Below are 56,145 nucleotides of genomic sequence, written 5' to 3' on the forward strand. Positions count from 1 at the left end.
GCCGCGCCGCGCGCCTGGCCCTGGCCACGGCCGCCGCCTGGACGGCCGCCGCGGTTCGCATGACCCGGCGCGCCGCTGCGCAGCTGGATCGGCTGGGCCTTGGCGGTCGGGTCCGGCTCGAAGCCCGGGATCACGTGACGCGGCAGCGTCTGCTTGATCAGCTTCTCGATGTCTTTCAGCATCTGGTGCTCGTCGACGCAGACCAGCGAGACGGCTTCGCCCGTCGCGCCGGCGCGGCCGGTACGGCCGATGCGGTGCACGTAGTCTTCCGGCACGTTGGGCAGGTCGTAGTTGACCACGTGCGGCAGCTGGTCGATGTCGATCCCGCGCGCGGCGATGTCGGTCGCCACCAGCACCTGCAGGCTGCCGTCCTTGAATTCGGCCAGCGCCTTGGTGCGCGCGCTCTGGCTCTTGTTGCCGTGGATCGCCATGGCGCCGATGCCATCCTTGCCCAGCTGTTCGACGAGTTTATTCGCGCCGTGCTTGGTGCGGGTGAACACCAGCACTTGGCTCCAGTCGTTTTCCTTGATCAGGTGCGACAGCATCGGATGCTTCTTGTCGCGGTCGACCGGGTGGATCTTTTGGGCGATCACTTCCACGGTCGAGTTGCGGCGCGCCACTTCGATCGAAGCCGGGTTGTTCAGCAGCTTGTCGGCCAGGGCCTTGATGTCGTCCGAGAAGGTCGCCGAGAACAGCAGGTTCTGACGCTTCGGCGGCAGCAGGGCGAGCACTTTCTTGATGTCGTGGATGAAGCCCATGTCCAGCATGCGGTCGGCTTCGTCCAGCACCAGGATCTCGATCTTCGACAGGTCGACCGTGCCCTGGCCGGCGTGGTCGAGCAGGCGGCCCGGGGTGGCGACCAGGATGTCGACACCGTGTTTCAGCAGCTTGATCTGCGGGTTGATGCCGACGCCGCCGAAGATCACCGCCGAATTCAGGTTGGTGTTCTTGCCGTACAGGCGCACGCTTTCCTCGACCTGGGCCGCCAGTTCGCGGGTCGGGGTCAGGACCAGGGCGCGCACGGCGCGTGGCGAAGTCTTGCTTTTCAGGGCCGCGCCAATGGCGTCGGTCGACAGGCGCTGCAGCAGGGGCAACGTGAAACCGGCGGTCTTGCCGGTGCCGGTCTGGGCGCCGGCCAGCAGGTCGCCGCCGCCGAGCACGGCGGGAATCGCCTGGGCCTGGATCGGCGTCGGCGCGGTGTAGCCTTGTTCGGTCACGGCACGAACGATGGCATCGGACAAGCCGAGGGTAGCAAATGACATTAGTAAATTCTTCTGGTGAGGTTGATTCCGCCGCCAGCGCAAGTGGCGCCAGGATCGGAAAGAATGCGCGGCCAGCGATGCGATGCCGGGCCGGAAGCGATTATAGAGATTTTGTTGCGCAGTGGAAATACTGGTGCGAGGGGGCCGCCGTGTGCACTGCGTCACGGCGGCAAGCAAGTCCGCTATTTTACGCTAGTTACGCGAACGGGACCATCAGCGGGATCATCTGTGCGAAGACCTTCGGGCCGGCGGCGATGATGTCGCCCTTGTTCAGGTAGCTCGATTCGCCATTGAACTCGCCGACGATGCCGCCCGCTTCGGTTACCAGCAGGGAACCCGCGGCGATATCCCAGATCTTGAGGCCCTTTTCGAAGTAGGCGTCGACGCGGCCGGCGGCCACGTTGGCCAGTTCCAGCGCGGCCGAGCCGCTGCTGCGCACGCCGTGGCAGCGCGAGGCAACGACTTCGTACATGCGCAGGTATTCGGCCAGCGCGCGTGGATCCGGACCGTGGCCGGCGGCGATCAGGGCCTTGCCGATGCGGTCATGGTTGCGCACGCGAATACGCTTGTCGTTCAGGTAGGCGCCGGCGCCCTTGGTGGCGGTGAACAGGTCGTTGCGGACCGGGTCATAGATGACGGCCTGGGTGATCACGCCCTTGTGCTGCAGCGCGATCGAGATGCAGTAGTTGGGGTAGCCGTGCAGGAAGTTGGTGGTGCCGTCGATCGGGTCGATAATCCAGACATACTCGCTGTCGTCGTTCAGGTTGCGCGACGGGCCCGATTCTTCGCCCAGGATGGCGTGGTCGGGATAGGCTTTCAGCAGCGTTTCGACGATGGCCTGTTCCGATGCCTGGTCGACGTCGGTGACGAAATCGTTGTGTTGTTTTTCAGAGACCACGATGCGGTCGAGGTCAAACGAGGCGCGGTTGATGACGGTGGCGGCGCGGCGAGCGGCCTTGATCGCCGTGTTGAGCATTGGATGCATTGTGCTTTTTCCCTGAAAAAAACGCTGACGCCCACGGGGCACGTAGCGCCATGGACGGTCGAGTATGAGTTGAATTAAAGAGCAAAGCGGCGAAGAACCCGTTAAAATTCCGGCCCTTGATGCCAGAACTTCAATTGCTCGTCGCCGCGCGATAGCGCTATTTTAAATGAACCTGCCAGAATCCGACACGTCTCTTTTCACCCGTCTTCGTTTCGTGCTCGTCGAAACCAGCCGCGCCGGCAATGTCGGCTCGGTTGCGCGCGCCATGAAGACCATGGGTTTCACGGAACTCGTGCTCGTTTCGCCACGCTGCGCCGACCCCCTGAACGACCCGGAAGCGGTCGCCTTCGCCAGCGGCGCGCTCGATGTCCTGCAGAACGCGCGCATCGTCGGCAGCATGGCCGAAGCTTTAGAGGGCTGCAATTTCGCCGCCGCCGTCTCGGCGCGCCTGCGCGAATTCTCGCCGCCGGTCTGGACGCCACGCGCCTTTGCCGGTCACGCAGCAAGCCAGGGCGAGGTCAAGGCCGCGCTCATCCTCGGCAACGAGCGGGTCGGGCTGCCGAACGAGATCGTCGAGAAGTGCAATGTGCTGATCAACATCCCCGCCAATCCCTCGTATTCGTCGCTCAACTTGTCGCAGGCGGCGCAGGTGCTGGCTTACGAGTGCCGGATGGCCGCGATCGGCGACGAATTGCCTGCCACTCCGGTCGGCTTCCAGGGCGACGCCGCCAGCGTGACCCAGATCGAAGGGATGTATGCGCACCTGGAAGAGGCGCTTGTTTCCATTGGCTTCCTCAATGCGGATAATCCGAAGAAGCTGATGCCGCGATTGAAGCGGCTGTTTTCAAGGACGCAGCTGGAGACGGAAGAGGTGAATATTCTGCGCGGAATTGCAAGGCAGATCCTGAAGCGCTGAAGATCAGGTCCCCAGCGCAATCACTTCATCGCCCGCCATCGCCCGGCACTCCGCCCCCAGCGGTTCCCACCCGCGCCGCACGACGATCCGCTCGCTGTCGTGGCACACCTGCACCCGCTGCGCTCCCGGCGAGCGCCGCTGGATAAAGGCCTCGAGCGAGGCCGGCACGCTGACCTGCAGCGCCAGCGCATAGACATCGTCGATCGGATGGTCGTCCACGTGCACCAGCGGCACGAACTGGCCGGCGAACATCATCGCGTGCGAGGGCACTTTCACCGGGCCGGCGGCATAGCCCTGGTCACGCAGCCAGGCCTGGGCCTGCTCGCGTGGCGCACCCGTCGTGTCGAGATGGCCCCAGGCGCCGGCCAGCAGTTCGGCGATCCACTGGTTGCAGTTCTGGTAGCGCGTGCCGAAGGCGTAGGCATTCGCGCTGTACTGGCCGGCCAGCAGGGACAGGGCGAGAGGCTTGTCGAGCGCCGCGCGTTCCAGCGGCGCCGCGTCCTCGACGGGCAGGAAGACCAGCGACATGTGGCCGTTGGTGGGTGCCTCGGCGCCGAGCGCGAAGCCGGCGATGCCCTGGTCGAACAGGCGCGGGCGCGATTCGTCGCAGGCGTAGTACAGCTGGCGCACGGCCCAGGGACCGGCGGGATTGTCCTTCAGGGCGATGGCGGCGTGCGAGTACAAGAGACCGAAGCGGCTCAGATCCAGTCCGGCGCGCGAGACCAGGGCGACCTTGCCGCCGGAGCGCTCGAGTTCACGCTTGACCACACCGGCGAAGCGCAGCACGCGGTCCTGGTCGGCGGCGCTGATTTCCTTCGTGCGCTCGCAGAACGTGGGGATGCCGGCCCAGGCGCTGCCCCCTAGACAGAAGGCCAGCGCGGCCAGCAGGGGCCGCAGTGGCAAACGACCCATCAGATCGCGACTTTGTGCGAGCCGAGCTCGCGGTACCAGTTGTCTTCGAGCGCCAGGAAGAAGGCACGCTTGTCGTCCGCGTGGGCGAACTCGTAGCCGTATTCGCGTGCGTTCACCTGCACCAGTTCGCCCTTGGCGACGGCGCGCTGCGCCAGGGCGCGGTTCGGCACGTCGAGGGTGAATTCACGCGTTGCGCCGGGCGCTGCCGCGTGCAGGGTCATGCGCGTCGTGTTCGGCTTGCCGGGAGCGGCGGCGACGTCGATCACGCGGTATTCGCCCGCGGCCACGCGGCGGTCGTCGCCCGAGCTGTTACTGGACGAGCCGATCGAATCGGAGACGCTGCCCGAGGAGGCCGAACCCGCGCTGGACGCGGAGGAAGCGGCGGTGCTGGCGGCGTGGACGGGCAGGGCGCAGGCGGTGGCGAACAGGGCCAGGGTCGCGGCGCGAGAGAGGGTGCTGAATTTCATGAAACGCTTTCGTAGTCGAGCTGAATGGCGCTATGGTACAAGGCGAGGAGAGTGCTGAGAAGGCTCGTTACAAGCTGTATCCAGTGTCCGTAGCAGTATGCAAACAAAATTTGCATGGGGAGCCCTGGGTGCAAAGCATATTTGCATACACGCCCGCTGTGCCATATCTCGACGATTCCCTCTAATTCCCAGTGCAGCGCCTGGCGTACACTACGAAAAAAACAACAGGGATGTCAGATGGAGACCAAGCGCAGATCCTTTTTGAAGGCCGGTGCCCTCGGGGCGCTGGTGCTGGCCGCGGGCGGCGGCATCTACCGTGCCGTGCACACGCCGCGTCCCCAGCGCTTCGTGCTCGACGGCGAAGCGCGCGCGGCGCTCGGGGCCATCGTCCCGGCGATGCTGGCTGGCGCCCTGCCCACCGAGGCGGCCGAGCGCAAGGCGGCCATCGACAACACCATCGCCGGCGTGCACACCGCGATTTCGAACCTGCCGCTGCCCGTGCAGAAGGAAGTGCAGGACCTGTTCGGCCTGCTGGCCCTGGCGCCGGCGCGGCGCCTGCTGACAGGCGTCTCTAACGGCTGGGAGCAGGCCGACCCGCGGGAAGTGAGCGCCTTCCTGCAGGACTGGCGCCTGCACCGCTTCTCCCTGCTGCGCACGGCCTACGGCGCGCTGCACGACCTGTCGCTCGGCGCCTGGTATGCGCAACCGGCCAGCTGGGCCGCGATCGGCTATCCCGGCCCGATGAAGGAGCTGTCCTGACATGAGCGAACCAATCATTCCTGATCCGATCCGCGCCGGCCAGGCGCGCGGCTGGAAGATCTTCGATGCGGCTCGCCTCGACTCCGACCGTACGATGAGCGCAGACGTCGTCATCGTCGGCAGCGGCGCCGGCGGTGGCGTGACGGCCGAGATCCTGGCGCTGGCCGGCCTCTCGGTCCTGATCGTGGAAGAGGGCGCGCTGCGCTCTTCCTCCGACTTCAAGATGCGCGAGGCCGACGCCTATCCGGCGCTGTACCAGGAGTCGGCCGCGCGCCAGACCCTCGACAAGGGCATCAAGATCCTGCAGGGCCGCACCGTCGGCGGCTCGACCACCGTGAACTGGACTTCGAGTTTCCGCACGCCGGCGCCCACGCTCGACTACTGGCGCGGCGAATTCGGCCTCATGGACTACGACAGCGAGACGCTGGCGCCCTGGTTCGCGATGATGGAAGCGCGCCTGAACGTGAGCGACTGGCATGCGCCGCCCAACGAGAACAACGACCTGCTGCGGCGCGGCCTGGACAAGCTCGGCATCAAGGCCGGCACCATCCGCCGCAACGTCAACGGCTGCTGGAACCTCGGCTACTGCGGCATGGGCTGCCCGACCAATGCCAAACAGTCGATGCTGGTGACGACGATTCCGTCGGCCCTCGAGCATGGCGCGACCCTGGTCACGCGTGCCCGTGCCGAACGCTTCGTGCTGCGCGGCGAGCAGGTGGACGAGCTGCTGTGCAGCGCACTGGGCGAGGATGGCGTGGCGCCGACCGGGCGCCTGCTGCGCTTGCGCGCGAAGCACTTCGTCGTCGCCGGCGGCGCGATCAATTCGCCGGCGCTGCTGCTGCGCTCGGGCGCGCCCGATCCCGACAAGCTGCTGGGCAAGCGCACCTTCCTGCATCCGACCCTGATCTCGGCCGGCATCTTCCCGCAGCGCGTCGACGCCTGGGCGGGCGCGCCGCAGACCATCTACTCCGACCACTTCCTGCACACGGGCGCGATCGACGGTCCGATCGGCTACAAGCTGGAAGCGCCGCCGCTGCATCCGGTGCTGCTGTCGACGACCCTGAACGGTTTCGGCGCCGGCCATGCCGCCCTGATGCGGCAGTTCCCGCACATGCAGGGCATGCTGGCCCTGCTGCGCGACGGCTTTCATCCCGCCTCGAGCGGCGGCGCCGTGCAGCTGAGGGATGGCGCCGGGGTACTCGACTATCCACTGAACGACTTCCTGTGGGACGGCGCCCGACGTGCCCTCCTGAGCATGGCCGAGATCCAGTTCGCGGCCGGCGCGCGCTCCGTGCAGCCGGCGCACGAGACGGCACGTTCCTACACCAGCTGGGACGAAGCGAAGCGCGAGATCGCGGCCCTGCCGCAGCAGCTGCACATGACCCGCGTCGCCTCGGCGCACGTGATGGGAGGCTGCACCATGGCGGGCGACGCGCGGCGCGGCGTGACGACACCGAGCGGGCGCTATCGGGGCTTGAACAACCTGTCGGTGCACGACGGCTCGCTGTTCCCGACCTCGATCGGGGCCAATCCGCAGCTGTCGATTTACGGCATCACGGCGCGCCTGGCGAGCGGCCTGGCGCAAGACCTGACCGGCAAGCCGGCGCCGCGGGTTTCCGCTCCAGCTACAACTGCGGCCGCGGCATGAGTGCGCGCCGCATGCTGCGCTGGCTGCTGGTGGTGCAGGCCTGCGCCGCCGTCGCCATCGCGCTCGCATGCCGCTACTGGCTCGGGTTTGCTCCCTGGGCGGCGCTCGCTTGCGGCCTGGGCGCCGTGCTGCTGGTGCGCCTGGTAATCAATATGAACAATTTTGTTCTCAGCGCCTGCTATGCCAGCCCGACGCCGCGCGAATACCGCCTCGGCGCGGGCGCGCGCCTGCGCCTGCTGGGCGAGGAATTCGTCTCCAGCATGCTGCACAGCTCCTGGCACATGCCGCGGGCAAGCGGCTGCCGCCGCATCCATCCGGGATCGCGCGCCGTGCCCGTGCTGCTGGTGCACGGCTACGGCTGCAACAGCGGCTACTGGCGTTACCTGATGCCGCGCCTGGACGCGCGGCGCATCAGCCATGCCGGCATCGACCTGGAACCGATGGGCGGCGCGATCGACGACTACGTGCCGCTGCTCGAGCGCGCGGTGAACGAGCTGTGCGCGGCGACGGGCGCGCCGCGCGTCGCGATCGTCGCCCACAGCATGGGCGGCCTGGTGGCGCGCGCCTGGATGCGCGTCCACGGCAGCGCGCGCGTCGCACGCGTCATCACGCTCGGCACGCCGCACCACGGCACCGCGCTTGCCAACTTCGGGCCAGGGGCCAATGCGGCCCAGATGCGGCGTTCGCGCGGAGAGGCCAGCGACTGGCTGCGCGCGCTGGCCGCCAGCGAAGACGCGGCCCGGCGCGCCCTGGTTACCTCGATCTTCAGCCACCACGACAACATCGTCGCGCCGCAGACCTCGAGCGTCCTGGCCGGCGCGCGCAATATCGCGCTGGGCGGCATCGGCCACGTGGCACTGGGCTGCAACGGGCGCGTGCTGGACACCGTGATGGCGGAGCTGGAAGCACTGCCGGCGGCAGAGCCTGCGCTGCTGCTGGTCGACGACGACGCCTTCATGCTGGAGCTGCTGCGCGACAGCGTCGAAGGGCAGGGCTGGCGCGTGCTGACGGCCGCATCGGGCGAAGAAGCGCTCGCGCTACTGGCAAATGAGCCGGTCGCGGCGATCGTCAGCGACCACCTGATGCCCGGCATGAGCGGCGCGCAGCTGCTGGCCGAGGCGCGGCGCCTGGCGCCCGCGAGCTTCCGGATACTGCTGTCCGGTTCGCCGGACGAGGCGGCGATTACGGCGGCGCTGGCCTGCGGCGACGCGGACCGCTTCCTGACCAAGCCCTGGCGCGCCGAAGCCTTGCTGGCGCTGCTGCGGGAAGGATTTGCCACACAGGATGGGCGCGGCGTTTAGAATGCGGTTTCTAGCGTGCGGGCCTGGAACGGCTGCGAGACGAGAGGCAAGCGGAACGAGGAAGCGATGACAAAAAATATCAAGGAACTCGAGCAGGAAGAGGAAGAGCTGTCGCAAGCCGTGCGCAGCTCGGCCCAGCAGATCTGGCAGGCGGGCCTGGGCGCCTTTGCGAAAGCCCAGCAGGAAGGCGGCCGTGAATTCACGCGCCTGGTGCGCGACGGCAGCGAGCTGCAAAAGCGCGCGCGCCAGGTCGAGGACGCGACCGACACCGTGGCGCGCAAGGCCGAGCGTTCCAGCCGCCGCGCATCGGGCACCTGGGGCAAGCTGGAGCAGGTGTTCGAGGAGCGCGTCGCGCGCGCCCTGGCCACCATCGGCGTGCCGGCGCGCAGCGAGATGGAGGCGCTGAACCACCGCATCGACGAACTCGAACGCATGCTGGCCGAACTGGCGGGCGAGCACCGGCGCCAAGCGGCGCAGAAGAAGCCTGCCGCCAAGGCCGCCACGAAGAAGCCCGCCGCGAAGCGAACGGCCGCCAAACGCGGCGCCGCCGAATAAGCGGCCAGTCCGCACTGCCGCCCGCAAGCGGTTCAATGATATGCTTGCGCGTGACACCAAACAGACAAGCACCCATGCTACAGAAAGCTCCACGCCGCACCCGTGAACGCATCCTCGAGCTCTCGCTCAGGCTGTTCAACGAGTTCGGCGAGCCGAACATCACGACGACGGTCATCGCCGAGGAGATGAATATCTCGCCCGGCAACCTGTACTACCACTTCCGCAACAAGGACGACATCGTCAATTCGATCTTCGTGCAGTTCGAGGCCGAGATCGAGCGCATCCTGACGGTGCCGGCCGGCCGCCGTTCGAACATGGAAGACGTCTGGCTCTACCTGCACCTGATGTTCGAACTGATCTGGCGCTACCGCTTCTTCTACCGCGACCTGAACGACCTGCTGTCGCGCAACCGCAAGCTGGAACTGCACTTCAAGGCCATCCTCGCCCACAAGATCAAGGTCGCGCGCCAGCTGTGCGAAGACCTGCGCAGCGAGCAGTCGCTGGAAGCCACCGACCAGCAGATCGGCGCGATGGCGACCAACATGGTGGTCGTGGCGACGTACTGGCTGTCGTACGAGTACGTGCGCAATCCACGCAAGTACAGCGAGCAGCAGGCGATTGCCGACGCCCTCGCGCGCGGCTGCTACCAGGTGCTGTCGATGCTCGGTCCCTACCTGCGCGGCGATACCAGCCTGCTGTTCGAAAAGCTGTCCGAGGAATACCTCAAGAAGCTGCCGGACGAAGGCCGCGATCCAACCTGAGATCCCTATGAAATCCATCGCTGTCTACTGCGGCGCCTCGAATGGCGCCAAGTCCCTGTATGCCGATGCCGCCCGCGACCTGGCGCGCGTGCTGGTCGAACACAACATCTCGCTCGTCTACGGCGGCGGCAAGGTCGGCCTGATGGGCGTGATCGCGGACGAGGTCCTGCGCCTGGGCGGCGAAGCCACCGGCGTCATCCCGCGCGCGCTGGTCGAACGCGAAGTCGGGCACGCCGGCCTCACGCGCCTGTTCGTCGTGAAGGACATGCACGAGCGCAAAGCGATGATGGCCGAGCTGTCGGAAGGTTTCATCGCCATGCCGGGCGGCTTCGGCACGCTGGAAGAACTGTTCGAGATGGTGACCTGGTCGCAGCTGGGCATCCACGCGAAGCCGATCGGTCTCCTGAATGTGGACGGGTTCTACGACGGGCTGGTGAACTTCGCTCGGCACCAGGTGCAGGAGGGGTTCGTGCGCGAAGGGCACGCGGGCTTGATGCGGGTGGATGCGGATCCGGAGGCGCTGGTGCGCCGCCTGCGCGAGGCGGCCGGCGTCCTGTAAGGTGGGCACAGGGCGCCCACCCTACGTTAATACGTGCCGTTGCGTAGGGTGGGCGCCCCGTGCCCACCTTACGCCAAGAGCAAGCGTTTCGGCTGATCGAGCTCCAGCGCATACGCCTCCAGCATATCCACGATCGCATCGGCCGCCACCGGCTTGCTGAACAAATAGCCCTGCATCTCGTCGCACTCGTTCTCGCGCAGGAAAGCGCGCTGCTGCTCGGTCTCGACGCCTTCTGCGATCACGCGCAGGTTCAGCTTGTGGCCGAGCGAGATCACGGCCATCGCGATCGCCTGGTCGTCCGGATTGTCGGCCAGTTCGCTGACGAATGACTTGTCGATTTTCAGGCGGCTGATCGGGAAGGTCTTCAGCGAGGACAGGCTCGAATAACCGGTGCCGAAGTCGTCGATCGACAGCGAGACGCCCATCGCTTCCAGCTCGCGCATCTTGGCGACCGACTTCGACAAGTCGCGCATGATCAGGCTTTCCGTCACTTCCAGTTCCAGCAGCTCCGGCGCCAGGCGGCTGTCGCGCAGGGCGCACGCCACGCGTTCGACCAGGCGCGCTTCCTCGAACTGGCGCGCCGAGACGTTCACCGACATCGTCACCGGCGGCAAGCCGGCATCGACCCAGGCGCGCGCCTGGCGGCAGGCTTCGCGGATCACCCAGTCGCCGATCTCGACGATCAGGCCGCTCTCTTCGGCCAGGCCAATGAAGCGCTGCGGCGGCACCATGCCGTGTTCCGGATGCTGCCAGCGGATCAGCGCCTCCACGCCGAACAGGCGGCCGGTGCGCAGGTCGAGCTTCGGCTGGTACAGCAGGCGAAAGCCATTGTCCGCGGCGCCTTCGAAGGTCGCCTGCACGGCATTGCGCAGGCCGTCCAGCAGCACCAGCTTTTCCTCGACGCTGGCATTCATCTCGCGCGCGTAGAACTGGAAGTTGTTGCTGCCCAGGTCCTTGGCGCGGTACATCGCGGCGTCGGCGTTCATCAGGAGGGCGCTGGCGTCCATGCCGTCGCGCGGGTACATCACCACGCCCATGCTGCAGCTGACCTGCACGGTCTGGCCCGCGACTTCGACCTCCTCGGTGACGGCCAGGCGGATCTTTTCCAGCAGCGGCGCCAGCGCCTGCGGGTCGTGGCCCTGGTCGGGCAGCAGGATCACGAATTCGTCGCCGCCGAATCGGGCCAGCGTGTCGTTGCGGCGCAGGCAGGCGCCCATGCGTTTGCTGACCACGCGCAGCAGCTCGTCGCCGGCCTTGTGGCCCAGGCCGTCGTTGACCAGCTTGAAGCCGTCCAGGTCGACGAAAGCCAGCGCTACCGCGCTGCCCTGGCGCGCGGCGCTATGAATCGCCGCTTCGATCCGGTTGTGCATCAGGTTCCGGTTCGGCAGGCCGGTCAGCTCGTCGTGGTGTGCCATGTGGAAGATGCGTTCCTCGACCTGCTTGCGCTCGGTGATGTCGCGCACGATGACGACCACGCCGTCCTCGACCGCCACCACCTGGCGGTGCAGCCAGCGGCCTTTCGCTTCGCGCGAGGAAGCCTGCCATTCGCCTTCGCGCGGCTGGCCGTCCAGCACCACGCGCGCCAGGTCGTCGAAGATGCCGTTGGCGCGGTAGTGCGGCAGCATGTCGCACAGGAGCATGCCCTGCATCTCGGCGCGCGGCAGGCCGATGATGCCTTCGGCGCGCGAGTTGGTCGCCTCGACCACGAAGTCGGCGACCGTTCCGCCCTGGCCGCGCACGGCGCGCAGCACGAAGAAGGCGTCCAGGCTGCCTTCGGAGGCGGCCGCATAGGTTTCCTGGGCGCGGCGCGCGCGCTGGCGCACGCGCGCCAGCTGCCAGGCCCAGCCCGAGATCACGGCCACCACCAGCAGCAGCAGGGCGGTGGCGCCGCTGGCGGCCGCGAGATAGGTGTGGCGCTTCTCGTTGAAGGGCGCGAACTGCTCTTCTTTCGACAGGCCGACCACGATCGCCAGCGGAAAGCCGTGCAGGCGCTGCACGCTGGTGTAGCGCAGCACGCCGTCCGGGCCCTTGTGCAGGGCGACGGCGCCGCCGGCGGCCGTGCCCAGTTCGATGCGCTGGCCCCAGCTGACGCTGTCGCCGACGCGCAGCGCGCGCATCAGGCCGTCGACGCCGGCCAGTCCCAGCATGCCTTGCTCGCCATCGCGCGAGCGCTCGTAGGCGCTGGTGAAGTAGGAGGGATCGGCTTCGACGATCGCCACGCCCGCGAAGTTACCGGCGCGGTCGTTGATGCGGCGCGTGAAGTGCAGGTGCGGTTCGGCCTTGGCGCTGTCGCTCATGGTCGCGCTGACGAAGGGCAGGCCGAGGTCGTTGTTGCGGTGGTAGAGGTAGAAGGCGGTGCCGGAGACGTCGTGCGTGCCTTCGTCCGGATTGCTGTCGACGATGCGGCCGTCGCGGTCGGCGATCGCCACCACGAACACCAGGCCGGGCGGCAGCAGGCCCTGTTCGCGCAGGGCGGGCAGGGCGCCGTTTGCGCCGTTCAGTTCGACCGCATACTTGAGCACCTTCAGCGTCTGGTCGATGCCGTTCAGGCTGCGCGCCATCTGCGCTTCATAGGTTTCGATGCGCTCGAGCGTGGCCGCCTCGACCGCCGCGGTGGCGGCGGCGCGGTCGGTGTCGATCACGCGCAGGGTCAGGATCCACAGGCCGATGACGAGCAGGCCGGCGAACAGGGGCAAGGAGATGTGGGTGTCGAGGCCGCGTCCGAGCCAGCGCGCCAGGCGCGAGCCGCGCGAGCGCCGCTCGAGGGGAGGAGGGAGGAATTGCATGGCCAGCTCCTCAACGCACCAGCAGCACCGGCCGCACCGTCGGATCGAGCGCCTCGCGCTCGATGTAGCCGATCAGGTTCGGGTCGTCCGCGACCGCCTTGCGCACGGCGGCGCTGCCGGCCAGCTCGCGCGGCGGCTGGCCGCGTCCGGTGAACACCATTTTCGACCAGTGGGCCTTCAGCAGGGCCGGGGTCTTGCCGGCAACGCGCAGGTAGAACTGGTTGCGTTCATCCGATCCGATCGGCTGGTCGAGCGCGGTCGCCACCGCGCCGTTCGGAAAGCGCGGGGCCTGGCCAAGGAAGATGGCCGCCACCTGCTCGGGCCGCAGGGACTCGATCGGGCTGCGCGCCGAGACCACGACCACCAGGTCGTCGGCCTGGGCCAGCCCGGCGGCGCAAGTCATCAATAGGGCTGCCAGCAGCCGTGTGCTTCGAAGTCGCATGCCGTCCTCTCAGAAAACGAAGTCGAGGGCGGCGCTGGTCACGTGCGCCGTGTGCCCCGACTGGTAGTCGGGCACCGAATTGATGAACATGCCGCGCGAGCTGCTGCGCGTGGTGACGCGTTCATGCTGCAGCTTGAGCGCGAGGTTCGACGCGACATCCCAGCGCAGGCCGGCGCTGAGCGTGGACTGCGAAGGCACGGCGCGCATCATGGCCGCCAGGTTGGCGTTCAGCACGCTGCCCGCGGCCGCATACGGCAAGGGCAGGCCGGCCAGCGTGAGCGAGGTCGGACCCGCCGGCAGCCGGCCCCACACCCGCGCGTAGCCGGCATAGGGCGTCAGGTTGGTATGGCGCCAGCCGCTGCTCAGGTAGGCCGAGCGCGTGCTGCCGAGGTAGCCGTCGACCTTGCTGCGTCCCGCTTCGCCCATCACGAACCACTGGCCCGGATCGTAGTTCAGTCCGATGCTCATGGCCGAGGCGCGCTTGTCTCCGACCCGCAGGCGGCGCGCGATGTCGCGGCCCTGGGCGCCGAAGCCGTCGAGCGCCGCGAACAGCTCGGGGAACAGGCTGACCGACAGTCGGGCCGTGATCACCGACGCGCGGATGCTGAAGTCGCCTTGCTCGACCGTCTGCGACAGGCCGGCGATGCCGTGCCCGCGCAGGCGCGCGCAATCGTAGAGCGGCGTGTCGGTGCGGCCGTACAGGACCTGGGTCGTGCTGCGCATCGATTCGCCGTTCCAGCGCCAGCTGATGTCGGCGCCGTCGCTGCTGCCGAGCGGGAGGACGCCGTAGACTTCCATCGGCGTGCGCACCCAGGGGTAGGCATAGCCGACCTTGCGGTAGTCGGCGGCGATGAACATCGGCAGGGCGATGCGGCCGACGCGCAGCGCCAGCTCCGGCGTCACCTGGTATTTGACGTTGGCCCATTCCACGCGCGGCTCGTAGCTGTAGTCGAGGCGCTGTTCGGTCACCACCTGCAGCACCGCCGACCATTTCGCATCGAAGGTGTAGTCGAGCTGGCCGCCCAGCCGGGTGTCGACGTGGCGGCTCCAGTTGTCGGTACGTCCGGCGCCGCCGCCCTTCATGATCGAGGCGACGAAGTCGGCCTGGCGCTCGTCGGAATGGACGGCGCCGACGGTGCCGAAGCCGGAGAATTTCCAGGTCGGGTTGCTCGTGTCGGCGTGGGCAGGTGCGCCGAGCGCGAACAGGACTGCACAGGCGGCAGGCAGGGTTTTGGCAGCAGTGGATGGGGAAAACATGACTCGCTCTCAATCGGGGCTGGCATGCCGGGCGCCGGCAGCGGCGCGCAACAGCCTGGTGCGCCGGTGCGGAAACTGGCTGCGTGCATCGCGCACGCCACGACTGGACTGTAAGCGAGCGGCCTCTTGAAAGTCGATATATTTACGATTGGAAACGAGTTTAAACGGGATGGGCGTTGTGACAGGGCAACGAAAATTGCATTGAAATCAATGCCTCAGATTTTCTGTAACTGCCGGTCGATTGCCTTGCGCGCCCTTTCGTTGCGCTCGCTGTAGCGGTCGGTGAGATAGTCCGTCCGGCCACGGGTGAGCAGGGTGAACTTTACCAATTCCTCCATCACGTCGACCACACGGTCATAATAGGCCGATGGGCGCATGCGTCCGTCCTCGTCGAACTCCTTGTACGCCATCGGCACCGAGGACTGGTTCGGGATCGTGAACATGCGCATCCAGCGCCCGAGCAGGCGCAGGGTGTTGACGACATTGAAGGATTGCGAGCCGCCGCACACCTGCATCACGGCGAGGGTGCGGCCCTGGCTCGGGCGGATCGCGCCCATCTCCAGCGGAATCCAGTCGATCTGGTTCTTCATCACCGCCGTCACCGCGCCATGGCGTTCGGGGCTGCACCAGACCTGGCCCTCGGACCACAGGCACAGTTCGCGCAGCTCGACCACTTTCGGATGCGTTTCCGGGGCGCTGCCGACCATCGGCAATTCCAGCGGATCGAAAATCTTCACCTCGGCGCCGAAGTGCTCGAGGATGCGCGCGGCCTCGTACGTGAGGAAGCGGCTGAAGGAGCGCTCGCGCAGGGAGCCGTAAAGCAGCAGGATGCGCGGCGGGTGATTCATCTCGCCCACGGGTTCGAGCCTGGCGGCGCTCGGAATGTCGACCAGTTCGGGCTGGAGGTTGGGCAGGTCGGGGAGAGTGCTCATGGTGTCGCTTTCAGCTCAGGCGCAGGGCGAGTGCACACAGGGTAAAGAAGAGGATCGGCAGCGTCAGCACGATACCGACGCGGAAATAATAAGCCCACGCGATATGGATATTCTTCGCGTCCAGCACGTGCAGCCACAGCAGGGTTGCCAGGCTGCCGATCGGCGTGATTTTCGGGCCGAGGTCCGCGCCGATGACGTTCGCGTAGACCATCGCCTCGCGCACCACACCCGTCGCGGTCGTGGCGTCGATCGCCAGGGCACCCACCAGCACGGTCGGCATGTTGTTCATGATGGACGAGAGAATCGCCGTGATGAAGCCAGTGCCGAGCGCCGCGCCCCACACACCATGCTGCGCGCACTGATCCAGCAGGGCGGTCAGGTAGTTGGTCAGGCCCGCATTGCGAAGTCCATAGACGACCAGGTACATCCCGAGGGAGAAGACGACAACCTGCCACGGCGCGCCGCGCAGCACCTCGCGCGTCGGGATACGGTGTCCGCGTGCCGCCACCGCCAACAGCAGCGCCGCGCCCACTGCCGCCACGGCGCTGATCGGCACGCCGATGTCGTCGAGCCAGAAGAAGCCGGCCAGCAGCATCGCCAGCACCCACCAGCCGGTGACAAATGTTGCGCGGTCGTGGATGGCCTCTTCCGGACGCTTCAATTGCGCCAGGTCGTAGTTCGCCGGGATGTCCTTGCGGAAGAACCAGGTCAGCGCCGCCAGGGTGGCCGCCACCGAGACCAGGTTGACCGGCACCATCACGGCGGCGTAGCGCGCGAAGCCGATGCCGAAGTAGTCGCTTGATACGATGTTCACCAGGTTCGACACCACCAGCGGCAGGCTGGCCGTGTCGGCGATGAAGCCGGCCGCCATCACGAAGGCGAGGGTGGCCTGCGGCGAAAAACGCAGCGCGGCCAGCATGGCGATCACGATCGGCGTCAGGATCAGCGCCGCGCCGTCGTTGGCGAACAGCGCGGCCACGCTCGCGCCGAGCAGCACCAGCAGCACGAACAGGCGCCGCCCGTTTCCTTTGCCCCAGCGCGCCACGTGCAGTGCCGCCCATTCGAAGAAGCCGGCCTTGTCGAGCAACAGGCTGATGATGATCACGGCGACGAAGGCGCCCGTCGCATTCCAGACGATGTTCCACACGACGGGAATGTCGGCGATGTGGATGACGCCGGCGAGCAGCGCGACGACCGCGCCTGCCGAGGCGCTCCAGCCGATGCCGAGCCCGCGCGGCTGCCAGATGACAAGGACGAGGGTGGCAAGGAAGATCACGGAGGCGCTCAGCACAGGACTGTCACTCCTGGGCGGGCAGCAGCGTGCCGATGCGGTCCAGCTCGGCCTTGAAGCGGGCGCGGTCCTTCTTCAACTCGTCCAGCGGCAGGGCCAGGAAAGCCTGGATGCGCGCCACGATGATGGCGTAGGTGCGCTCGAACGCGGCCTCGATCTCTTCCTCGCTGCCGGCGACATGGCTCGGGTCTTCCAGGCCCCAGTGGGTGCGCAGCACCGGGCCCAGATAGGCCGGGCAGGTTTCGCCGGCGGCGCTGCCGCAGACGGTGACGACGATGTCCGGCGTCACCGGCAGCGCGTCCCAGGACTTGCTGTAATAGCCTTCGGTCGAGATGCCCCTGCGCTGCAGGAGCGCGACGGCGCGTGGGTGCAGCCAGCCGGTCGGCTGGCTGCCGGCGCTGATGGCATGCAGGCCTTGCGGCGCCAGGTGGTTGAAACTGCCCTCGCTGAGGACGGAGCGGCAGGAATTGCCGGTGCAGAGAAACAGGATGTGCATGGGACTGCCGTTCAGTTCGATTGCTTGGCGGGGGTGCAGGCGGCCGGCGCGGCGGCTTCGCAGGGCACGCCGCCGCAGCAGTTTTCGGTAAGGAAGCCGACCAGGCCGTTCATTGCCTCGACATTGGCCGCATAAATGACAAAACGGCCGTCCTGCTTCGAGCTCAGCAGTGACGCGTGCGACAGTTCCTTCAGGTGGAACGAGAGCGAGGAGGGCGCGATGTCGAGGTGCTCGGCGATCCTGCTGGCCGCCATCCCGGCCGGGCCGGCCTGGACCAGCAGGCGAAAGACCGCGAGCCGGCTTTCCTGCGCCAGCGCGGCAAGTGCCGCCAGTGCTGCTTTGGTATCCATCGCGTACTCCATCGGACGATTCGAAAAGGTGGAAGAATTATACGGGTCAAGTTCGACATTTCAAAGGTTATCGAATTATCTTGACAGGCTCGTGACATGCGTTTTATTCTCCGTTCGTAAATTGACGAATGACGAATGCGATCATGAACACCTGCTGTGAACCGAAGCCGGGCGTCGCCGCCCCCGAAATCGATGCCGAGCAATTCGCGCTGATGTGCAAGGCGCTCGGCCACCCGGCGCGCGTCCAGCTGCTGAACTACCTGTCGGCCTACGGCGCCTGCTATTTCGGCAGCCTGGCCGACGTCCTGCCGCTGGCTGCCTCGACGATCTCGCAGCATGTCAGCGTACTGAAGCAGGCGGGCCTGATCATCGGCTCCTCCGACGAGCAGCGCGTCTGCTACTGCGTGAACCCGGAACGCCTGGCCCTGTTCAAGCGGATGGTCGCGAGTCTGTAAAAATTTTTTGCCCTTTTGTTCGTAATTCGACGAATGACTAATTCGAATCCAACCTGACCTGGGAGACACCATGAACGACCGCCTCGCCACCACGCTTCCCGTCGCCGTCCTCGGCGCCGGCCCTGTCGGCCTCGCCGCCGCCGCCCACCTCGCCGCACGCGGCCTGACGCCGCTGATCCTGGAAGCGGGTGCCGACGTCGGCGCCAACCTGGAGACTTACCGCCACGTGCGCCTGTTCTCGCCCTGGCAGTACAACGTCGACCGCGCGGCGCGCGTCCTACTGGAGGAGGCGGGCTGGCGCATGCCGGCGCCCGAGGGTCTGCCGACCGCCGGCGAACTGGTCGACGGCTACCTGCGGCCATTGGCCGCCTTGCCCGCGCTCGCGGCGCACCTGAAGCTGGGCCGGCGCGTGCTCGCCATCACGCGCGCCGGCTTCGACAAGGTCAAGACCCGCGGCCGCGAAGCTGCGCCCTTCGTGATCCGGGTGGCGAGCGCGGAGGGCGAACGCGACTACCTGGCCGGCGCCGTGATCGACGCCACCGGCACCTGGTCGCACCCGAATCCGCTGGGCGCGAACGGCTTGCCGGCACAGGGCGAGAAGTTCCTGGGCGCGCGCATCGCCTACGGCATGCCGGACGTGCTCGGAAAGGACCGGGCGCGCTATGCCGGCAAGCGGGTGCTGGTCGCCGGCGCCGGGCACTCGGCGGCGGGTTCCTTGCTGGCGCTGGCGCAGCTGGCCGAGGAAGCGCCGGGCACCCAGCTGGTCTGGGCCATCCGCGGGCTGCCGGGCGCGAAGCTGTTCGGCGGCGGCGAGGCCGACGGCCTGCCCGCGCGCGGCCTGCTCGGCATGCGCCTGCGCGCGCTGCAGCAGTCCGGGCGGCTGGAACTGCGCTCCTCCTTCCGCATCCGCGCGCTGGCCGCATGCGGCGCTACGCTGACCGTGCACGGCGACGCGGGCGTGGCGCCGATCGAGGGCATCGACGCGGTCATTGCCGCCACCGGCGCACGCCCCGACCTGGCGCTGACGCGCGAACTGCGGGTGCGCCATGATCCCTGGCTCGAGAGCACCGATTTGCTGGCGCCACTCATCGATCCGAACGAACACAGCTGCGGCACGGTGCGCCCGCACGGCCACCGCGAGCTGGCCCATCCGGAGCCCGGCTATTATGCGGTGGGCGCCAAGAGCTACGGCCGCGCGCCGAACTTCCTGATGGCGACCGGCTACGAGCAGGTGCGCTCGGTGGTGGCGGCGCTGGCCGGCGACCTGGCGGCCGCCGACGACGTCCAGCTGGAATTGCCGGAGACGGGCGTCTGCAGCACGCGCCAGGCCTACGACGAGGTGCCGGCGGCGGGCTGCTGCGGCGGACCCGCGCCGCTTGCGGCGGCAGGCTGCTGCGCGGCGGATGCCGAGGCCAAGGCCGAAGGGAAGGGCGGTTGCGGCTGCCCGCCGGCGGCGGCACCAGCGGCAAGCTGCTGCGCATGAAGCGGACGAGGACCGCATGACAGCACAGTGGCGCACCATCGGCATCCTGGCCCCCACCCAGATCATCTCCTGGGGTTCGCTCTACTACGCCTTCAGCATCCTGGGGCCGGGCATCCGCGCGGAGCTGGGCTGGAGCACGGGCCTGGTGTTCGGAGCCTATTCGTGGAGCCTGCTGGTGGCGGGCCTGGTGGCGACCCCGGTCGGCATCCTGCTCGACCGCCACGGCGGCCGGCGCATCATGGGCGCGGGTTCCATCCTGTGCGGCATCGGCCTGGCTGCGCTGGGAGCGAGCCGCTCGCCGCTGGCCTACCTGGGCGCCTGGACCGTGCTCGGCCTGGCCATGGGCATGACGCTGTATGAAGCGGCCTTCGCCACCATCAACCGCCGTTACGGGGGCGAAGGGCGCCACGTGATCTCGACCCTGACGCTGTTCGCCGGCTTTGCCAGCACGATCTTCTGGCCGCTGACCCAGGCGCTCGATGCCGTATGGGGCTGGCGCGCGACCTACTTCTGGTACGCGGCGCTGCAGTTCCTGGTATGCCTGCCGCTGCACCTGCTGCTCGGCGGCGACGCTGTCCGGCCCGCAGCCGTAGCGCGAATGGAGCGTCGCAGCCATACCCTGGCGGAAGCGCTGCGGCACCCGGCGTTCTGGAAACTGACGGCGGCCTTCGCGGCCCACACCCTGGTCTTTTCGGTCCTCTCGGTGCACCTGATTCCGCTATTGCGGGACCTCGGGCACAGCGCCCGGCTTGCCGTGCTGATGGCGATGCTGATCGGTCCGATGCAGGTGGCGGGACGGGTGCTGGAACGCACGGTGGCGCGCGCCGCGGCGCCCGAGCTGGTGGGCAAATACTGTTTTGCCGCGCTGCCGGCGGCGCTGGCGAGCGTGCTCCTGTTCGGGAGCCAGGCCTGGGCGATCGCCTGCTTCTGCATCCTCTACGGCTTGAGCAACGGCGTCCTGACCATCGTGCGCGGGACCCTGCCGCAAGCGCTGTTCGGCAGCGCCAACTACGGCGCCATATCCGGCGCCATGGCCGGTCCCGCGCTGGTCGCCAAGGCCGCCGGCCCTGTCGTCGGCGCCGTGCTGCTGGCCCGGCATGGCGCGCCGGAGCTGGTACTGGGATTGCTGTTCGCGGTGGCGGCGGCTTCGGTCTGCTGTTATTTCGCCGCGGTCCGCGCGCAGCCGGCTAGCGCCGGGCAGTGCACCGCTTCAGGCGCCCTCGACCCATAAGCGCTCGCCCGTCTGCTCCATGTGGGTGAGATAAAGGCGCAGATCCAGCTCGAACTGGTGGTACTGCGGCTCCATCCAGCAGCACAGTTTATAAAAGGCCTTGTCGTGCTGCTTTTCCTTCAGGTGCGCCAGTTCGTGGACGGCGATCATGCGCAGGAATTCAAGCGGGGCGTCGCGGAACACGCTGGCGATGCGGATCTCGTGCTTGGCCTTCAATTTGCCGCCCTGCACGCGCGAGATCGCGGTGTGCAGGCCGAGGGCATGCTGCACGACGTGGATCTTGCTGTCGTAGGCGACCTTCGCCACCGGTTCGGCGTTGCGCAGGTAGTCTCCCTTGAGGTCTTGCACGTAGTTGTACAGGGCGCGGTCGGTGCGCAGGCCGTGCGCGGTCGGGTAGCGCGAGCGCAGCAGGGCGCCCAGGCGTCCCTGTTCGAGCAGGGTGGCGGCCTGCTGGCGCAGCGGCTCGGGATAGGCGGTGAGGTAGCGAAGTGCGGACATGGGGCGCGAATGTACCACAGCGGCGTCGCGGGCGCAGGCGGCAGGCTATCGATAAAAAAACGGGGCGGAAGGTCCGCCCCGTTGGGTATTGCCGGCGTTCGGCCAGGATCTAGCAGGCGTTCGGCGGGCATTTAGCCCGCCTCACTCCTCCTTCCCGCCCTGCCGGTTGCCGCCGCTCTTGGCTGCCGCGGCGCGGCTGGCCGACTGCCGGCTCTCTCCCCCCTTGCGGCCGATATCGGCCATGTGTGCACGGTTGCGGCTTACCGCCTCCCCGCCTTTCTGCCCCGCGCGGCGCGCTTCCTCGGAATCGAATTCGTGCGCCGTGCCTTTCTGGTGGGCCGCCTGGCCGCCCTTGCTGGCGATCTCGCGTTGCTGGTTCTGGTCCATCGCCGCGAAACCGCGCTTGGCCGGACCGCTGCCGCTGCCGCTCCCACTCTTTTGCGCGCTGCCGCCGGAGCTGCTCGCGCTCTTGCCGCTCTCCTTGCTTGTCGCCATGTCGTTCTCCTGGTTGCCCTGCAGTGAAAGGGAAGTGATCGCAGCATTGCCGCGCTCGTGCGGTTAGAGACACCGCTCTTGCGATAGTTCCCCTCGCTTTGGGCTCCGGACTGCTGTGCCGCTCAGTCCGGCGCCCGCGGCGGCGTGCGCCGCCCCTCGTGCGGTTCGACGCCGTCGATGCCGATCGGTGGCGCGGCCAGGTCGTCGTCGAGCTGGGCGCGGCGCAGCGCCAGCCGGTGCCCGAGTTCGACCAGGTCGACGCCGGCGGCGCGCGCCAGCTCGAAGATCTCGGTTTCTTCCAGTGCGATGTGATGCGCGATTTCCTCGGCCAGCACGGCCAGCGTGGCATCGAAGTGCTCGTCGCCCGGATACATGACTTCGAGCTGGCTGATCAGCTCGCGCGCCCCCGCATGCTCGAGCTCGGCGTCGTCGAACAGCTCCTCGTCGCCGCTGGCGGCGCGCAGCGCCGGATAGAACAGCTCTTCCTCGAGCATGGTGTGGGTCACGAGCGCGTCGCACAGTTCGTCGACCAGCTCGGCCATCGTTTCTTCCGCGTCTTCCAGGCCGCGCAGGCCGGCGCAGCGCGCGAACAGCTGCCGCACCTGATCGTGTTCGGCGCGCAGTAGGGCGAGCGCGTCCGTGATCCCTTCCCGGTGATTGCCAGTGGATGCCATGTCTCCTCCTCGGTGTGATTGGATCAGGTGGGGTTGTGCGCGGCGCCGACGTCTTCGCCGGACGTGGCGCCCGTCGTGCGGCGGGCCGCTTGCCAGCCGCCGTCGTTGGCCTCGTGGGCAAGGGTGGCGCCGCTGGAGGCGAGCACGCTCATCAGCGACGATTGCCAGCCGCGCAGATGCTCGGCCGTGGGCTGGGTTTCGCGCAGGGCGACCGAACTCAGTTGCAGCGGATCGTTGCAGGCCAGCAGTGCGCGGCCGAGACGGATGCCGTCGTCGACCATCTGGCGCGTCATTCGGACGTTCAATTCGCTGAGCTGGCGGGCCGTGTCGAACGCATGGTGCGACACCTGGTCCAGGAAATCGACCTGGGCGCCGAACTGGGCGCGCAGAAGGTCGGAACGAAAGTCTGGCAGGGAAGGCGTGAAGGCAGGCATGGGATCCTCGACGAAAGATAAAGTGTCAGTAGACGCCGCAGGACCGCAGGAGTTCAGCCAAGGTGCTTGCGCCACCGATTGGCGCAAGCGGACCAGGCATTTTCAGGCGTCGGCCACCTTCAGCACCAGCTTGCCGAGGTTCTCGCCCTTGAACAACATGTTCAGCGTGGACGGGAAAGTATCGAAGCCCTCGACGATGTGTTCGCGGTTCTTGAAGCTGCCTTCCTTCATCCAGCGCGCCAGCGTCGCCACGCCTTCAGGATAGCGGGCCGCATAGTCCGTTACAAGCATGCCTTCCATGCGCGCGCGGTTCACCAGCAGGGCCAGGTAGTTGGCCGGGCCCTTCACGGCCTCGGTCGCGTTGTACTGCGAGATCGCGCCGCAGATGACGATGCGCGCCTTCATGTTGATGCGGGTGAGCACGGCATCGAGGATGTCCCCGCCGACATTGTCGAAATACACGTCCACGCCTTGCGGGCAGTGTTGTTTCAGGCCCGCATGCACGGATCCTGCCTTGTAGTCGATGCAGGCGTCGAAGCCGAGTTCCTCGACCACGAAGCGGCACTTGTCTTCGCCGCCGGCAATGCCGACCACGCGGCAACCGAGGTGCTTGGCGACCTGGCCCACCGTCATTCCGACTGCGCCGGCCGCGCCCGACACCACGACCGTCTCGCCGGCCTTGGGCTGACCGACTTCCAGCAGGCCGAAATAGGCCGTCATGCCCGGCATGCCGAGGGCGTTCAGCCAGGCCGGCAGCGGGGCGATGCCCGGGTCGACCTGGGCCAGCATGGCGCCTTTGTCGTCAGCCTGGCCTTGCCAGTAGCGCTGCACGCCCATCACGCCCATCACGTGGGCGCCGACGGCGAACTTGGACGATTTCGATTCGACCACCACGCCGACGCCGCCCGCGCGCATGACTTCACCGATCGCCACCGGGCGCACATAGGAGCGGGCATCGTTCATCCAGCCGCGCATGGCCGGGTCGAGCGAGATGTAGAGGATCTTGACGCGCACCTCGCCCTCGGCGAGTCCGGCCAGGGCAGGCGTGGCGCGCTGCCAGTCGCTGTCCTTGGGCATGCCGACCGGACGGGCGGCGAGCAGGAATTGGTCGTTGGTGGCTTGCGTCATGGGTGTCTCCTCATATGATTTGGAGCCGCTTACTCTACCCGAAAAAGGACGGTCGTGCGCTTTTTCTGTGGCGATTTCTGCATGGCTGTTTTGCAACGGAATTCTCAATGCATGCGACAATGCCCCGGACCCCATCACTCATCCCGCCATCACCATGACGCACCCGGAATACATCCTGACCCTGTCCTGCCATGACCAGCGCGGTATCGTGCTGCGCGTGGCCGGGTTCCTGGCCGAGCACGGCTGTAACATCATCGATTCGGCCCAGTTCGGCGATCCGGAATCGCAGCTGTTCTTCATGCGCGTGCACTTCGCGCTGGAAGACGCAGGCGTAGCGGACGCCGACCTGCGCGGGGCCTTCGCCGCCCTGTGCGAGGCGAACGGCATGCGCGGCCAGCTGCACGACGCCCACGCCAAGCCGCGCGTGCTGATCATGGTCTCGAAGATCGGCCATTGCCTGAACGATCTGCTGTTCCGCTACAAGAGCGGCCTGCTGCCGGTCGAGATTCCGGCGATCGTCTCCAACCACATGGACTTCTACCAGCTCGCGGCAAGTTACAATATCCCGTTTCACCACCTGCCGCTGGCAACCGGCGCACCGGAAGAAGCGAAGCTGGCGCAGGAAGCGCGCATCATCGAGCTGCTCGACATGCACAAGATCGACCTGGTGGTGCTGGCGCGCTACATGCAGATCCTGTCGCCAGGTTTGTGTAACGCATTGCAGGGAAGGGCGATCAACATCCACCATTCCTTCCTGCCCAGCTTCAAGGGCGCGCGGCCGTATGCGCAGGCCCACACGCGCGGCGTCAAGCTGATCGGCGCCACGGCGCACTTCGTCACGGGCGAGCTCGACGAAGGTCCGATCATCGAGCAGGACGTCGAGCGGGTCGACCACGCGATGACGATCGAGGAGCTCACCGCGATCGGGCGCGACGTCGAGTGCGTGGTGCTGGCGCGCGCCGTGAAATGGTTCGTGGAACACCGCATTTTGCAAAACGGCCATCGCACGGTGGTCTTTAAATAAAGGTTTAAGAAGTACTCATGGCACTCAAAGCGACCATCTACAAGGCCGACCTCCAGATTGCGGACATGGACCGCAACTATTACGCGGAACACGGGCTGACCATTGCCCGCCATCCCTCCGAAACCGACGAGCGCGTGATGATCCGCGTGCTCGCCTTTGCCCTGCACGCGAACGAGGCGCTGGCCTTCACCAAGGGCCTGTTCGACACCGACGAGCCCGACCTGTGGCAAAAGGACCTGACCGGCGCCATCGACACCTGGATCGAAGTCGGCCAGCCGGACGAGAAGCGTTTATTGAAAGCCTGCGGACGCGCCGAGCACGTCTATGTGTATGCGTACAGCGCGACCAGCCATATCTGGTGGAAGGGCATCGCCAACAAGCTCGAGCGTGCGCGCAACCTCACCGTCATCAACATCCCCGCCGAGACCAGCGCCGCGCTGGAAAAGCTGGTCAAGCGTTCGATGCAGCTGCAGTGCACGATCCAGGACGGCCAGTTGTGGCTGACCGACAGCGTCGACACGGTGCTGGTCGAACGCGAGACCCTCAAGGCAGCGGCCTGAAGTATTATTTATTTTTTTCTGCGAATCCGCCATGAACCGACTTCTTTCCCTGCTGGCCACGGCCCTGTTCTCGACGAGCGCGCTGGCCCAAGTGACCGTCCTCGAACCCTGGGTGCGCGCCACCGTGCCCCAGCAGAAAGCGGCGGGCGCCTTCATGCGCGTGCAGTCAGCTAACGCCGCACGCCTGGTCGGCGTCAGCACCCCGGTGGCCGGCCGCGCCGAGCTGCACGAAATGGCAATGGAAAACAACACGATGCGCATGCGCCAGGTCGACGCCGTCGAGCTGCCGGCCGGCAAGCCGGTGGACCTGGCCTCGGGTGGCTACCACGTGATGTTCTTCGACCTGAAGCGCCAGCTGAAGGAAGGGGAGAGCGTGCCGGTGACCCTGGTGGTGGAAGACGCGGCGAAGAAGAAGAGCAGCGTCACGGTCGAGGCCAAGGTGCAGCCGATGAGCTATGTGGCGCCGAAGGCGGCGGGGCATCACCATTAAGCGCGCCCCGCGCCCCATTCCTTAATTCGGCGACGCACCCACGCGGCGCACGCCGCCCGAGCCGACGGTCGACTTGCTGATCTGCGGGTCGCCGTAATAATTCACGTCGCCCGAGCCGGCGATCGTCGCGCTCAATTCGTTGCGCGGCCAGACTGTCGCTTCGCCCGAGCCGGCAATCGTCACGCTGGCGCTTTTCGCCTGCACCCGTCCCAGGTTGACGTCGCCCGAGCCGCCGATCGAGACCGTCAGCCTGCCGATATTGCCGCCGGCCGCTTCCAGGTCGCCGCTGCCGCCCAGCGACACCGCCAGCGTATCGCTTTCGACGCCTTTCAGCTTGATCGAGCCGGAGCCGCCCAGGTCGACGTCGAGCTTGCGCGCGCGCAGCGCGTCGGCGTCGATGCTGCCCGAGCCGCCCAGGGACAGGCGCTCGATCGAACGGGCCTGGACCACGATGCGGATCGATTTCGACTGCATGTTCAGGTTGCGTTTGGTCGGACGGATCTTGAGGGAGCCGTTCTCGACCACGGTCTCGATCAGCGGCAGCAGATTGTCGTCGGCCTCGATCGTCACGCCCTCGCTGCTGCCGATGCGCAGTTCGAGATGGCCCGGCAGGCCGAGCGACAGGCCATTGAAATTGCCGACCTGGCGCGCCTGCTTGACGATGTGCCCGCTGCCTTGCACCTGCTCGCCGCCCCAGTTCCAGGGCGCGGCGGCCACATGGGCTGTGCCGGCCAGGCTGGCGGCGACGCAGGCGGCGAGGAAGCTGCGGCGGGCGAAGGTGGAGAAGGTCTTGTTCATGGTCTTGTCCTCACGGTTATCGATGATGAGACTGTAGGGCTGTACCGGGCACCGTGCATCGGGAATGCGACAGACTGCGCAGGAACGGGACCAGAATGCACGTAGTAGGGTGAATCCAGGGTGCGCGGCGCGGCCACTTCCACTACAATCTTGCCCTTTTTGATTCCGGCATCACCGGTAGGAAGTCATCATGAATGCGGTCCTGTTTGCCCTGGCCTTTTGCGTCGGCATCTTCATTTCGGTCCAGGCGGCCGTCAACAGCCAGCTGGCGCACGCGCTGCACGCCAACTCGGTGGTGGCAGCCCTGATCTCGTTCAGCGTCGGCACCGTCGTGCTGGGCATCGCCGCCTTCGCCCGTGGCGGGGTGGGCGAGGCGCTCGGCCTGCTGAGCCAGCAGCCGCTGTGGAAGCTCACCGGCGGCATGCTGGGCGCCGCCTTCGTTTTCGGCACCGTCTTCCTGGCGCCGCGCATCGGCCTCCTGAACCTGGTGGTGCTGGTGATCGCCGGCCAGTTGCTGATGTCGATGGCGATCGACAATTTCGGTCTGGTGCAGATGGCGGTGCGCAAAGTCTCGGCGATCCGCATGGCGGGCGCCCTGGTCGTGGTTGCCGGTGTGGCGCTGACCCTGTTCGGCGACCGCATTGTTGCGGCATTGGGACGGTGAAGAATTTCTCGTTAGCAGCTGCAATTTCTGGCTGGCATGGTTTTATAATGATAGACATTGTCTGAACGACACTTCGATTATTAGAAAACCACGCAGATGGAATTCCACCAGTCCTCGCAAATCCCCACGCTGTCGTATGTCGAAAACGAAGACCACCCGGTCTTCGGCACCCTGGTCGAGCAGATCCTGCATCTGCTGAACTCGCGCCTGGTGTTCTCCGACATCATCATCCACCAGAACAGCCCGCTGATGCTGCGCCAGCCGAAAGGCCTGGTGGCGGTCACGGATTCGCCGATCACGCGCGAGGAGCTGGAAGAATTCTTCGAAGTCATCGAGCCGAACTGGGCCGAGCGCATCGCCGACCGCGCTTTTGATCGCTCGATCGACCTGCATACGGCGCGCATCCGCGCCAACTGCTTCACCTTCCAGGGCAAGAAGCGCCTCGGTTGCGTGATCCGCCGCTTCCCGAAGGAGCCGATGCCGCTGTCCGAGCTGGGGCTGGACGCCGACGGCCAGGAATTCGCGCGCCTCACCAGCGGCCTGGTGCTGATCATCGGCGACACCTGCCAGGGCAAGTCGACCACCATCGCATCGATGCTGGACGAGATCAACAAGCGCCGCTCGGGCCACATCATCACCATCGAGGACCCGGTCGAAACCCTGATCCCGCAACGTAAATCGATCATCACCCAGCGCGAGGTCGGCATCGACGGCGACGTCGAGAGCTATTACCTCGGCGCCCTCGACGCCCTGCGCGAGCGTCCGGACGTGATCATGATCGGCGAGATCCGCGACGCCCAGACCGCCCAGGAAGCCCTGGCCCTGGCCGAATCCGGCCCGCTGGTGCTGGCCACCCTGCATGCGCGCTCGACCGAAATGGGCCTGCAGAAGATGCTGCGCCTGCTCGGCAACCTTGATGCGCAAGCCCAGGCCCTGGCCCACGCGCTGCGCGGCGTCCTGTGCCAGGCGCTGCTGCCGTCGAGCGAAGGCAACCGCTACCACCTGGCCACCGAATGCCTGACCCCGAGCCCGACGGTCGCGCGCCTGATCGAGGAGGGCGACCTCGGCGCCCTGCGCGAGCATATGAACGGCGGACGCGATCCCGGCTGCCACACGATGAACGCCTCGCTCGAGAAGCTGCTGGCCGGGCACAAGATCAGCGTCGAGGATGCGCGCGCGGCGACGACGGATCGGGTAGGGTTCGCGGACCTGGTATGACGAAGGCGGAGGCATGCGCCTGATCGCATGCCTTCGCTGTCCGAATTGCGGCAGGACGGGGAAGCCCGCTTCTTGTCGTACGCGCTCCGACATGGTTGTCGATTTCTTTGTGACCACGGCCCCTTTCCTGGCACGATAGAATCGGTGATGCTTCGCTTCTCCAGGCAGCCTCACCCCAACCATTTGTCGGCTGCTGCAATGACCGAACTCACCCTACAGCAACCCTCCATTCTCCTCATCGACGACGAGTCGTTCGCGGAGGACATCATTAACCATAGCCTGCGGTCGTGTGGGCCACACCGGTTTCATTTCACGACCGAGCCGGCGATGGCGGTTCAGCTGGCGAAGGAAGTTGCGGCCACCGTGGTGCTGGTCGATATGCGCATGCCGGGTCCCAATGGCTTCGAGGTCACGCACCGGCTACGCGCGGACAAGTACACCGAACACGTCGCCGTGATCATCCTGTCGGCGGAAGACGATCCCGACATGAAGGCCGCAGCGTTCGACGCCGGCGCCAGCGACTACCTCGTCAAGTGGCCGGCCCCGCGCGAGCTGGTTGCACGGGTACGCTACCACAGCAACTCGTGCCTTGCCCGACGCCAGCTCGATGCTGCGTTTGTGTCGCTCTGCCAAAGTCAGGAGGAGTTGGCGGCAAGCCAATCGGCTTTGTTGCAGTCACAAAAAATGGAAGCCATCGGCCAACTGACAGGCGGCGTGGCGCATGATTTCAACAACGTGCTGCAAATCATCGGCGGCAACCTGCAGTTGCTAAAGCTGAGCGACGGCGTCAAGGAAGCGGGAAAGGCGCGCGTCGATACCGCGTTGACCGGTGTGCGGCGCGGCGCCGAACTGGCGTCGCACTTGCTGGCCTTCGCGCGCCGGCAGCCGCTGCAGGCAAGCGTCATCAATCCCCGGCATCTGCTCCGTGAGATGGACGACATGACGCGCCGGATGTTCGGACCCCATCCCACCGTCGTTACCGACATCGCCCCTGACTTGGGCAACATCCTCGTCGATCCGAACCAGCTCCACAATGTCCTGCTGAATCTGGCCATCAATGCGCGCGATGCGATGGACGGCAGCGGCACATTGCGCATCCGGGCCGCCAACCTGGAGCAGGATCACGCAAGCTTGTCGAGCCTGCCGGCCGGACGCTGGGTGATGATCGAGGTGGCCGACGACGGCAGAGGCATGACGCCGGAGGTCATGGCGCGTGCGTTCGAGCCGTTCTTCACGACCAAGCCGATCGGGCGGGGAACCGGTTTGGGCCTGTCGATGGTGTATGGCTTCGTCAAGCAGTCGGACGGAGAAATTGTCTTGTCCAGCACGCCAGGGGCGGGCACCAGCGTCAAACTCTACCTGCCGCGTAGCGATGCCGAGCCGGTACTGCCGGAAATGCCGCAGGCAACGCGATTCGAGGGCGGCCCCGAAACCATACTGGTGGTCGAAGACGAGGACAACGTACGTCACACCACCTGCGCAAGCCTGTCCGCGCTCGGCTACCGGGTGCACGAGGCGTCCAGCGCCTCGGTCGCCGCCGATATGATCAGGAGCGGCCTGGACGTCGACCTGGTGTTCACCGACGTGGTCATGCCGGGGCCGGTGACGAGCTTGCAGCTGGGCGAGCTGGTGCATGCCAGCCTGCCGCAGGCACAAATCTTGTACACGTCAGGATACGCCGAAGGCGTGCTGACCCATGAGGGCAGGCTGCCGGCGGGCGTCAACCTGCTGCCGAAACCCTATGATTTCGGTACGCTCAGCACGCGCATCCGCCACCTGCTGAAGCGGCGCAAGAACGAAGCGGCGACGGCGTGAGAGTCGGGCGCATGCGCCGTCAGCTCACGAGGCCGTGATGGATGGCGTAGCGTATCAGCTCGGCATTGCTCCTGAGCTGCAGTTTCGTGAAGATCCGGCCGCGGTAGGTATTGACCGAGCTGATGCTGATATCGAGCCTGGCCGCCACCTGCTTGACGGGGTGGCCCAGCGCCAGCAGGCGCATCACCTGCTGTTCGCGGTCGGTCAGTCGCTCGTGGGCGTGACGGGGGTTGGGCGAGGTCACTTCGTCGGCAAGCATCTCCGCCAGGCTGTCGCTCAGGTAGCGGCCGCCCGCATGCACCCTGTGAATCGCTTTCAACACCACATCGACGGTCAGCGACTTGGGGATATAGCCCGCGGCGCCAAGTTTCAGAACGTTTATTCCGAAGCGCTCTTCGCTATGCGAACTCAGCACCAGGACGCGGATGCCGGGGAAGCGGGCAATGACCGTCCGCAGCGCATCCAGTTCGTGGATGGGGCTGAGGGTAAGGTCGAGCAGCAGCAGGTCCGCTTCCACCTTCTCGAGCACGGCAAGCGTCGATCCCAGGTCCGCAGCCTCTCCCACCAGGACGATATCGGGGTCCACGGACAAGACCTTCTTGACGCCTTCACGCACCAACTGGTGGTCGTCGGCGATGACAACGCGGATCATTGAATGGAAACGCCTGTGAAAAGTGCCATGTCGGACAATGTTAGCAAGAATGGGATCGTCATGATGTAAAGCGGAGGTGGATGGCGCGAACGTGCGCGATGATATTGGCTTCCCATTCCCTGTGCGATGGGTAAAGTTGCGACAGCGTGACGCAATCCGTACGACGCCATGTAGGACTTCGCCTCATTCGCGGCCTTGCGCCCGGCGCTGGCGGCGCACGCATTCGGGCGCGCAGGCGACGCCATGTCGCAATCTGTCCGACTTCGCCCGCAGACGCAATCCGGGTAAGCTGCGCGGTCCTGTTTCCCCCAGGCTGCGTTCGAGCGGCACACAACCAAGGATTATATGACCCCGCCTGAGCCGAAGCCGCGTGTACTGGTCGTCGACGACAACGCCGACGCTGCCGATACCCTCGGATCCCTGCTGACGCTCTTCGATTACGAGGTTGCCGTTGCTTACTCGGGCGCGGACGCACTCGCCCTCGGGGACGCGTTCCGTCCGCAGTGCGTGATCCTGGACGTCGCCATGCCGCAGATGGACGGCTGCGCAACGGCGCGGTATATGCGCCAGCGGACATGGGGACGGCAAGCCTGCATTATCGCGCTGACGGCCTGGGGCGACGACGATACCCACGTCTGCACTGTGCAGGCAGGCATGGATGTTCACTTCACGAAACCGGTCAAGGCCGACGCACTGCTTGCCGTCCTGGCGCGCGTGAGCGCGTAAGTGCAGGCAAAACGGCAAGGCGCGTGCTATCTTGGCATTATTGGTTAGCAATTGTGCAAAGCGTCTAGGGAAGACTGGCAAGCATGGCAAATGACGCAGCCGGCTTGGAGAAGGCCGCTCGACTGGCGTTGATGGCGTCCGGGGACGACTGGGCGATGGTCAGCCTTTACCTGCCCGGCACGGCGCCGCAACACGTTTGCACGGCGGCGTCTCCTGCCGTTCGCGCGGCGCTCGAAGGGCTCGAAGCCCAGATGCACAGTGACGAGTACACCATGCCGCAGCCGGACTCCGGCACCTTGCCCGACGCCTGCCGCGACCTGGTGCGGCGCGCCGGGCTGCGCAGCTATCGGGCACTTCGGCGCCGCTTTTCTGACGGCGCCGAACAGGGGCATTGCGTGCTGGCCACTGCCAGCGCCGCGGATCGGCCGGCCGGCCGTGGTCTGGAGCTGCTCGCCGATTTGTTCCTGGCCAGCGCGTCGGAGCGCGTGGCGGGGACGGCCGGCGCCAGGCAGGCGCAGGAACATTTTCGCCTGCTGTTCGAGTCCGCCCCGGGACTCTACCTGGTGCTGGAGCCCGATACCTTCCGGATTGTAGCGGCGAGCAATGCCTATCTCCATGCAACCATGGTCACGCGCGAACAGGTCGTCGGGCGCCCCTTGTTCGAGGTATTCCCCGATGATCCCGCGGAGAGCGGCGGCAGTAGCGTCGCGCCCTTGAGGGCGTCGCTGCAGCGCGTCAGGCAGACCCGGGTCCAGGACGTGATGGCGGTGCAGCGCTATCCGATCCGGCGTCCGGAGGCAGCGGGCGGAGGCTTCGAGGTCCGCTACTGGAGCCCGATCAACTCGCCCGTTCTCGATCCGGATGGACGCGTCATGTTCATCATCCATCGCGTGGAGGACGTGACCGACTACGTGCTGGCGCACAGGCCATCCGACACCGATGCATCCGAGCGCAAGGCATCCAGGTTGGAAGCGGAAATCGTGGTGCGCTCGTACGAGCTCAAGCGAATGGCCGATTCGCTGGCGCAGAGTGAGCAGCGACTGCGTTATGTCACGCGCGCAACCAACGACGTCGTCTGGGACTGGAGCATGGCGGACGACAGCCTGTGGTGCAGCCGCAGCGCGTTCGAGCCGCTCGGCAGTGTGCTTGCGCGCTGGACCCACCTCGCGGACTGGGAAGCCTGTATCCATCCCGACGATCGCGAGCGGGTTGGCGCAAGCCTGCGTATGGGTGTCGCGGCGGGACGCGAAAACTGGGCCGCCGAATACCGGCTGCGCCTGCCCGGGGGCGTGGAGCGTTCCGTGCTGCATCGCTGTTTCATGGTCATCGACGAGCAGGGCGGGCCGCAGCGCATGGTCGGCAGTATCGCCGACCTGACCGAGCAGAAACAGCAGGAAGCACGCCTGCGCATGCAAGCCGAAATGCTCGACTACGCGACCGATGCCATCATCGTACGCGACCTCGACAACCGGGTGCTGTACTGGAACCAGGCGGCCGCCGCGCGCTACGGCTGGAGCAGCGACGAGGTCATCGGCCGTCCGGTCGGCGAGACCCTGTATGCGCAATGCGCTCCCTCCGACTTCCAGCATGCGATGCAGGTGCTGATGCGGCACGGCGACTATTCGGGACGGATGGTGCACTCCGCGGCGGACGGCCGCAAGTTCATCGTCCATGTGCACTGGATCCTGGTACGGCGCGAGGACGGAACGCCGCGCGCCATCCTGTCCGTGGTGACCGACCTGAGCGAGCAGATCGCGCTGGAACAGCGCCTGCTGCAGATCCAGAAGCTCGAATCGCTGGGCCGGCTGACCGGCGGCCTGGCGCACGATTTCAACAACTGGCTGACCGTCATTCTCGGCAATGCCGAAGAGCTGGTCGATGCGCTCGCGGCACAGCCGCAGCTGCGCGACATCGCCCGCCTGATCCAGATGGCCGGCGAGCGTGGGGCGGACCTGACGCGCCGCCTGCTGGCGTTCGGGCGCAGGCAGGCGCTGAAGCCGCAGATACTGGCGGTTGGGGAGGCGATCGAATCGATCCGCCCCCTGATCGCGCGCAGCTTGCCCGAGAATATCGATCTCCAGCTGCTCGAAATGAATCATCGATGGTGCGTCTACGCCGACCGCGCCCAGCTCGAGGCGGCCATCCTGAATCTGTGCCTGAATGCGCGCGATGCCATGCCCAACGGCGGCAAATTGGCCATCGAGCTCTTGCTGGTCGAAATGGAAAGCCCGGCTGCCGAACGCAGCAAGTCATTGCCGCCCGGGGAGTATGTCGTGATCGCGGTCGCGGACAATGGCTCAGGCATTCCACAGGATGTCATGGACCATGTCTTCGAGCCTTTTTTTACGACCAAGGACGAAGCCTCCGGCAGCGGGCTTGGCTTGAGCATGGTGTATGGATTCGTCAAGCAGTCGAGCGGCGACGTGACCATTTATTCGGAGCCGGGCCGGGGTACCCAGGTGAAACTGTACCTGCCGCGTGCGCATACCGAACCGGAACCGCGCCCCGGCCCGGCGGCCAGCAGCGGCGTCCGGTTGCGGGCCGGATGCGCGATCCTGCTGGTCGAGGACGACCCGATCGTCCGCGCGCATCTCTCGACCCAGTTGCGCGAGCTGGGATGCGCCGTCGTCGAAGCGTCCAGGGCCGAGGAAGCGCTTGCGCGGCTGGCCGCTGGCGAATCCTTCGACCTGCTGTTCACCGATGTCGTCATGCCCGGCCTTTCCGGCATCGAGCTGTCGAAGCGCGCACGCGCGCTGCGGCCGGGCATGCGTATCTTGCTGAGCTCCGGCTATACCTTCGAAGCCATGCGGCACCAGGACGACCTGGGGCCGGACGTCCGCTTCCTGAACAAACCGTATGGCAAGAGCGTCCTCGCTCAAGCACTGTCGGATGCGCTCGGTGAGCCCTGGGAGGCGCGATGAATGAGCAGGTGCACGGCCGGAACGATCGTGCTGCCATCTGCCGCAGGATGCTGGCCTATGCCGGCATGGTCGAGCACCTCGCGCTCCCCACCGATTTACCCACGCTGGGAACCCAGATGCTCGCGTCGCTGCGCGACGATGTCGATGCCCTGGCCGTCTATCTGCTCATGGACGACGAAACGCTGGGCCTGTTGCTGCACGCCGGATGCCCGCAGGCGCCGCCCGGGCACGCGCGCGATGCGAAGCAGCTCTGCGGAGAACAAGCCTGCGAGCCTGGGTCCGCCGGCGATGGAAAGGAAAGCTGCATCGTCCCGCTCGGAGCGGCGCGCCCGGCGTGGATCGGCGAGCGAACGGCCGCGCTGGCCCTGATTCCGTTCGGCGGCCGCGGTCCGCAGGAACGACGCGGCCTTGCACTGTTCATGCTGCGCCATGCCGACCATGCCCCGTCGCTGGCAGCGCTCCTCGAACTGTCCGTGCACAAGCTTTCCCAGGCACTGACGCGGGACATGGCGCCGGCTGGGGGCCAGTCCGGCGCAGATGCCGGCAGAACACGGGTCCTGCTCATCGATGACGAGCCGCTGCTGGTCGCCCACGTCGGACGTATCCTGGAACGGGCCGGCTTTGCGTTCAATGCGGCGCAGAGCGCGCGCAGCGGCTTTGATCTGGCCACATCGATCCAGCCCGACGTGATCCTGGTCGACATGGTCATGCCCGACCTGGACGGCATCAAACTGCTGCGCATGATGCGCCGGAACGAGTTGCTCAGTACCGTTCCGGTCATCATGCTGTCTGGCCAGGCCGACGAGACGGCGCAAGTTGCCGCGCTCGAGGAGGGCGCCGACGATTTCGTGATCAAGCCGTTCAGCGCGAAAGACCTGGTGGCGCGAATCGAGGCCAATGTACGCCTGGTCCGGCTGCGTCGCGACGCGGTGTGGCGCCAGGGCGAGTTGCTGCGCCTGCAGCAGTCGCAACAGGAACTACGCAATTTGCTCGACACCGTGCAGCGGGTACGCGACGACGAGCGGCGCATGTTGGCGCGCGAGGTGCACGACCAGCTCGGCCAGATACTGACGGCGGCCAAGATCGACATCCGCTTGCTGCAGGATCGTGTCGCGCAAGCGGACAGGCCGCCTCCTGCGCGCGACATCCTGGCGGAGCTGAGCGCGGCATTGTCGAACATCGACCTGGCGATCGCCGCGGTGCAGGACATCGCCGCGCTGCTGCGGCCGCCGGCACTCGAGGAAGGACTGGTGGCGGCGCTGCGCTGGCAGGCGGCGGATGTGCAGCGCCGCACCGGCATCGTCTGCATCGTACTGCATGACCCGACGGATTATGTCGAGCAACCTCCATTCGTGGCGGGGGAACTGTTGCGCATGTGTCAGGAAGCCCTGACCAACGTGTTGCGCCACGCCGGGGCGACGCAGGTCGTCATCCAGGTGGCGATGCGTCGCGCCTCGCTGCTGGTCAGGGTATGCGATAACGGCGGCGGCATTCCGCGAGGGCGTCTGCACGCAGCGGCGTCCCTGGGCCTGAAGGGCATGCGCGAGCGGGCCGCCAGCATCCGTGCGAACATCCATGTCTATGGGCGGCCTGGCCGGGGAACGATGGTTGCCATTCGACGCAGGCTGGCTTACCGCTGAACGATCGACGGCGGTCAGGCGCGCGCAGCGTCCCTTTCCCTGACGATCCCGCGGTACACGAGGAAGGTCGCGGCCAGGCTGATCGCACCGGCGCCCGCCATCCAGTAGCCGGGCGCCGCCTTGTCGCCGGTGAACTCGATCAGCCAGGTGGACAGCAGCGGCGTGAGGCCGCCGAACAGCGCCGTCGCCAGGCTGTAGGCCAGCGAGAAACCGGTCGTGCGCACCTGGGCCGGGATGATCTCCGTCAGCGCGACGATGGTCGCGCCGTTATAGCTGCCGTACAGGAAGGAGAGCCAGAGCTCGATCATGACCATGTGGCCGAAGCTCGGGTTCGCGATCAGCCAGGACAGCGCCGGATAGGCGGTCACGGCCGTCAGCGCGGCGCATACCGCCATCACGGGCCAGCGGCCGATGCGGTCCGAGAGCGCGCCCATGACCGGCAGCCAGATGAAATTCGACAGCCCGACGCACATCGTCACCAGCAGGCTTTCCTCGGTGGAAAGCTTGAGTACGCTCTTGCCGAAGGTGGGCGTATAAACGGTGATCAGGTAAAACGCGACTGTCGTCAGCACCACCAGCATGGCGCCGGCCGTCACCAGTGGCCAGTTGAGGGCGATCGTGCCCATCATCTGGCGGAAACTCGGGTGGCTCTTGCGCTTCAGGTATTCTTCCGTCTCCTGCAGCGAGCGGCGGATGTAGAACACCACGGGGATGATCGAGCAACCGATGAAGAAGGGAATGCGCCAGCCCCAATCGGCCAGCACGTCCTTCGGGATCGCCTGGTTCAGGCCATAGCCGAGCGCGGCGGAAAAGATCACGGCGAGCTGCTGGCTGGCCGATTGCCAGCTGACGTAGAAGCCCTTGTTGCCGGGCGTTGCCATCTCGGACAGATAGACCGACACGCCGCCCAGTTCCACGCCGGCCGAGAAGCCCTGCAACAGGCGGCCGATCAGCACCAGCAGCGGCGCCAGCAAGCCGATGCTGGCATAGCCCGGGACGAAGGCGATCAGCGCCGTGCCCGAAGCCATGATCCCGAGCGTCAGGACGAGTCCCTTGCGACGTCCGATGCGGTCGATGTAGCTACCCAGGAAGATGGCGCCCAGCGGACGCATGAAAAAGCCCGCACCAAAGGTCGCGAAGGTCATCATCAGGCCGGCGTATTCGCTGGTCGCGGGGAAGAAGGCCTTGGCGATGTAGTTCGCGTAAAAGCCGAACAGGAAGAAATCGTACATCTCGATGAAGTTCCCGCTCGTCACGCGGATGACGGTGGACAGTTTCGAGGTGGCGGGCGCCGGGCTGGCGCCGGCCGCGCGCGCGGCGGCGTTCGCCTTTTCGGTGGAAAAAGTGGACATGATCGTTCTTTCGGGGGACGTCGGTGTGTCGGGCGGTGTGAAGCCCGGCTCAGTGGGCGGACGCGACAGATTCGAGCCCGGTCGCCTCGATCGCGTCCGCATTCGCCGGTGCGGCAAGGAAGCGCAGCAGGGCGCGCGCGGCTTGCGGATGGCGGCTGCCGCGCACCAGCGCGCCGGCATATTCCGTTTTCAGTTGCACTTCCTGCGGGATCAGGCCGACGATGTCGATGCCCTTGACCGGTTTGAGCTCGCTGCGCTGCTGGCAGCCGAAATCGGCGTCGCCGTGCGCGATGATCTCGCCAACCGGCGTGGCGGGAATCTGGGCCGCCTTGCCTTCCATCTGTTTGCGGATGCCGAGTTTGTCCAGCAACTGGTGCTTGATGTATTCACCGCTCGCACTGTCGGAATAGGCGACGCGCGGCGCCTGCAGGAGGGCCGCGCGCAGGCCGTCGACGCTGCCGATGTCCGGCTGCGCGGCGCCACGGCGGACTGCGCAGGCAATCGGCGAATTGGCGAGAACGACCTTGCTGCCTGGCTCGAGGCGCCCTTCGGCCATCAGCTTGTCGAGTGCATCGCCAACCATGATGACGACGTCGACCGGCTCGCCGCGCGCGAGCCGCGCCGGGATCGCGTTCTTCGTCGCGCCCATCGACGGTCCCCATTCGGATACGAGGTGGTCCCCGCTGGCGCGTTCGTAAGGACCCGACAGGTCCTTGTAAGCCTGGGCGAAGCCGCCAGAGCTGACGACATGGAGGTCGGTCGCGTGGGCTCGTGCGCCGAGCGTCATGATAAGGATGGCAAACGCCGCGCTGGCAAGGCGATTGAAATGCTGAGGTCGCATGAAGGTCTCCTGAATATTGTGAAATGCCGCCTGCCGACTACATGGCTGGGCGTGAGACCTGCATGATCCGCCAATTTAATTGATTTGATAATTGCAAATTCAAGCGCTATTATTGCGCAATGCGCATCAATTATGATCTTCACGACTTGCAGGCCTTCGTTGCCGTGGCTGACCGCGCCAGCTTCCGCCAGGCCGCCGCCGATCTTTTTCTTTCGCAGTCGGCACTCAGCCGGCGCATCGAAAAGCTGGAGGAGGGCCTCGGCGTCAAGTTGATCGAGCGGACGACCCGGCGCGTGCAGCTGACCAACGTGGGCCAGGTCTTTCTGGTGAACGTACGCACAGCCCTCGCCGGACTCGAAGATGCCGTACTCGGTGTGGCCGATCTCGCGGCCCACCGCACCGGAACGGTCACCCTTGCCTGCGTTCCATCCGCCGTATGGCATTTCCTGCCCGAGGTATTGACGCGGTTCAGCGCGCGATTTCCACGTATCCGGGTTCGCATTCACGACGAGAGCGCCCAGGACGTGCTGAACCTGGTACTGGCGGGAGAGGCGGATTTCGGGATCAATTTCACGGGTGCCGAAAACCCGGAGATCGTGTTCGATCCGATCTACGTGGAAAATTACGTGCTGGCAGTGCGGCCTGACCATCCGCTGGCCAAGCGCAAGGAGTTGAGCTGGAGAGAGACTGCCGATGAACGGTATATTTCGGTTGCCAAGTCGAGCGGCAACCGCAGTCTCATCGACGCTGCCCTGGCCGGTGTCGAAAAGCATCCGCTCATCTTGTGCGAGGCCAACCACGTGTCCGGCGTGCTGGCCCTGGTCGAGGCCGGGATGGGGGTTGCTGCCGTGCCCGGCCTGTCGGTGCTGCCCGGGCGGCAGGACGCAATCATCGGAGTGCCGTTGGTGAATCCGGAGATCAAGCGCACGCTCGGGCTGATCAGCAAGCGCAAGCACATCATGGCGCCTGCCGCGCGCACGCTGTTCGAGATGCTCACTGAAGCACTGCTGAAGCGCTCGCTCGCGACAGGAGACGAGGCCGGCGCGGGCTAGGCATACGCAGGGGCTCCTTGCTCATGCATTTACGTAGCAATTTTTTACTGGGGGCAAGCGTGAAAATCCAAAAGAACAATAAAGTCGCCGGCGCGCTGCTGATCGCATCCGGCTTCGCCTTCTTCATTTCGGCAGGACTGGCGCGCCAGCCGGCGTTCTCGGCCGTGGGCGGGGCGCTGGTCGTGATCGGCATCTCGATTTTGCGCAAGGCAAATCGAGGCTAGCAGGGCGGCGTTCAGCGCCCCCGGCAAGCGAAGCCGTATCTGGTCACGCTGCAGCCCTGCTTGATGCATTGGGTCGCGTGGTAGCCATGCTCCCGGCACGCCCTCAGCAGTGCCGTCATCGCGCCTTCTCCGGCCGATGAGGTTTCTGCCTGCACGACCGGTGCGCGGGCGATCTGGCGCGCGGGCTCGCGTTTGACCCGTGCTGTCGCGGAACCCGTTGCGCTGTCCGGCTGGCGCCGCGTCACCCGCGCTGCCGGCTTGGGTGCTGGGACAGGGCTTGCCTGTTCCGCAGCCGGCTCGGGCTGTGCTGACTCCTGGGGCGCTGCCTGTTCTTGCTGCGCGGCCGCGGCGGGTGGGTCGGGTTCGAGCATCACGAGCGGTGGCGGCGCCGGCGCTGTCGGTGCTGCCGCGGCTGCATCGGCAGCTGCCTGAGCCTGCGCGGCCCGCGGCGTTTCTTTTGCGAGGGTCGCGACGAGCGCCAGCGATCCGTCATCCTTACGCTCGTTATAGAGCCACCAGCCGCCCTGGACGAGCAATGCGCCGGTCAGTGCGCAGGCAGCCCACAGCAGATAGCGCCGCCTTGGCCGCGTGCGCCTGGATGGGGGAGGCGTGAACGGATCGCTTGCCTGTTGCTCCGGCAAGGGCAGGGTGAAGTCGAACAAAGGGTCTTGCCGCGCAGGGGGCGCGGCGGCACCCTGCGCCGGGTGCGGGGCAAGTGTGGGCTCGGCCGGCGGCGGGACAGGCTTGTCCAGCGGCGTGGTCGGCTCGATGGCGGGCTCGTGCTCCTGCGCCGGCGGCTGGTACTGCGCCTCCAGGGCGGCGATTTCCTCGAATACGCTGTCCAGGTCCGGCACTGCTTCTGCCGGTGCAGGCGGGAGGGTTTGCGCCGCTTTGTTTGCAGTTGATTGCCCGGCTTGGCGGGGAGGCGTCAGAGGCAATGTGGCATTTTCGCCAATGTCCTCGAGCAGTTGCGTCTTCATGATGTGCGATTCACTTCCAGATTACGGGTAGAGCTTAACGCTTTTTGAACGTGATGCCGGTTCCGTTTGTAAGGAGATGTGAGCCGGCGGTGAAGGTGTCGCCGGAAAGCTTGTCAAAATAAACATGCAGGCATAGACTGATCGGCGCCCATTACTGAACAGGAGTGTCTGATGCGTCACGCATATCTTCTGCTGTTCCCGCTTTCCCTGATTCTTCCACAGACCGTTCTCGCCCAGCAGGGCACCCTCGTCGGCGAGACGCTGGGCAGGACAATCAAGGCCTCCGCAACCCGCTTCGACGCCAAGGCTGCGCGCGACAACCTCGATCCCGCCTATTGCTACCGTACCGCCATCAAGCTCGAAAATGGCGACGGCGCCGAGCAGGATCTGCCGGGCGCCCTGGCCTGGTACCGGAAAGCGGCCGGGCTCGGGCACGCCGAGGCGATGGCCGCGCTTGGCCAGCTGTACCACAGCGGCCACGGCGTCGAGCGCGACGAGGCACAGGCAGTCCATTGGTACCGCCAGGCGGCAGGGGCCGGCTCCGTCATCGCCGCCTACAACCTGGCCGTCATCCTCGCGACCAGCGAGACGACGCCGCGCGACCCGGAGCAGGCCCGCCGCTTGTACGAACAGGCTGCCGCCGGCGGTTTCGCCAAGGCGCAATTCAACCTGGCGCAGCTGCTGGCCGACCCGGCGTTCGGCCAGCCCGACGTCGAGCAGGCCTACAAATGGATGGTGCTGGCACGCGACGGCGGCATCGGCCGGGCCGACAGCCAGCTCGCGGCGCTTGCCGTGCGCATGACGCCCGACCAGGTCGCGCGCGGCGGCGAGCTTGCCCGGCAATGGCACCCCACAACGGCGCATTAATCCACCAGGCGCATACTCTTCGGGAGATTCACATGCGTAGCATGACGTTTTCGGCCAAGGTGGAAGCACCTGAATCCAATCGCGCCTGGGCCGTCGGGATCACCGCCCTGGTGCATGCGCTCCTGTTGGCCGGCCTGCTGGTTCACACCATGGGCGAGCGCGGGAAACACCATGACACCGACGGCCGGGAAGTCGTGTTCACCCTGACGCCGCAGCTGCCCGCGCGCGGTCCGGCGCCGGCGGCCGCAACCGAGTTCTCGGCCGGAAGCAGCGTGCACGCGCCACGCGCCGATGCGCCGGGAGCCGGGCTGGCCGGCCAGGCACAGATGGCGCCGGCCGCGCCGAAGCCAGTCGAGGTGGCGATCCTTGCGCGTCCCGATCCGGAGGCGGTCCGCGAACCTGCACCGGCGCCCCCGGCACAGAACACGGCTGCGCAGGCCGAGACGGGCGAGCAGGCCGCGAGCCGCGCCGCGTCCGCACCCGCTTCCGCCCCTGTGATGGTGCCTGTCAGCCAGGGTGACGGCGGCGGCAACGAGCGCAAGACCATCGTCGTTCAAAGCATGGGCAGCAGCGTCGGCAGCTACACCTTCCCGGCCCTGGCCGGCATCGACAGCAGGGACATGACCGAGCTGTTCACCGTGGAGACCGGCGATTATCCCGACCTGGAAACGGCGATGGTCAACCATGTCATTCGGCAGATCCGGGCCCGCTATCCGGTCGAGATCAAGTGGGATTCGACCGCGCGCGGCCGCGTCGTGACGCTGTCGATGCGGATCGAGGACCACGAGGCCCTGGTGAAATTCCTGCGCGTCGAACTGTTCGGCAAACGGCGCGCGACGACTTACTAGGGCGGGCGCAGCGTGGCGCTCAGTCGAGCGGCACGCTGCGGTAGCGATTCACCTCCGCGCTCGACACCGGCGCCGCCGCGTTGCCCCAGCTGGCACGCAGGAAGCTCACCAGCGCCGCCACCTCGGTATCGCCCAGCACATGGCCGAAGGGCGGCATGCCGTAGGGCCGCGGATTGCCCTGCGTGCCCGGCGCGAAGCCGCCGTTGAGGACGACGCGGATCGCGTTCACCGGTTCGCTCAGGGCCAGCGCGCGGTTGCGGGCGAGGGTCGGATACGGCCCTTTGCCTTCGCCGCGCTCGCCATGGCAGGTGGCGCAGTGCTGGCCGTAGAGCCGTTCGCCGGCGCGCATCGTCTGTTCGGATGGACGCGGCGCGGCGGGGCGTTCGCCGTTCGATGCGGCCGGCAAGGACTTCAGGTAGGCCGCCATCGCACCCAGGTCGTCCTTCGTCATGTGCTGCAGGCTCTGGACCACGACTTCCGCCATCGGCCCGGTCACGCTGGCGCCGGGCGCCACGCCGGTGCCCAGCAGCTGCACGATGTGGGCCTCGCTCCAGTTGCCGAGACCCGCTTCCGCATCGGAGGTCAGGGAAGGTGCGTACCAGCCGAGCGTCGGAATCAGGCCGCCGCCCAGCGTGCCTTCGGTCGCGCCGAGGCTGTTGCGCGTGCTGTGGCAGGCGGCGCAGTGGCCGAGGCCTTCGACCAGGTAGGCGCCGCGGTTCCAGCGCGCGTCCCTGGATGCATCCGGCTGCTGCACGCCCGGCCTGAAGTAGAGCAGGCGCCAGCCGGCCAGCGTGAGCTGCTGGTTGTAGGGGAAGCGCAGCTCATGCGGCAGGTTCGGCTGGCGTACCGGCGGCAGCGTACGCAGGTAGGCGAACAGGGCGTCGGCATCCCGGCGCGTCACCCTGGTGTAGTTCACGTAGGGGAAGGCGGGGTAGAGCAGGCGGCCGTCCTTCGACTTGCCGTTGTGGAGGGCGCGCCAGAAATCGTCCGGGGTCCAGTTGCCGATGCCAGTCGTGGGCTCCGGCGTGATGTTGGGTGCGACCAGGCGCCCGAAAGGCGTGTCGAGCGCACGGCCGCCGGCATAGGGCACGCCGCCGCGCGCCGTGTGGCAGGCCATGCAGTCGCCGGCGCGCGCGAGGTAGGCGCCGCGCGCGATGTTGGCCTCAACGAGTGCGTGATCGGCAGGCGAGGTGGAGGCGATGAATTCCTCGCGCGGCCAGGCCAGCGCGACCAGCGCCGCCGCGACGACGAGCAGCAGCAGCACCGCATAAGGTATGCGCTTCATGGCACGCTCCCGCAGGCGATCGGCAAGGGCGCGCTCAAGCGCTCGGCCGGCCGCGCGTCAGGCGGCGTCGGCTGGGCCGCCAGCCAGGCCGAGATGGCGGCGACGTCGCCCGGCCCGAGGCGCTCGGCGATGGCCGCCATGCAGTCGGGCGCATGGGCGCGGCGCACCTTGTTGCGCCAGGCGCCGAACTGCGCATTGACATAGTCGCGTGGGAGGTTCAGCAGGCCGGGAATCGCCGGGGCCACGCCGGCCAGCTGCTGGCCATGACAGGCGATGCAGGCCGGGACCTTCAGCGCCGGGTCGCCGCGCTTGACCAGCTGTTCGCCGCGTGCCAGCACGGGGGCGGCCACGTTCGGCGCGGCTGGCGCAGGCACGGGCGGGTGCTGGTTCGAAAAATACCCGGCGATTTCGTGCAGGTAGGGATCGGGAAGATGGGTGACCATCCAGGTCATCAGGGGATACTGGCGCCGCCCGTCGCGGAAGTTCACGAGCTGGTTGTAGAGATAGCCGGCCGGCTTGCCGGCGATGCGCGGGAAATACACGCCGCCGACGCTGGTGCCGGCGCCATCCTTGGGCGCATGGCAGGAGATGCAGGCGGCGACGCGCTGCTCGACGGTGTCGGGGACGGCTTGCCGGGCGCCGGCTGCGAAGGGCAGGGCGCACAGGAGGAGTACTGAAAAACGTCGCAGGGCAAAGTGCGGCATACGGCATCCAGGTCATCAATGACAAGATGATAACCCATCAGGGCCGGACTGCTTCTATTTTGCCCCGTTGGCCCGCCAGTCGCGGTAAATCTTGAGCGCCACGTGGGCATCGTCCGCCGCGTAGCGGATCTGCTGTTCCGACAGGCGCGGCAAGGCCCAGTTGGTGGTCGTGATGCGCTTCGACTTGGCCAGGCGCTGGCCGAAGAAGCGCGCCACCGCGGTCTTCGCGCCGAGCGTATTGCGTTCGCCGCGGCGGCGCAGCGTGGTGGCGAGATCGACCACGTTCTGCGTCTCGATGCCGAGCTTGGCGCGCACGCGGCGCAGGTCGTCGCCCAGGCCGAAGCCCACTTTCAGGATGGCGGGCGATTCGAGCACCGCGCGCAGCAGGTCGACGCTGGCCTGGTCAGGCCTGGCGCCGACCTGGAACAGGTAGGCGGTGCTGTCCGTCGCCAACTGCACCAGGTGCGGGCCGGTCGATTCCTCCCCCTTGGCGAAGGTCGGTTTCGATTCGGTATCGAAGCCGATCACGTCGGCGCTCGACAGGGCGGCGAGGGCCTGCGCCGCCTGGACGTCGGTCTTCACCAGCACGATGTCGGCCAGCCCGATGCCTTCGTAGGGAGGCAGGTCTTCTTCGTCCGGGGCCTCCGGGGCCAAGGGGCCGCGCGGGTCCAGCTGCATCAGCCGCGCGAGAATTTCGAAGCCAGCTGCTGCAGCTTTTCCTGGCGCAGGCGCGCTGCTTCGGCTTCGGCGGCCGCGGCCTTTTCAAGCTTCTTGCGCTCGGCTTCCTTCTTGAAGCGCTGCTGCAGCTGTTCCTTGGCATGCAGGCGGTGCGTGTCGGTCACTTCCGCGCCGGCCACGCCGTCGAGGTCGTAGCGCACGGTGGCCTTTTCCATCGAACGCAGGTAGCGCATGGAGCCGGTGTGGATGCCGAGCGCGGCGCGCATGGTCTTGCGGTCCAGGCCCGGGATGCGCGCCAGCAGCTGCTTGTCGATGCCGATGGCGAGCGGCAGGCAGTCGCGGAAGGCGGGGAATTGCTGCTGCAGCTGTTTCAGCAGGGCGCGGGCCGATGGAGCCGGCGTGCCGCCCTGCGCGCCGCCTTCGACGGCGGTCTGGACGGTCGTTGCCTCCGTGTTCGGGGTCTCGGCTGGGGAAGGGGTGCTTGCGTCGACGGACTCGGCAGCGGAACTAATGGTATTCATTGACTTCATGGTAATAACAGGAAAACGAAGGATAGCATGCTGGCCCGCCCGTGCGCGGACTATCGTATTAGTTTGGCCGAGCACGCAAGGATGGGCCGGACGCCGCCCGCAGGCGCGCGCCTCGATTCGCGAAATCGTGTATGATCCGCCTCTTGCCCTGCGCGCGGCTTGCGTCGGCGCAGACGAATCGAAGAGCCGGTCGTGGACTGAAAAACAACAATATGTGCTTTGCTTATATCGCTTATCCGATATATCAATTATCACCAATTCCGTGCCTTAAGGCATAATGTTGCCTGTCCCGTCTCTGCACTCCGATAGAGCCAGATGCAAGCCCGCCCCAGTCGACGGGCTTTTTTTCGTTTTGACATGCACACCGCAATCCAGATCACCGCTTCCTTCATCCTTGCCAACGTCGCATCCGGCCCGGCCGCGTGCCGCCGCAGGCGAGGATGCTTCGATGGCGCTTGATTTGCGGCTTGTCCGCCCTTAGTTAGGGCCCTTCCCGATCCTTTCCCCCGGCCCGACCAGGCCGTGGTGAATCTTTGACCTCGCAGGCGCGCACCCGCCTCGACAGGAGAGTTTTTTATATGAAGAACACCGCCAAGACACTGACACTGACAGCAAAGAAAGCGCCGGCCAAGAGTGCCGCCGCGCAGCTGGCGGTGCCGAAAACCGCGACCTCCTACTTCCTCGAAACGGAAGCGGCGGCCAAGGTGACGGTGGTCAAGACCCGTTCGCGCCTGGCCTCGCTGAAAGCCCAGGCCGAGGAAGCGCCTGCGCCTGTTGAAGCCGTTGCCGAACTGCCGGTGAGCGAAGCGCCGGCCGCCGAGGCGGTCGACCTTGCTCCCGCTGACGCCGCCGATGCTGCAGCCGCACCTGCGCCGGTTCCTGTTGTCGTTCGCAAGCGCGGCTCGAAGCTGGCGGCCCTGAAGGCCGCCGACAGCGCGCCGGCCGCCGCCGAAGCTGCGCCTGAAGTGGCCGCCGCCGACGAGGCGCCGAAAGCCGCCAAGCCGCGCGTCGCGCGCCGCATCGAGCCTGCCGCCAACACCTCGACCGTGATCCAGACCGCCGGCAGCACCGTCAGCAAGACCACCGACGCCGCCGCGCTGGCCGCGATCGACACCTCGGGCTACCTGCTGCCGCAGGTGAAGGTCCCGGGCCGCCGCGGCCGCAAGCCTAGCGAATTCACGCCGGAGAACGACGAAGTCGCGGCGCTGAACGCGGTCGAACGCGCCGAACTGAAGGCGGTGTCGAAGGCGCGCGAGCGCAAGGCCAAGGGCATGCCCTCGCTCGGCACCGAAGCCGGCTTCTCGGAAGCGGAACTGGAAAAGCGCCGCACCCAGCTGCGCAACCTGATCAACATGGGCAAGGAGCGCGGCTACCTGACCCATGCGGAAATCAACGACCACCTGCCGGAAAACATCATCGATCCGGAAGCGATCGAAGGCATCATCGCGACCTTCAACGACATGGGCATCGCCGTCTACGAGCGCGCCCCGGAAGCGGAAATGATGCTGCTGTCGGATAACGCCGTCACGCCGACCAGCGAAGACGAAGTCGAAGCGGCCGCCGCGACCGCGCTGTCGACCGTCGACTCCGACTTCGGCCGCACGACCGACCCGGTGCGCATGTACATGCGCGAGATGGGCGCGGTGTCGCTGCTGACCCGCGAAGGCGAGATCGAGATCGCCAAGCGCATCGAGGAAGGCCTGAAGGACATGGTCCAGGCGATCTCGGCCTGCCCGACGACGATTTCGGAAATCATCGCGCTGTCGCACAAGATCGCCGCCGACGAGCTGAAGATCGACGAGGTCGTTGACGGCTTCGTCGACCTGAACGACAACGCACCGGCGCCTGTCGCCGCGCCCGCCAAGTCCGCCGCTTCCGATGAAGAAGACGAGGAAGAGGAAGAAGTCGAGGAAGAGGAAGACGGCGACGCCGGCGGCGGCGCGGCCGGCTACTCGACCGAGCAGCTGGCACAGCTGCGCAAGGGTGCGCTGGAAAAATTCGCCCTGATCGAAGAGCAGTTCGACCGCATGGGCCACGCCTTCAAGACCACTGGCTACGGCTCGGCGGCCTACAACAAGGCGCAGGACATCATCTCGACCGAGCTGCTGGGCATCCGCTTCACCGCCAAGATCGTGGAAAAGCTGTGCGACACCCTGCGTCATCAGATGGACGAAGTGCGTGCTATCGAGCGCGCCGTGCTGGACATCTGCGTGAACCGCTGCGGCATGCCGCGCGCCCACTTCATCAAGGTCTTCCCGGGCAACGAGACCGACCTGGAATGGGGTGACCGCGAAGTCGATTGCGCCTACCCGTACAGCGCCGTTCTGGGCCGTAACCTGCCGGCGATCAAGGAACTGCAGCAGCGCATGATCGACCTGCAGGCGCGCGTGGCGCTGCCGCTGGCCGACCTGCGCAAGATTAACAAGCAGATGGCGGCCGGCGAGAAGCGCGCCCGCACCGCGAAGCGCGAGATGACCGTCGCCAACCTGCGCCTGGTGATCTCGATCGCGAAGAAGTACATCAACCGTGGCCTGCAATTCCTCGACCTGATCCAGGAAGGCAATATCGGCCTGCTGAAGGCGGTCGACAAGTTCGAGTACCGTCGCGGTTATAAATTCTCGACCTACGCGACCTGGTGGATCCGCCAGGCGATCACGCGTTCGATCGCGGACATGGCCCGTACCATCCGCGTGCCGGTGCACATGATCGAGACGATCAACAAGATGAACCGCATCTCGCGCCAGATCATGCAGGAAACCGGCAGCGAGCCGGATCTCGCCACCCTGGCCGCCAAGATGGAAATGCCGGAGAACAAGGTTCGCGAGATCATGAAGATCGCGAAAGAGCCGATTTCGATGGAAACCCCGATGGGCGAGGACGGCGATTCGCAGCTGGGCGACTTCATCGAGGACAACACCACCCTGGCCCCGCTGGACGCCGCGCTGCACGCGTCGATGCGCAACGTGATCAAGGAAGTGCTGGACTCGCTGACCCCGCGCGAAGCGAAGGTGCTGCGCATGCGCTACGGCGTCGAGATGTCGAACGACCACACGCTGGAAGAAGTCGGCAAGCAGTTCGACGTCACCCGCGAGCGTATCCGCCAGATCGAAGCCAAGGCCATGAGCAAGCTGCGCCAGCCTTCGCGTTCGGACAAGCTGAAGACGTTCTTGCACGACAAATAAGTCTGTCGTGCTCCGTGAAATGCCGCTCGCTGAGCGGCATTTTTTTTGTCCTCTTGCTTGTTCACTAATGGCCGGGCGGACGATCGGGCGGAATCACAACAGTTTCTTGAAACTGTATAAACGCTTCCGGGTAAACAAGTTGACGCTTGCTTATCCAGGCGGGAAGATGCGGTAAGGCAACATTGTCACCAATTCTCACATCTCACCTCCCATGTCCGCCCACTTCCTGCGTCGCCTGTCGATCAAGGCCAAGCTCATGCTCAGCATGGGCGCCTGCCTGCTGCTCTTTATCCTCATTTCCGCCGCCCTCAGCGTGACCCTCACCGGGCGCAGCCTGAGCGAGCGCGCCGTCGAGCAGGAGCTGCCGGCCGTCGTCGGCGAGATCCGCAACGACATCCTGCGCCAGATCGGCGGCCCGGCCACGGCCTCGCTGGCGATCGCCAACAACACCTTCCTGCAGGCCTGGGAACGCGACAACCTGGCCGATAGCGGCCTCGACGCCTGGCGCGCCTACGCCGCCAGGGTCAAGGACGTCAACCAGGCGGTGACCGTGTTCTGGGCCTCCCCGAGCCAGATGAAGTTCATGGACCAGGGCGGCCTCAGCTACATGATGGAAAAGGGCAATCCGCGCGACAAGTGGATGGACGAATTCCTTGCCACCGGCAAGGCCTATGCGCTGAACCTCGATCCGGATCCGAAGACGGGTGAAATGAAGCTGTTCATCAATGCGCGCGTCGAGGCGGGCGAGGGCAAGCTGGCCGTCGCGGGCCTGGGCTTGTCGGTGAAGGCGATGGCCGACGCCGTGCGCGCACACAAGGTCGGCAAGTCGGGCCACGTGTTCCTGGCGCGCGCGGACGGCACCATCGTCCTGCACCGCGAGGCGACACTTTCCGACGGCGAGCACAACATGAAGGACTTGCCGGGCTTCGGCGCCGACTTGATCCGCACCCTGTTCGACAAGAAGCAATTCACCCACGCGGCCCACGATTCCCCTCGAGGCAAGCTGATCGTCGCGTCCTCCTACGTGCCGGAACTGGGCATGTACGTCGTCGCCGAGGTGCCGGAAAGCGAAGTGCTGGGCGACCTGGCGCGCTCGGCCACGATCGCGGCCCTGGCGGCCGGCGTGGTCGGCGGCGGCATCGGCCTGTTCGTGCTCTTCCTGGTCAGCCGCGCGATCGCCGCGCCGGTGGCGCGTGCCGCCGCCATGCTGGGCGAGATCGCCGAGGGCAAGGGCGACCTGACGCGGCGCATGCCGGTCGAAAGCGGCGACGAGGTCGGTGCGCTGGCCGACGCCTTCAACCGCTTCGTCTCCTCGCTGAACCACACGATGAGCGAAGTGCGCCGCAGCAGCCAGGCGATCGCCGGGGCGTCGAGCGAAATCGCGGCCGGCAACATGAATCTGTCGAGCCGCACCGAAGCCCAGGCCTCGAGCCTGGAAGAGACGGCGGCCGCAATGGAGGAATTGACCTCGACCGTGCGCCAGAACGCCGAGAACGCGCGCCAGGCCAACAGCCTGGTGAGTTCGGCCAGCGAGCAGGCGCACAAGGGCGGGCAGGTGGTGGGCGAAGTCGTCAGCACCATGGGTTCGATCACGGAGAGCTCGCGCAAGATCGCCGACATCATCGGCGTCATCGACGGCATCGCCTTCCAGACCAATATCCTGGCCCTGAATGCGGCGGTGGAAGCGGCGCGCGCGGGCGAGCAGGGCCGCGGTTTCGCGGTCGTCGCCAGCGAAGTGCGCAACCTGGCGCAGCGTTCGGCCGCGGCCGCGAAGGAGATCAAGGCCCTGATCGACGCCTCGGTGCGGGAAGTCGAGACAGGCGCGCGCCTGGTCGACACGGCCGGCGCGACGATGAACGGTATCGTGCAGGCGGTGGGGCGCGTGGCCGGCCTGATGCGCGAGATCGACGCCGCCAGCAGCGAGCAAAGCCAGGGCATCGGCCAGGTCAACCAGTCGATCGCGACCATGGACGACGTCACCCAGCAGAACGCGGCCCTGGTCGAGGAGGCGGCCGCCGCGGCCAGTGCGCTGGAAGAGCAGACCGCGGCGCTGGCGCAGGTGGTCGGCGGCTTCAAGCTCGAGGACGCGCCGGCGCCGCAGCTGCCGGGACGCGCACTGGCCGTCTTGCCGGCCTGAGCCGCAACCAGGCGCGCAATCGGGCGATGCGGCTGAGCCGGCGGCGGTAGAATCGGACATCTTGTCTGCACCGCCTGGAGCCCGCGCATGTCCCGACCGCCCGCCCGCCGCCTGTCCCGTTTGCCCCTCTGCCTGGCGCTGCTCGCCTGGCTGCCGGCGCATGCCCAGGAGCAGTCGTTCGACGACGCGCTCAAGACCGACCGGCCCGATTTCGTCGAATCGAGCGAATCCGTGGGCAAGGGCCGCTTCCATGTCGAGACGAGCTTGCTGGTCGAACGCGAGCGCAGCAGCGAGGAGCGCGCACGCACTTACTCGATGCCGACCATGCTGCGTTATGGCCTGAGCGATGCGCTCGAAGTGCGCATCGAGAGCGAGGGGCGCACCGTCCAGCATGTGCGAGACAGGGAAAGCGGCGAACGCAGCACGACGGCCGGCTATGCCGACTCGTCCATCGGCCTGCTCTGGCACCTCATGGATAACGAAGGCACGCGGCCGTCGCTCGGTGTGCTGGTCGACGCGACCCTGCCGACCGGCTCGAACGCCTTGCGCGGCAAGGGTGTACGACCCTCGCTGCGCGTGGTCGGCGAGTGGGAACTGCCGGGCGACATGGAACTCGGCATGATGCCGGGCATCGCCTACCAGCACGAGGAAGAGAACGACCGCAGTACGCCGCGCCATACCTACGGCCTGTTCGGCATCGTGCTCGACAAGGCCTTCAGCGAGCGCTTCCACGGCCTGGCGGAGATCACGCTGCCGCGCATCGCCCACGCCCGCCACGGCGGCACGCAGGCGACCTTCGATGTGGGCGCCACCTATCTGCTGAGCAGGGACTGCCAGCTCGATACCCTGTTCTCGCGCGGGTTGAACCAGCGCACGCCGTACGCCAGCTGGACGCTAGGACTGTCGATTCGCCTCTAGGCGGCTCATGCTTTCAAGTTATGCGACACGCACCCAATTTCATTGGTTGCTGTGATTTCACGCGCGTAATCTGTTAGGCGGATGGCAACATCGGGCGCGAGGAGAGGCGCCGCGGATCGCCACCGGTGCACCAAAGTGGTGCGCCCACTCAACCTCGCAAAAAACAGAATATGAAAAAACTTTTGCTTGCCGCGGCAGCCAGTGTGCTTGCCGCGTCCCTGGCGCACGCCGATACGACGGGCTTTTCACCGAAACGCGAACTGCGCGGCGTGTGGATCAGTACCCACCTGAGCCTGGACTGGCCGAACCGTACCCAGACCCCGGAGCAGCAGCGCGCCGCGCTGACCGCCATCCTCGACCACAATGTGGCGACCGGCATGAACGCCGCCTTCCTGCAGGTGCGCAGCCAGTCCGACGCCATGTATCCGAGCGAACTGGAACCCTGGTCCTACTATCTGACCAACAACCAGGGCAGCGCCCCGGCGCCGAGCTGGGACCCGCTGCAGTTCGCGATCGATGAATCGCGCAAGCGCGGCCTCGAATTCCACGCCTGGATCAATCCCTACCGCGCGGTGGCGAACACGGCGACCGAGACCAATACCGCCCAGTACGCGGCGAACCATGTCTCGCGCACCCATCCGGAATGGATGCTCCAGGTGGGGACGGTGAAAATCCTGAACCCGGGCCTGGCAGCCGTGCGCGAGCACGTGACGCAGGTGATCATGGACATCGTCGAACGCTACGACGTCGACGGCATCCATTTCGACGATTATTTTTATCCGGCCGGCACCATCAACGACGACGCGGCCTATGCGCTTGACCCGCGCGGCTTCCCGGCCACCACGGCCGGGCGCGCCGACTGGCGCCGCGACAACATCAACCTGCTGATTGCCGGTGTCAACGAGCGTATCCGGGCTGTAAAACCCTGGGTCAAATTCGGGGTCTCGCCCTCGGGCATCTACCGCAGCAGCACCGACCCGGCGATCGGCTCGCCGACGTCCGCCGGCGCTTCCCAGCATTACCTGAGCAATTTCGCCGACACCCGCAGCTGGCTGCGCGAGGGCTGGGTCGATTACCTGGCGCCCCAGGTCTACTGGTACATCGGCCAGGCGGGCTCGGACTACAAGCTGCTCGTGCCGTGGTGGAACGAGAACGCTTTTGGCCGCCACATGTACATCGGCATCGCCGACTACAAGATGGGCACCGCCGGCTGGACGGACCCGAAGCAGGTCGCCAACCAGATCGCCCTGAACCGCGCGCAGACTCACATCGCCGGCCAGATTCACTTCCGCCACGCCTTCCTGCAGGCCAATCCGCTGGGCTACCGCACGGACCTGCAGCAGAACGTGTACAAGCGGCCGGCCCTGATTCCGGCGATGCCGTGGAAGAGCACCGTTGCGCCGCAGGCCCCATCCGGCCTGGCTGCGTCCCAGGGTGAAAACGCCCTCGTGCTGAGCTGGGCACAGCCGGGCGACACGCGCGACGAGCTGGAGAAAGTGCGCCAGTTTGCCGTCTACCGTTCGGCCGACAGCAACATCGACATCGAAGCCCCGCAGAACCTGCTGGGCGTGACGCACGGCACGGCCAACGCCTATGCCGACACCAGGGCCGAAGCCGGGCAGTATTACTACTACACGGTGACGGCCCTGAACCGCCTGAGCAACGAGAGCGCCGCGGCGAACGTCGTCAGCAACGACTTCGAGGCGCCTGTGGTGCGCACGCGCGACGCGTCGCTGACCCTGGCGAACGGCAGCGCCAGCCTGCAGCCGGCCGATATCGACGGCGGCAGCAGCGACAACTGGGGCATCGCCTCGCTCGGCGCCTCGCAGACGCGCTTCAGCTGCGGCGACATCGGGACGCGCAAGGTGGTCCTGAGCGCGGTCGACAAGGCGGGCCTGAGCGCTTCCGCGGAGGCCTCCGTGAGTGTGCTGGGACGCGTGCCGCAACCGGCCATCATGACCAGCACGAATGCGATCACCCTCGGTTACGGCGCGCAGAGCGTGACGCTCAGCGCCAGCGATGCCGGAGCGGGAACGACGCTGGCATGGACGCCGGCCGCGGGCCTGGTGGCGAATGGCGCGACGGCGAGCTTCACGCCGGCGGCAGCCGGCAGCTATACCTTCAGCGTGCAGGCCGTCAGCGAAAGCGGCTGCCCGGCCATGGCGACCGTCACGGTGCCTGTCATCGACGCGCGCTGTGGCGACGACAAGGTGGCCGTGTGCCACAAGCCGGAGCAGGGCGGCGCCGGCACCATCTGCGTGGCGCCGAGTGCCGTGCAGGCCTTCATCCGCAAGGGCGAGACGCTGGGCAGCTGCTCGTAATGTGGTAAACGGTACCGGACCATTCGGCCGGTACCGTTTGTCGATCAACCCGTATTGCGCAACCCCGCTGCGACGCCGTTGATCGACAGGTGGATCCCGCGGTGCACACGCGGGTCCATCTCGCCCGGCTCGCGCGACATCGTGCGGTGGCGGTGGATCAGCTCGACCTGCAGGTGGTTCAGCGGGTCGAGGTAGGCGAAGCGGTTCTGAATCGAGCGCGCCAGCAGCGGATTCGATGCAAGGCGCTCGCTGGCACCGGTGATGGCCTCCAGCTGGCGCAGCGTCTCGCCATGCTCGGCCGCGATGCGCTTGAAGATGCGCTCGCGCAGGGCCGCATCCGGCACCAGGCCGGCATAGCGCGAGGCGATCGCGAGATCGGTCTTGGCCAGCACCATGTCCATGTTCGAGAGCAGGGTGGCGAAGAAGGGCCACTCGGCGAACATGGCCTGCAGGGTCTGCAGGCGCTCGCCCGAGCTATCTTCGTTCAGCCAGCCGCTGACTGCCGAACCGAAACCGTACCAGCCCGGCAGCAGCAGGCGGCACTGCCCCCAGCTGAAGCCCCAGGGAATCGCGCGCAGGTCTTCGATGCGGCGCGTCTTCTTGCGCGAAGCCGGGCGCGACCCCAGGTTCAGTTCCGCGATCTCGGCGATCGGCGTGGCTGCGAAGAAGTAATCCGTAAAGCCCGGGGTCTCGTAGACCAGGTCGCGGTAGGCCGTGTAGGCGCGCTGCGACAGTTCCGCCATCACACTTTCGAACACGGCCAGGCGTTCTGCCTTGCCGCCTTCGCCTTCGTGCGGCATCAGGCTCGCTTCCAGCGTGGCGGCGACCAGCAATTCCAGGTTGCGGCGGCCGATTTCCGGGTTCGAGAATTTGGAAGCGATGATCTCGCCCTGTTCGGTCAGGCGGATCTGGCCGTTCACGGTGCCCGGCGGCTGCGCCAGGATCGCCTGGTAGCTCGGGCCGCCGCCGCGGCCGACGGTGCCGCCACGGCCGTGGAACAGGCGCAGCTTGACGCCGGCCCGTTCGAACACTTCGACCAGCTTCAGCTCGGCCTGGTAGAGCTCCCAGTTCGAGGTGAGGAAGCCGCCGTCCTTGTTCGAATCCGAGTAGCCGAGCATGACTTCCTGCAGGCGGCCCTGGTTGTGGACGATGCGCGTGACCGGCGGCAGTCCCATCCAGGCTTCCATGATGGCGGCGGCGCGCTGCAGGTCGGGGATGGTCTCGAACAGCGGAATCACCATCACATCCGAGACACCGGCGTTCGGACGCACCAGGCCCGCTTCCTTCAGCAGCAGCAGCACTTCCAGCAGGTCGGACACGGCCTCGGTATGCGAGATGATGTAGTTGCGGATCGCACGCGCGCCGTAGCGCTCGCGGATGTCGCGCGCGGCCCGCACGATGGCCAGCTCGGACTGGGTCTCGTCGCTGTAGGTCTCGAAAGGCGAATACAGGAGGCGCGGCTGGGCGATCTCGGCCAGCAGCAGTTTGACTTTGGCGTCCTCGTCCAAGGCAGCATAGTCGGCTTCGACCTGCGCCTTTTCGAACAGCTCGGCCAGCACGCGTTCGTGGATGTCCGAGGTCTGGCGCATGTCGAGCGAGGCCAGATGAAAACCGAAGATGTGGGCGGCGCGCGTCAGGCCC

At 66.5% G+C, this 56,145-nt stretch carries 53 protein-coding genes (1 of these 53 only partly in view); 27 read left to right on the forward strand and 26 right to left on the reverse strand.

What is annotated here, in order from left to right; genetic code table 11:
• Positions 1–1,262, reverse strand: a 1,262-nt coding sequence (locus tag C2862_RS20430; protein ID WP_136222055.1) for a DEAD/DEAH box helicase, incomplete at its 3' end; no start/stop codon positions are given.
• 196 nt (positions 1,263–1,458) lie between these two features.
• A complete protein-coding gene (locus C2862_RS20435) occupies positions 1,459–2,238 on the reverse strand; it encodes an inositol monophosphatase family protein (RefSeq protein WP_136222247.1) in 780 nt (259 codons plus the stop codon).
• A gap of 175 nt (positions 2,239–2,413) precedes the next feature.
• On the opposite strand from C2862_RS20435, the gene C2862_RS20440 reads away from it, so the two are divergent.
• Entirely contained in the window at positions 2,414–3,163 is a 750-nt protein-coding gene (locus C2862_RS20440) for an RNA methyltransferase (RefSeq protein WP_136222057.1), read from the forward strand.
• Positions 3,164–3,166: 3 nt separating this feature from the next.
• On the opposite strand, the gene C2862_RS20445 is transcribed toward C2862_RS20440, so the two are convergent.
• Complete coding sequence (locus C2862_RS20445) at positions 3,167–4,075, reverse strand: DUF2145 domain-containing protein (RefSeq protein ID WP_136222059.1); 909 nt, start codon at positions 4,073–4,075, stop codon at positions 3,167–3,169.
• A complete protein-coding gene (locus tag C2862_RS20450) occupies positions 4,075–4,542 on the reverse strand; it encodes a hypothetical protein (protein ID WP_136222061.1) in 468 nt (155 codons plus the stop codon). Before C2862_RS20450 ends, C2862_RS20445 begins: the two co-directional genes overlap by 1 nt.
• A gap of 237 nt (positions 4,543–4,779) precedes the next feature.
• Here C2862_RS20450 and C2862_RS20455 point away from each other — a divergent pair, with 237 nt between their 5' ends.
• The 6 genes from C2862_RS20455 (at position 4,780) to C2862_RS20480 (ending at position 10,125) form a co-directional block, all read left to right on the forward strand.
• The gene (locus C2862_RS20455; protein WP_136222063.1) at positions 4,780–5,301 is read left to right on the forward strand and encodes a twin-arginine translocation signal domain-containing protein; all 522 of its coding nucleotides are present in this window, start codon (positions 4,780–4,782) and stop codon (positions 5,299–5,301) included.
• 1 nt (position 5,302) lies between these two features.
• Positions 5,303–6,949 (forward strand): GMC family oxidoreductase, encoded by a 1,647-nt coding sequence (locus tag C2862_RS20460; protein ID WP_136222065.1) that lies wholly within the window; start codon positions 5,303–5,305, stop codon positions 6,947–6,949.
• Positions 6,946–8,250 (forward strand): alpha/beta fold hydrolase, encoded by a 1,305-nt coding sequence (locus C2862_RS20465; protein WP_168710126.1) that lies wholly within the window; start codon positions 6,946–6,948, stop codon positions 8,248–8,250. The genes C2862_RS20460 and C2862_RS20465 overlap by 4 nt, the downstream gene beginning before the upstream one ends.
• A gap of 66 nt (positions 8,251–8,316) precedes the next feature.
• On the forward strand, positions 8,317–8,805 hold the full coding sequence (locus tag C2862_RS20470; protein WP_136222067.1) for a phasin family protein: 489 nt from the start codon (positions 8,317–8,319) through the stop codon (positions 8,803–8,805).
• Positions 8,806–8,879: 74 nt separating this feature from the next.
• Positions 8,880–9,566, forward strand: a complete 687-nt coding sequence (locus C2862_RS20475) for a TetR/AcrR family transcriptional regulator (RefSeq protein ID WP_136222069.1) — start codon at positions 8,880–8,882, stop codon at positions 9,564–9,566.
• Positions 9,567–9,573: 7 nt separating this feature from the next.
• Complete coding sequence (locus C2862_RS20480) at positions 9,574–10,125, forward strand: TIGR00730 family Rossman fold protein (RefSeq protein WP_136222071.1); 552 nt, start codon at positions 9,574–9,576, stop codon at positions 10,123–10,125.
• Between the two features lie 68 nt (positions 10,126–10,193).
• Here C2862_RS20480 and C2862_RS20485 read toward each other — a convergent pair whose 3' ends face one another.
• From C2862_RS20485 to C2862_RS20515, 7 genes are all read right to left on the reverse strand, one after another.
• On the reverse strand, positions 10,194–12,911 hold the full coding sequence (locus C2862_RS20485) for an EAL domain-containing protein (protein WP_136222073.1): 2,718 nt from the start codon (positions 12,909–12,911) through the stop codon (positions 10,194–10,196).
• A 10-nt stretch (positions 12,912–12,921) separates the two neighbouring features.
• Positions 12,922–13,353 (reverse strand): phosphate ABC transporter substrate-binding protein, encoded by a 432-nt coding sequence (locus tag C2862_RS20490; protein WP_136222075.1) that lies wholly within the window; start codon positions 13,351–13,353, stop codon positions 12,922–12,924.
• Between the two features lie 9 nt (positions 13,354–13,362).
• A complete protein-coding gene (locus C2862_RS20495) occupies positions 13,363–14,610 on the reverse strand; it encodes a hypothetical protein (protein WP_229467527.1) in 1,248 nt (415 codons plus the stop codon).
• A 215-nt stretch (positions 14,611–14,825) separates the two neighbouring features.
• The gene (arsH, locus tag C2862_RS20500; protein WP_136222077.1) at positions 14,826–15,542 is read right to left on the reverse strand and encodes an arsenical resistance protein ArsH; all 717 of its coding nucleotides are present in this window, start codon (positions 15,540–15,542) and stop codon (positions 14,826–14,828) included.
• Between the two features lie 10 nt (positions 15,543–15,552).
• Positions 15,553–16,833 carry an arsenic transporter gene (locus tag C2862_RS20505; protein WP_136222079.1) on the reverse strand — a complete coding sequence of 427 codons (1,281 nt, stop codon included), beginning with the start codon at positions 16,831–16,833 and terminating at the stop codon, positions 15,553–15,555.
• A 7-nt stretch (positions 16,834–16,840) separates the two neighbouring features.
• The gene (locus C2862_RS20510; RefSeq protein ID WP_136222081.1) at positions 16,841–17,329 is read right to left on the reverse strand and encodes an arsenate reductase ArsC; all 489 of its coding nucleotides are present in this window, start codon (positions 17,327–17,329) and stop codon (positions 16,841–16,843) included.
• Positions 17,330–17,340: 11 nt separating this feature from the next.
• The gene (locus C2862_RS20515; RefSeq protein ID WP_136222083.1) at positions 17,341–17,679 is read right to left on the reverse strand and encodes a helix-turn-helix transcriptional regulator; all 339 of its coding nucleotides are present in this window, start codon (positions 17,677–17,679) and stop codon (positions 17,341–17,343) included.
• Positions 17,680–17,822: 143 nt separating this feature from the next.
• Here C2862_RS20515 and C2862_RS20520 point away from each other — a divergent pair, with 143 nt between their 5' ends.
• The 3 genes from C2862_RS20520 to C2862_RS20530 all read left to right on the forward strand — a co-directional run bounded on the left by C2862_RS20520 (position 17,823) and on the right by C2862_RS20530 (position 20,848).
• Positions 17,823–18,134, forward strand: coding sequence for a helix-turn-helix transcriptional regulator (locus C2862_RS20520; RefSeq protein WP_136222085.1), 312 nt, complete (start codon positions 17,823–17,825; stop codon positions 18,132–18,134).
• Positions 18,135–18,204: 70 nt separating this feature from the next.
• Positions 18,205–19,617 (forward strand): NAD(P)-binding protein, encoded by a 1,413-nt coding sequence (locus C2862_RS20525; RefSeq protein WP_136222087.1) that lies wholly within the window; start codon positions 18,205–18,207, stop codon positions 19,615–19,617.
• Positions 19,618–19,633: 16 nt separating this feature from the next.
• Entirely contained in the window at positions 19,634–20,848 is a 1,215-nt protein-coding gene (locus C2862_RS20530) for an MFS transporter (protein WP_136222088.1), read from the forward strand.
• On the opposite strand, the gene C2862_RS20535 is transcribed toward C2862_RS20530, so the two are convergent.
• From C2862_RS20535 to C2862_RS20555, 5 genes are all read right to left on the reverse strand, one after another.
• Positions 20,828–21,346, reverse strand: a complete 519-nt coding sequence (locus C2862_RS20535) for a YgjP-like metallopeptidase domain-containing protein (protein WP_136222090.1) — start codon at positions 21,344–21,346, stop codon at positions 20,828–20,830. The two genes, C2862_RS20530 and C2862_RS20535, sit on opposite strands and share 21 nt — an antisense overlap.
• A 141-nt stretch (positions 21,347–21,487) precedes the next feature.
• Complete coding sequence (locus C2862_RS20540) at positions 21,488–21,841, reverse strand: KGG domain-containing protein (RefSeq protein ID WP_210736087.1); 354 nt, start codon at positions 21,839–21,841, stop codon at positions 21,488–21,490.
• 122 nt (positions 21,842–21,963) lie between these two features.
• A complete protein-coding gene (locus tag C2862_RS20545; protein ID WP_136222092.1) occupies positions 21,964–22,515 on the reverse strand; it encodes a hemerythrin domain-containing protein in 552 nt (183 codons plus the stop codon).
• A gap of 23 nt (positions 22,516–22,538) precedes the next feature.
• The gene (locus C2862_RS20550; RefSeq protein ID WP_136222094.1) at positions 22,539–22,949 is read right to left on the reverse strand and encodes a phasin family protein; all 411 of its coding nucleotides are present in this window, start codon (positions 22,947–22,949) and stop codon (positions 22,539–22,541) included.
• Between the two features lie 102 nt (positions 22,950–23,051).
• Positions 23,052–24,077 (reverse strand): NADP-dependent oxidoreductase, encoded by a 1,026-nt coding sequence (locus tag C2862_RS20555; protein WP_136222096.1) that lies wholly within the window; start codon positions 24,075–24,077, stop codon positions 23,052–23,054.
• A 154-nt stretch (positions 24,078–24,231) separates the two neighbouring features.
• On the opposite strand from C2862_RS20555, the gene purU reads away from it, so the two are divergent.
• The 3 genes from purU to C2862_RS20570 are packed head-to-tail and all read left to right on the forward strand — an operon-like array spanning position 24,232 to position 26,151.
• A complete protein-coding gene (gene purU, locus C2862_RS20560) occupies positions 24,232–25,101 on the forward strand; it encodes a formyltetrahydrofolate deformylase (RefSeq protein WP_136222098.1) in 870 nt (289 codons plus the stop codon).
• 17 nt (positions 25,102–25,118) lie between these two features.
• The gene (locus C2862_RS20565) at positions 25,119–25,661 is read left to right on the forward strand and encodes a YaeQ family protein (protein ID WP_136222100.1); all 543 of its coding nucleotides are present in this window, start codon (positions 25,119–25,121) and stop codon (positions 25,659–25,661) included.
• A 31-nt stretch (positions 25,662–25,692) separates the two neighbouring features.
• Complete coding sequence (locus C2862_RS20570; protein WP_136222102.1) at positions 25,693–26,151, forward strand: copper chaperone PCu(A)C; 459 nt, start codon at positions 25,693–25,695, stop codon at positions 26,149–26,151.
• Positions 26,152–26,172: 21 nt separating this feature from the next.
• Here the strand turns inward: C2862_RS20570 and C2862_RS20575 are convergent, their stop codons facing one another.
• The gene (locus C2862_RS20575; protein WP_136222104.1) at positions 26,173–26,949 is read right to left on the reverse strand and encodes a head GIN domain-containing protein; all 777 of its coding nucleotides are present in this window, start codon (positions 26,947–26,949) and stop codon (positions 26,173–26,175) included.
• A 190-nt stretch (positions 26,950–27,139) separates the two neighbouring features.
• Here C2862_RS20575 and C2862_RS20580 point away from each other — a divergent pair, with 190 nt between their 5' ends.
• From C2862_RS20580 to C2862_RS20590, 3 genes are all read left to right on the forward strand, one after another.
• The gene (locus C2862_RS20580; RefSeq protein ID WP_136222106.1) at positions 27,140–27,613 is read left to right on the forward strand and encodes a DMT family transporter; all 474 of its coding nucleotides are present in this window, start codon (positions 27,140–27,142) and stop codon (positions 27,611–27,613) included.
• 96 nt (positions 27,614–27,709) lie between these two features.
• Positions 27,710–28,831, forward strand: a complete 1,122-nt coding sequence (locus C2862_RS20585; RefSeq protein ID WP_136222108.1) for a type IV pilus twitching motility protein PilT — start codon at positions 27,710–27,712, stop codon at positions 28,829–28,831.
• Between the two features lie 198 nt (positions 28,832–29,029).
• A complete protein-coding gene (locus C2862_RS20590) occupies positions 29,030–30,646 on the forward strand; it encodes a response regulator (RefSeq protein ID WP_136222110.1) in 1,617 nt (538 codons plus the stop codon).
• Positions 30,647–30,665: 19 nt separating this feature from the next.
• On the opposite strand, the gene C2862_RS20595 is transcribed toward C2862_RS20590, so the two are convergent.
• Complete coding sequence (locus tag C2862_RS20595) at positions 30,666–31,298, reverse strand: response regulator transcription factor (protein WP_136222112.1); 633 nt, start codon at positions 31,296–31,298, stop codon at positions 30,666–30,668.
• Between the two features lie 345 nt (positions 31,299–31,643).
• On the opposite strand from C2862_RS20595, the gene C2862_RS20600 reads away from it, so the two are divergent.
• The 3 genes from C2862_RS20600 (at position 31,644) to C2862_RS20610 (ending at position 36,585) form a co-directional block, all read left to right on the forward strand.
• The gene (locus tag C2862_RS20600) at positions 31,644–32,024 is read left to right on the forward strand and encodes a response regulator (protein ID WP_136222114.1); all 381 of its coding nucleotides are present in this window, start codon (positions 31,644–31,646) and stop codon (positions 32,022–32,024) included.
• Positions 32,025–32,275: 251 nt separating this feature from the next.
• Positions 32,276–34,945, forward strand: a complete 2,670-nt coding sequence (locus C2862_RS20605) for a PAS domain S-box protein (protein WP_168710127.1) — start codon at positions 32,276–32,278, stop codon at positions 34,943–34,945.
• Positions 34,942–36,585 carry a response regulator gene (locus tag C2862_RS20610; RefSeq protein WP_136222118.1) on the forward strand — a complete coding sequence of 548 codons (1,644 nt, stop codon included), beginning with the start codon at positions 34,942–34,944 and terminating at the stop codon, positions 36,583–36,585. Before C2862_RS20605 ends, C2862_RS20610 begins: the two co-directional genes overlap by 4 nt.
• Before the next feature lie 14 nt (positions 36,586–36,599).
• Here the strand turns inward: C2862_RS20610 and C2862_RS20615 are convergent, their stop codons facing one another.
• The gene (locus C2862_RS20615; RefSeq protein ID WP_136222120.1) at positions 36,600–37,937 is read right to left on the reverse strand and encodes an MFS transporter; all 1,338 of its coding nucleotides are present in this window, start codon (positions 37,935–37,937) and stop codon (positions 36,600–36,602) included.
• A gap of 49 nt (positions 37,938–37,986) precedes the next feature.
• Positions 37,987–38,724, reverse strand: a complete 738-nt coding sequence (locus tag C2862_RS20620) for a substrate-binding domain-containing protein (RefSeq protein WP_307723567.1) — start codon at positions 38,722–38,724, stop codon at positions 37,987–37,989.
• A 173-nt stretch (positions 38,725–38,897) separates the two neighbouring features.
• Here C2862_RS20620 and C2862_RS20625 point away from each other — a divergent pair, with 173 nt between their 5' ends.
• Together C2862_RS20625 and C2862_RS25340 are read left to right on the forward strand one after the other, a co-directional pair.
• Positions 38,898–39,830, forward strand: a complete 933-nt coding sequence (locus C2862_RS20625) for a LysR family transcriptional regulator (protein ID WP_136222124.1) — start codon at positions 38,898–38,900, stop codon at positions 39,828–39,830.
• Positions 39,831–39,889: 59 nt separating this feature from the next.
• Positions 39,890–40,054, forward strand: a complete 165-nt coding sequence (locus C2862_RS25340) for a hypothetical protein (protein ID WP_168710128.1) — start codon at positions 39,890–39,892, stop codon at positions 40,052–40,054.
• Between the two features lie 11 nt (positions 40,055–40,065).
• Here the strand turns inward: C2862_RS25340 and C2862_RS20630 are convergent, their stop codons facing one another.
• Positions 40,066–41,034, reverse strand: a complete 969-nt coding sequence (locus C2862_RS20630) for a hypothetical protein (RefSeq protein ID WP_136222126.1) — start codon at positions 41,032–41,034, stop codon at positions 40,066–40,068.
• 171 nt (positions 41,035–41,205) lie between these two features.
• On the opposite strand from C2862_RS20630, the gene C2862_RS20635 reads away from it, so the two are divergent.
• Both C2862_RS20635 and C2862_RS20640 read left to right on the forward strand, forming a co-directional pair.
• The gene (locus tag C2862_RS20635; RefSeq protein ID WP_136222128.1) at positions 41,206–41,901 is read left to right on the forward strand and encodes a tetratricopeptide repeat protein; all 696 of its coding nucleotides are present in this window, start codon (positions 41,206–41,208) and stop codon (positions 41,899–41,901) included.
• Between the two features lie 32 nt (positions 41,902–41,933).
• Positions 41,934–42,749: a hypothetical protein gene (locus C2862_RS20640; protein WP_136222130.1), complete on the forward strand. Its 816-nt coding sequence runs from the start codon at positions 41,934–41,936 to the stop codon at positions 42,747–42,749.
• 19 nt (positions 42,750–42,768) lie between these two features.
• Here the strand turns inward: C2862_RS20640 and C2862_RS20645 are convergent, their stop codons facing one another.
• The 4 genes from C2862_RS20645 to C2862_RS20660 are packed head-to-tail and all read right to left on the reverse strand — an operon-like array spanning position 42,769 to position 45,937.
• Complete coding sequence (locus tag C2862_RS20645; protein WP_136222132.1) at positions 42,769–44,034, reverse strand: cytochrome c; 1,266 nt, start codon at positions 44,032–44,034, stop codon at positions 42,769–42,771.
• Positions 44,031–44,738, reverse strand: coding sequence for a c-type cytochrome (locus C2862_RS20650; RefSeq protein WP_136222133.1), 708 nt, complete (start codon positions 44,736–44,738; stop codon positions 44,031–44,033). The genes C2862_RS20645 and C2862_RS20650 overlap by 4 nt, the downstream gene beginning before the upstream one ends.
• 54 nt (positions 44,739–44,792) lie before the next feature.
• Positions 44,793–45,416 carry a 3'-5' exonuclease gene (locus tag C2862_RS20655; RefSeq protein WP_136222135.1) on the reverse strand — a complete coding sequence of 208 codons (624 nt, stop codon included), beginning with the start codon at positions 45,414–45,416 and terminating at the stop codon, positions 44,793–44,795.
• Positions 45,416–45,937: a ProQ/FINO family protein gene (locus C2862_RS20660; RefSeq protein WP_136222137.1), complete on the reverse strand. Its 522-nt coding sequence runs from the start codon at positions 45,935–45,937 to the stop codon at positions 45,416–45,418. Before C2862_RS20660 ends, C2862_RS20655 begins: the two co-directional genes overlap by 1 nt.
• Before the next feature lie 587 nt (positions 45,938–46,524).
• On the opposite strand from C2862_RS20660, the gene rpoD reads away from it, so the two are divergent.
• The 4 genes from rpoD (at position 46,525) to C2862_RS20680 (ending at position 54,504) form a co-directional block, all read left to right on the forward strand.
• Positions 46,525–49,128, forward strand: coding sequence for an RNA polymerase sigma factor RpoD (gene rpoD, locus C2862_RS20665; RefSeq protein WP_136222139.1), 2,604 nt, complete (start codon positions 46,525–46,527; stop codon positions 49,126–49,128).
• Positions 49,129–49,339: 211 nt separating this feature from the next.
• Complete coding sequence (locus C2862_RS20670) at positions 49,340–51,265, forward strand: methyl-accepting chemotaxis protein (RefSeq protein ID WP_229467528.1); 1,926 nt, start codon at positions 49,340–49,342, stop codon at positions 51,263–51,265.
• Between the two features lie 87 nt (positions 51,266–51,352).
• Positions 51,353–52,183 carry a transporter gene (locus tag C2862_RS20675; RefSeq protein WP_136222141.1) on the forward strand — a complete coding sequence of 277 codons (831 nt, stop codon included), beginning with the start codon at positions 51,353–51,355 and terminating at the stop codon, positions 52,181–52,183.
• A 170-nt stretch (positions 52,184–52,353) separates the two neighbouring features.
• Positions 52,354–54,504 carry a family 10 glycosylhydrolase gene (locus C2862_RS20680; protein WP_136222142.1) on the forward strand — a complete coding sequence of 717 codons (2,151 nt, stop codon included), beginning with the start codon at positions 52,354–52,356 and terminating at the stop codon, positions 54,502–54,504.
• Positions 54,505–54,548: 44 nt separating this feature from the next.
• Here C2862_RS20680 and ppc read toward each other — a convergent pair whose 3' ends face one another.
• Positions 54,549–56,145, reverse strand: the 3' portion of a protein-coding gene (gene ppc, locus C2862_RS20685; RefSeq protein WP_136222145.1) for a phosphoenolpyruvate carboxylase. The gene runs 1,211 nt beyond the window's last position; the window shows 1,597 of its 2,808 coding nt (coding positions 1,212–2,808); the start codon falls outside the window, past its right edge; the stop codon is at positions 54,549–54,551.

The sequence above is a fragment of the Massilia sp. Mn16-1_5 genome, assembly GCF_004798585.1.
Taxonomy (GTDB): Bacteria; Pseudomonadota; Gammaproteobacteria; order Burkholderiales; family Burkholderiaceae_D; genus Telluria.

Bases quoted from the DNA above. Each gene is read 5' to 3' on its own strand.
- C2862_RS20435 (WP_136222247.1), bottom strand. From the start codon at position 2,238: ATGCTCAACACGGCGATCAAGGCCGCTCGCCGCGCCGCCACCGTCATC.
- C2862_RS20440 (WP_136222057.1), top strand. From the start codon at position 2,414: ATGAACCTGCCAGAATCCGACACGTCTCTTTTCACCCGTCTTCGTTTC.
- C2862_RS20445 (WP_136222059.1), bottom strand. From the start codon at position 4,075: ATGGGTCGTTTGCCACTGCGGCCCCTGCTGGCCGCGCTGGCCTTCTGT.
- C2862_RS20450 (WP_136222061.1), bottom strand. From the start codon at position 4,542: ATGAAATTCAGCACCCTCTCTCGCGCCGCGACCCTGGCCCTGTTCGCC.
- C2862_RS20455 (WP_136222063.1), top strand. From the start codon at position 4,780: ATGGAGACCAAGCGCAGATCCTTTTTGAAGGCCGGTGCCCTCGGGGCG.
- C2862_RS20460 (WP_136222065.1), top strand. From the start codon at position 5,303: ATGAGCGAACCAATCATTCCTGATCCGATCCGCGCCGGCCAGGCGCGC.
- C2862_RS20465 (WP_168710126.1), top strand. From the start codon at position 6,946: ATGAGTGCGCGCCGCATGCTGCGCTGGCTGCTGGTGGTGCAGGCCTGC.
- C2862_RS20470 (WP_136222067.1), top strand. From the start codon at position 8,317: ATGACAAAAAATATCAAGGAACTCGAGCAGGAAGAGGAAGAGCTGTCG.
- C2862_RS20475 (WP_136222069.1), top strand. From the start codon at position 8,880: ATGCTACAGAAAGCTCCACGCCGCACCCGTGAACGCATCCTCGAGCTC.
- C2862_RS20480 (WP_136222071.1), top strand. From the start codon at position 9,574: ATGAAATCCATCGCTGTCTACTGCGGCGCCTCGAATGGCGCCAAGTCC.
- C2862_RS20485 (WP_136222073.1), bottom strand. From the start codon at position 12,911: ATGCAATTCCTCCCTCCTCCCCTCGAGCGGCGCTCGCGCGGCTCGCGC.
- C2862_RS20490 (WP_136222075.1), bottom strand. From the start codon at position 13,353: ATGCGACTTCGAAGCACACGGCTGCTGGCAGCCCTATTGATGACTTGC.
- C2862_RS20495 (WP_229467527.1), bottom strand. From the start codon at position 14,610: ATGTTTTCCCCATCCACTGCTGCCAAAACCCTGCCTGCCGCCTGTGCA.
- arsH (WP_136222077.1), bottom strand. From the start codon at position 15,542: ATGAGCACTCTCCCCGACCTGCCCAACCTCCAGCCCGAACTGGTCGAC.
- C2862_RS20510 (WP_136222081.1), bottom strand. From the start codon at position 17,329: ATGCACATCCTGTTTCTCTGCACCGGCAATTCCTGCCGCTCCGTCCTC.
- C2862_RS20515 (WP_136222083.1), bottom strand. From the start codon at position 17,679: ATGGATACCAAAGCAGCACTGGCGGCACTTGCCGCGCTGGCGCAGGAA.
- C2862_RS20520 (WP_136222085.1), top strand. From the start codon at position 17,823: ATGAACACCTGCTGTGAACCGAAGCCGGGCGTCGCCGCCCCCGAAATC.
- C2862_RS20525 (WP_136222087.1), top strand. From the start codon at position 18,205: ATGAACGACCGCCTCGCCACCACGCTTCCCGTCGCCGTCCTCGGCGCC.
- C2862_RS20530 (WP_136222088.1), top strand. From the start codon at position 19,634: ATGACAGCACAGTGGCGCACCATCGGCATCCTGGCCCCCACCCAGATC.
- C2862_RS20535 (WP_136222090.1), bottom strand. From the start codon at position 21,346: ATGTCCGCACTTCGCTACCTCACCGCCTATCCCGAGCCGCTGCGCCAG.
- C2862_RS20540 (WP_210736087.1), bottom strand. From the start codon at position 21,841: ATGGCGACAAGCAAGGAGAGCGGCAAGAGCGCGAGCAGCTCCGGCGGC.
- C2862_RS20545 (WP_136222092.1), bottom strand. From the start codon at position 22,515: ATGGCATCCACTGGCAATCACCGGGAAGGGATCACGGACGCGCTCGCC.
- C2862_RS20550 (WP_136222094.1), bottom strand. From the start codon at position 22,949: ATGCCTGCCTTCACGCCTTCCCTGCCAGACTTTCGTTCCGACCTTCTG.
- C2862_RS20555 (WP_136222096.1), bottom strand. From the start codon at position 24,077: ATGACGCAAGCCACCAACGACCAATTCCTGCTCGCCGCCCGTCCGGTC.
- purU (WP_136222098.1), top strand. From the start codon at position 24,232: ATGACGCACCCGGAATACATCCTGACCCTGTCCTGCCATGACCAGCGC.
- C2862_RS20565 (WP_136222100.1), top strand. From the start codon at position 25,119: ATGGCACTCAAAGCGACCATCTACAAGGCCGACCTCCAGATTGCGGAC.
- C2862_RS20570 (WP_136222102.1), top strand. From the start codon at position 25,693: ATGAACCGACTTCTTTCCCTGCTGGCCACGGCCCTGTTCTCGACGAGC.
- C2862_RS20575 (WP_136222104.1), bottom strand. From the start codon at position 26,949: ATGAACAAGACCTTCTCCACCTTCGCCCGCCGCAGCTTCCTCGCCGCC.
- C2862_RS20580 (WP_136222106.1), top strand. From the start codon at position 27,140: ATGAATGCGGTCCTGTTTGCCCTGGCCTTTTGCGTCGGCATCTTCATT.
- C2862_RS20585 (WP_136222108.1), top strand. From the start codon at position 27,710: ATGGAATTCCACCAGTCCTCGCAAATCCCCACGCTGTCGTATGTCGAA.
- C2862_RS20590 (WP_136222110.1), top strand. From the start codon at position 29,030: ATGACCGAACTCACCCTACAGCAACCCTCCATTCTCCTCATCGACGAC.
- C2862_RS20595 (WP_136222112.1), bottom strand. From the start codon at position 31,298: ATGATCCGCGTTGTCATCGCCGACGACCACCAGTTGGTGCGTGAAGGC.
- C2862_RS20600 (WP_136222114.1), top strand. From the start codon at position 31,644: ATGACCCCGCCTGAGCCGAAGCCGCGTGTACTGGTCGTCGACGACAAC.
- C2862_RS20605 (WP_168710127.1), top strand. From the start codon at position 32,276: ATGCACAGTGACGAGTACACCATGCCGCAGCCGGACTCCGGCACCTTG.
- C2862_RS20610 (WP_136222118.1), top strand. From the start codon at position 34,942: ATGAATGAGCAGGTGCACGGCCGGAACGATCGTGCTGCCATCTGCCGC.
- C2862_RS20615 (WP_136222120.1), bottom strand. From the start codon at position 37,937: ATGTCCACTTTTTCCACCGAAAAGGCGAACGCCGCCGCGCGCGCGGCC.
- C2862_RS20620 (WP_307723567.1), bottom strand. From the start codon at position 38,724: ATGACGCTCGGCGCACGAGCCCACGCGACCGACCTCCATGTCGTCAGC.
- C2862_RS20625 (WP_136222124.1), top strand. From the start codon at position 38,898: ATGCGCATCAATTATGATCTTCACGACTTGCAGGCCTTCGTTGCCGTG.
- C2862_RS20630 (WP_136222126.1), bottom strand. From the start codon at position 41,034: ATGAAGACGCAACTGCTCGAGGACATTGGCGAAAATGCCACATTGCCT.
- C2862_RS20635 (WP_136222128.1), top strand. From the start codon at position 41,206: ATGCGTCACGCATATCTTCTGCTGTTCCCGCTTTCCCTGATTCTTCCA.
- C2862_RS20640 (WP_136222130.1), top strand. From the start codon at position 41,934: ATGCGTAGCATGACGTTTTCGGCCAAGGTGGAAGCACCTGAATCCAAT.
- C2862_RS20645 (WP_136222132.1), bottom strand. From the start codon at position 44,034: ATGAAGCGCATACCTTATGCGGTGCTGCTGCTGCTCGTCGTCGCGGCG.
- C2862_RS20650 (WP_136222133.1), bottom strand. From the start codon at position 44,738: ATGCCGCACTTTGCCCTGCGACGTTTTTCAGTACTCCTCCTGTGCGCC.
- C2862_RS20655 (WP_136222135.1), bottom strand. From the start codon at position 45,416: ATGCAGCTGGACCCGCGCGGCCCCTTGGCCCCGGAGGCCCCGGACGAA.
- C2862_RS20660 (WP_136222137.1), bottom strand. From the start codon at position 45,937: ATGAATACCATTAGTTCCGCTGCCGAGTCCGTCGACGCAAGCACCCCT.
- rpoD (WP_136222139.1), top strand. From the start codon at position 46,525: ATGAAGAACACCGCCAAGACACTGACACTGACAGCAAAGAAAGCGCCG.
- C2862_RS20670 (WP_229467528.1), top strand. From the start codon at position 49,340: ATGTCCGCCCACTTCCTGCGTCGCCTGTCGATCAAGGCCAAGCTCATG.
- C2862_RS20675 (WP_136222141.1), top strand. From the start codon at position 51,353: ATGTCCCGACCGCCCGCCCGCCGCCTGTCCCGTTTGCCCCTCTGCCTG.
- C2862_RS20680 (WP_136222142.1), top strand. From the start codon at position 52,354: ATGAAAAAACTTTTGCTTGCCGCGGCAGCCAGTGTGCTTGCCGCGTCC.